This window comes from Thalassotalea montiporae (genome assembly GCF_053485855.1).
Map to the genome: position 1 here is coordinate 1 of NZ_JBQRUO010000005.1, position 57,671 is coordinate 57,671.

General features: G+C 42.8%; 53 protein-coding genes, 2 tRNA genes and 1 riboswitch (1 of these 56 running past the window's edge). Of the genes, 33 read left to right on the forward strand and 22 right to left on the reverse strand.

Annotation, left to right across the window (positions count from 1 at the left end):
* The first annotated feature begins 107 nt into the window (after positions 1–107).
* From ACSLUR_RS14225 to ACSLUR_RS14260, 8 genes are all read left to right on the forward strand, one after another.
* Positions 108–183, forward strand: a tRNA-Val gene (locus ACSLUR_RS14225).
* A gap of 47 nt (positions 184–230) precedes the next feature.
* Positions 231–306 (forward strand) — tRNA-Val (locus ACSLUR_RS14230).
* A gap of 583 nt (positions 307–889) precedes the next feature.
* Positions 890–1,312 (forward strand): hypothetical protein, encoded by a 423-nt coding sequence (locus tag ACSLUR_RS14235; RefSeq protein WP_448555610.1) that lies wholly within the window; start codon positions 890–892, stop codon positions 1,310–1,312.
* Positions 1,313–1,516: 204 nt separating this feature from the next.
* Positions 1,517–2,455, forward strand: coding sequence for a LysR family transcriptional regulator (locus tag ACSLUR_RS14240; RefSeq protein WP_448555612.1), 939 nt, complete (start codon positions 1,517–1,519; stop codon positions 2,453–2,455).
* A 211-nt stretch (positions 2,456–2,666) separates the two neighbouring features.
* Positions 2,667–2,978 (forward strand): ArsR/SmtB family transcription factor, encoded by a 312-nt coding sequence (locus tag ACSLUR_RS14245; protein WP_448555614.1) that lies wholly within the window; start codon positions 2,667–2,669, stop codon positions 2,976–2,978.
* 8 nt (positions 2,979–2,986) lie between these two features.
* A complete protein-coding gene (locus tag ACSLUR_RS14250) occupies positions 2,987–3,355 on the forward strand; it encodes a rhodanese-like domain-containing protein (protein WP_448555617.1) in 369 nt (122 codons plus the stop codon).
* Positions 3,331–3,768, forward strand: coding sequence for a YeeE/YedE family protein (locus ACSLUR_RS14255; protein WP_448555619.1), 438 nt, complete (start codon positions 3,331–3,333; stop codon positions 3,766–3,768). Before ACSLUR_RS14250 ends, ACSLUR_RS14255 begins: the two co-directional genes overlap by 25 nt.
* Before the next feature lie 55 nt (positions 3,769–3,823).
* Entirely contained in the window at positions 3,824–4,261 is a 438-nt protein-coding gene (locus tag ACSLUR_RS14260; RefSeq protein ID WP_448555621.1) for a DUF6691 family protein, read from the forward strand.
* 98 nt (positions 4,262–4,359) lie between these two features.
* Here ACSLUR_RS14260 and ACSLUR_RS14265 read toward each other — a convergent pair whose 3' ends face one another.
* Positions 4,360–4,707 (reverse strand): DUF3718 domain-containing protein, encoded by a 348-nt coding sequence (locus ACSLUR_RS14265; protein ID WP_116000491.1) that lies wholly within the window; start codon positions 4,705–4,707, stop codon positions 4,360–4,362.
* A 77-nt stretch (positions 4,708–4,784) separates the two neighbouring features.
* A riboswitch (cyclic di-GMP riboswitch) is annotated at positions 4,785–4,896 on the reverse strand.
* A gap of 150 nt (positions 4,897–5,046) precedes the next feature.
* On the opposite strand from ACSLUR_RS14265, the gene ACSLUR_RS14270 reads away from it, so the two are divergent.
* A complete protein-coding gene (locus tag ACSLUR_RS14270; RefSeq protein ID WP_448555623.1) occupies positions 5,047–5,610 on the forward strand; it encodes an RNA-binding S4 domain-containing protein in 564 nt (187 codons plus the stop codon).
* Between the two features lie 63 nt (positions 5,611–5,673).
* Here the strand turns inward: ACSLUR_RS14270 and ACSLUR_RS14275 are convergent, their stop codons facing one another.
* The 3 genes from ACSLUR_RS14275 to ACSLUR_RS14285 all read right to left on the reverse strand — a co-directional run bounded on the left by ACSLUR_RS14275 (position 5,674) and on the right by ACSLUR_RS14285 (position 8,370).
* Complete coding sequence (locus ACSLUR_RS14275) at positions 5,674–6,159, reverse strand: GNAT family N-acetyltransferase (protein WP_448555625.1); 486 nt, start codon at positions 6,157–6,159, stop codon at positions 5,674–5,676.
* Between the two features lie 100 nt (positions 6,160–6,259).
* Positions 6,260–7,096: an S-formylglutathione hydrolase gene (gene fghA, locus ACSLUR_RS14280; protein WP_448555627.1), complete on the reverse strand. Its 837-nt coding sequence runs from the start codon at positions 7,094–7,096 to the stop codon at positions 6,260–6,262.
* A 125-nt stretch (positions 7,097–7,221) separates the two neighbouring features.
* Positions 7,222–8,370 carry an S-(hydroxymethyl)glutathione dehydrogenase/class III alcohol dehydrogenase gene (locus ACSLUR_RS14285; RefSeq protein WP_448555629.1) on the reverse strand — a complete coding sequence of 383 codons (1,149 nt, stop codon included), beginning with the start codon at positions 8,368–8,370 and terminating at the stop codon, positions 7,222–7,224.
* 192 nt (positions 8,371–8,562) lie between these two features.
* On the opposite strand from ACSLUR_RS14285, the gene ACSLUR_RS14290 reads away from it, so the two are divergent.
* Positions 8,563–9,450 carry a LysR family transcriptional regulator gene (locus tag ACSLUR_RS14290; protein ID WP_448555631.1) on the forward strand — a complete coding sequence of 296 codons (888 nt, stop codon included), beginning with the start codon at positions 8,563–8,565 and terminating at the stop codon, positions 9,448–9,450.
* Between the two features lie 182 nt (positions 9,451–9,632).
* Here the strand turns inward: ACSLUR_RS14290 and ACSLUR_RS14295 are convergent, their stop codons facing one another.
* From ACSLUR_RS14295 to ACSLUR_RS14305, 3 genes are all read right to left on the reverse strand, one after another.
* A complete protein-coding gene (locus ACSLUR_RS14295) occupies positions 9,633–10,490 on the reverse strand; it encodes a PhzF family protein (protein ID WP_448555633.1) in 858 nt (285 codons plus the stop codon).
* Positions 10,491–10,505: 15 nt separating this feature from the next.
* Positions 10,506–10,931, reverse strand: a complete 426-nt coding sequence (locus ACSLUR_RS14300; protein WP_448555635.1) for an HIT family protein — start codon at positions 10,929–10,931, stop codon at positions 10,506–10,508.
* 131 nt (positions 10,932–11,062) lie between these two features.
* Entirely contained in the window at positions 11,063–11,545 is a 483-nt protein-coding gene (locus ACSLUR_RS14305; RefSeq protein ID WP_448555637.1) for a GFA family protein, read from the reverse strand.
* 316 nt (positions 11,546–11,861) lie between these two features.
* Between ACSLUR_RS14305 and ACSLUR_RS14310 the strand changes: the two genes are divergently transcribed.
* Positions 11,862–13,016, forward strand: coding sequence for a Kelch repeat-containing protein (locus ACSLUR_RS14310; protein WP_448555639.1), 1,155 nt, complete (start codon positions 11,862–11,864; stop codon positions 13,014–13,016).
* Between the two features lie 210 nt (positions 13,017–13,226).
* Positions 13,227–14,936: a proline--tRNA ligase gene (locus ACSLUR_RS14315; protein WP_448555642.1), complete on the forward strand. Its 1,710-nt coding sequence runs from the start codon at positions 13,227–13,229 to the stop codon at positions 14,934–14,936.
* Positions 14,937–15,144: 208 nt separating this feature from the next.
* Here ACSLUR_RS14315 and ACSLUR_RS14320 read toward each other — a convergent pair whose 3' ends face one another.
* Both ACSLUR_RS14320 and ACSLUR_RS14325 read right to left on the reverse strand, forming a co-directional pair.
* The gene (locus ACSLUR_RS14320; protein ID WP_448555644.1) at positions 15,145–16,467 is read right to left on the reverse strand and encodes a hypothetical protein; all 1,323 of its coding nucleotides are present in this window, start codon (positions 16,465–16,467) and stop codon (positions 15,145–15,147) included.
* A 156-nt stretch (positions 16,468–16,623) separates the two neighbouring features.
* The gene (locus ACSLUR_RS14325; protein ID WP_448555646.1) at positions 16,624–17,226 is read right to left on the reverse strand and encodes a hypothetical protein; all 603 of its coding nucleotides are present in this window, start codon (positions 17,224–17,226) and stop codon (positions 16,624–16,626) included.
* A 295-nt stretch (positions 17,227–17,521) separates the two neighbouring features.
* Between ACSLUR_RS14325 and ACSLUR_RS14330 the strand changes: the two genes are divergently transcribed.
* The 6 genes from ACSLUR_RS14330 (at position 17,522) to ACSLUR_RS14355 (ending at position 25,693) form a co-directional block, all read left to right on the forward strand.
* A complete protein-coding gene (locus ACSLUR_RS14330; protein WP_448555648.1) occupies positions 17,522–18,739 on the forward strand; it encodes a pyridoxal phosphate-dependent aminotransferase in 1,218 nt (405 codons plus the stop codon).
* A 35-nt stretch (positions 18,740–18,774) separates the two neighbouring features.
* Entirely contained in the window at positions 18,775–19,377 is a 603-nt protein-coding gene (gene yfbR, locus ACSLUR_RS14335; RefSeq protein WP_448555650.1) for a 5'-deoxynucleotidase, read from the forward strand.
* Positions 19,378–19,578: 201 nt separating this feature from the next.
* On the forward strand, positions 19,579–20,247 hold the full coding sequence (locus tag ACSLUR_RS14340) for a hypothetical protein (RefSeq protein ID WP_448555652.1): 669 nt from the start codon (positions 19,579–19,581) through the stop codon (positions 20,245–20,247).
* A gap of 444 nt (positions 20,248–20,691) precedes the next feature.
* Positions 20,692–21,417 carry a TetR/AcrR family transcriptional regulator gene (locus ACSLUR_RS14345; protein ID WP_448555654.1) on the forward strand — a complete coding sequence of 242 codons (726 nt, stop codon included), beginning with the start codon at positions 20,692–20,694 and terminating at the stop codon, positions 21,415–21,417.
* A 29-nt stretch (positions 21,418–21,446) separates the two neighbouring features.
* Positions 21,447–22,586, forward strand: a complete 1,140-nt coding sequence (locus ACSLUR_RS14350) for an efflux RND transporter periplasmic adaptor subunit (protein WP_448555656.1) — start codon at positions 21,447–21,449, stop codon at positions 22,584–22,586.
* Positions 22,586–25,693: an efflux RND transporter permease subunit gene (locus tag ACSLUR_RS14355; protein ID WP_448555658.1), complete on the forward strand. Its 3,108-nt coding sequence runs from the start codon at positions 22,586–22,588 to the stop codon at positions 25,691–25,693. The genes ACSLUR_RS14350 and ACSLUR_RS14355 overlap by 1 nt, the downstream gene beginning before the upstream one ends.
* A 408-nt stretch (positions 25,694–26,101) precedes the next feature.
* On the opposite strand, the gene ACSLUR_RS14360 is transcribed toward ACSLUR_RS14355, so the two are convergent.
* Complete coding sequence (locus ACSLUR_RS14360; RefSeq protein WP_448555660.1) at positions 26,102–27,655, reverse strand: HD domain-containing phosphohydrolase; 1,554 nt, start codon at positions 27,653–27,655, stop codon at positions 26,102–26,104.
* A 261-nt stretch (positions 27,656–27,916) separates the two neighbouring features.
* Positions 27,917–28,492 (reverse strand): DUF4136 domain-containing protein, encoded by a 576-nt coding sequence (locus ACSLUR_RS14365; protein ID WP_448555663.1) that lies wholly within the window; start codon positions 28,490–28,492, stop codon positions 27,917–27,919.
* A gap of 538 nt (positions 28,493–29,030) precedes the next feature.
* Here ACSLUR_RS14365 and ACSLUR_RS14370 point away from each other — a divergent pair.
* The 5 genes from ACSLUR_RS14370 (at position 29,031) to ACSLUR_RS14390 (ending at position 32,690) form a co-directional block, all read left to right on the forward strand.
* Positions 29,031–30,761: an acetolactate synthase 3 large subunit gene (locus tag ACSLUR_RS14370; RefSeq protein WP_448555665.1), complete on the forward strand. Its 1,731-nt coding sequence runs from the start codon at positions 29,031–29,033 to the stop codon at positions 30,759–30,761.
* Complete coding sequence (gene ilvN, locus ACSLUR_RS14375) at positions 30,761–31,258, forward strand: acetolactate synthase small subunit (RefSeq protein WP_116000510.1); 498 nt, start codon at positions 30,761–30,763, stop codon at positions 31,256–31,258. The genes ACSLUR_RS14370 and ilvN overlap by 1 nt, the downstream gene beginning before the upstream one ends.
* A 103-nt stretch (positions 31,259–31,361) precedes the next feature.
* A complete protein-coding gene (locus ACSLUR_RS14380; protein ID WP_116000511.1) occupies positions 31,362–31,856 on the forward strand; it encodes an SLATT domain-containing protein in 495 nt (164 codons plus the stop codon).
* Positions 31,857–32,162, forward strand: a complete 306-nt coding sequence (locus tag ACSLUR_RS14385; protein ID WP_448555668.1) for a putative signal transducing protein — start codon at positions 31,857–31,859, stop codon at positions 32,160–32,162.
* A gap of 30 nt (positions 32,163–32,192) precedes the next feature.
* Positions 32,193–32,690, forward strand: coding sequence for a GNAT family N-acetyltransferase (locus tag ACSLUR_RS14390; protein WP_448555670.1), 498 nt, complete (start codon positions 32,193–32,195; stop codon positions 32,688–32,690).
* Between the two features lie 63 nt (positions 32,691–32,753).
* Here ACSLUR_RS14390 and ACSLUR_RS14395 read toward each other — a convergent pair whose 3' ends face one another.
* The 3 genes from ACSLUR_RS14395 to ACSLUR_RS14405 form a co-directional block, all read right to left on the reverse strand.
* A complete protein-coding gene (locus ACSLUR_RS14395; protein WP_448555672.1) occupies positions 32,754–33,446 on the reverse strand; it encodes an SIR2 family NAD-dependent protein deacylase in 693 nt (230 codons plus the stop codon).
* A 143-nt stretch (positions 33,447–33,589) separates the two neighbouring features.
* On the reverse strand, positions 33,590–34,711 hold the full coding sequence (locus ACSLUR_RS14400; protein WP_448555674.1) for an efflux RND transporter periplasmic adaptor subunit: 1,122 nt from the start codon (positions 34,709–34,711) through the stop codon (positions 33,590–33,592).
* Between the two features lie 85 nt (positions 34,712–34,796).
* On the reverse strand, positions 34,797–37,931 hold the full coding sequence (locus tag ACSLUR_RS14405) for an efflux RND transporter permease subunit (RefSeq protein WP_448555676.1): 3,135 nt from the start codon (positions 37,929–37,931) through the stop codon (positions 34,797–34,799).
* Between the two features lie 189 nt (positions 37,932–38,120).
* On the opposite strand from ACSLUR_RS14405, the gene ACSLUR_RS14410 reads away from it, so the two are divergent.
* The gene (locus ACSLUR_RS14410; protein WP_448555678.1) at positions 38,121–38,243 is read left to right on the forward strand and encodes a hypothetical protein; all 123 of its coding nucleotides are present in this window, start codon (positions 38,121–38,123) and stop codon (positions 38,241–38,243) included.
* A gap of 193 nt (positions 38,244–38,436) precedes the next feature.
* Here the strand turns inward: ACSLUR_RS14410 and ACSLUR_RS14415 are convergent, their stop codons facing one another.
* The 3 genes from ACSLUR_RS14415 to ACSLUR_RS14425 form a co-directional block, all read right to left on the reverse strand.
* Positions 38,437–39,981 carry a methyl-accepting chemotaxis protein gene (locus ACSLUR_RS14415; RefSeq protein WP_448555680.1) on the reverse strand — a complete coding sequence of 515 codons (1,545 nt, stop codon included), beginning with the start codon at positions 39,979–39,981 and terminating at the stop codon, positions 38,437–38,439.
* Between the two features lie 541 nt (positions 39,982–40,522).
* Complete coding sequence (locus ACSLUR_RS14420; protein WP_448555682.1) at positions 40,523–41,137, reverse strand: hypothetical protein; 615 nt, start codon at positions 41,135–41,137, stop codon at positions 40,523–40,525.
* A gap of 128 nt (positions 41,138–41,265) precedes the next feature.
* Positions 41,266–44,397, reverse strand: a complete 3,132-nt coding sequence (locus ACSLUR_RS14425; protein ID WP_448555685.1) for an ExeM/NucH family extracellular endonuclease — start codon at positions 44,395–44,397, stop codon at positions 41,266–41,268.
* Between the two features lie 548 nt (positions 44,398–44,945).
* Between ACSLUR_RS14425 and ACSLUR_RS14430 the strand changes: the two genes are divergently transcribed.
* Positions 44,946–45,986 (forward strand): M14 family metallopeptidase, encoded by a 1,041-nt coding sequence (locus ACSLUR_RS14430; protein WP_448555687.1) that lies wholly within the window; start codon positions 44,946–44,948, stop codon positions 45,984–45,986.
* Positions 45,987–46,079: 93 nt separating this feature from the next.
* Here the strand turns inward: ACSLUR_RS14430 and ACSLUR_RS14435 are convergent, their stop codons facing one another.
* Positions 46,080–47,720, reverse strand: a complete 1,641-nt coding sequence (locus tag ACSLUR_RS14435; protein WP_448555689.1) for a response regulator — start codon at positions 47,718–47,720, stop codon at positions 46,080–46,082.
* 256 nt (positions 47,721–47,976) lie between these two features.
* On the opposite strand from ACSLUR_RS14435, the gene ACSLUR_RS14440 reads away from it, so the two are divergent.
* Positions 47,977–49,440 carry a methyl-accepting chemotaxis protein gene (locus ACSLUR_RS14440; protein WP_448555691.1) on the forward strand — a complete coding sequence of 488 codons (1,464 nt, stop codon included), beginning with the start codon at positions 47,977–47,979 and terminating at the stop codon, positions 49,438–49,440.
* A 69-nt stretch (positions 49,441–49,509) separates the two neighbouring features.
* On the forward strand, positions 49,510–50,019 hold the full coding sequence (locus ACSLUR_RS14445; protein WP_448555693.1) for a DUF6436 domain-containing protein: 510 nt from the start codon (positions 49,510–49,512) through the stop codon (positions 50,017–50,019).
* A 35-nt stretch (positions 50,020–50,054) separates the two neighbouring features.
* Here ACSLUR_RS14445 and ACSLUR_RS14450 read toward each other — a convergent pair whose 3' ends face one another.
* Both ACSLUR_RS14450 and ACSLUR_RS14455 read right to left on the reverse strand, forming a co-directional pair.
* Positions 50,055–50,405, reverse strand: a complete 351-nt coding sequence (locus ACSLUR_RS14450) for a DUF6176 family protein (protein WP_448555695.1) — start codon at positions 50,403–50,405, stop codon at positions 50,055–50,057.
* Positions 50,395–50,667 (reverse strand): hypothetical protein, encoded by a 273-nt coding sequence (locus ACSLUR_RS14455; RefSeq protein WP_448555697.1) that lies wholly within the window; start codon positions 50,665–50,667, stop codon positions 50,395–50,397. The genes ACSLUR_RS14450 and ACSLUR_RS14455 overlap by 11 nt, the downstream gene beginning before the upstream one ends.
* 158 nt (positions 50,668–50,825) lie before the next feature.
* On the opposite strand from ACSLUR_RS14455, the gene ACSLUR_RS14460 reads away from it, so the two are divergent.
* The gene (locus ACSLUR_RS14460) at positions 50,826–51,062 is read left to right on the forward strand and encodes a hypothetical protein (protein ID WP_448555699.1); all 237 of its coding nucleotides are present in this window, start codon (positions 50,826–50,828) and stop codon (positions 51,060–51,062) included.
* 19 nt (positions 51,063–51,081) lie between these two features.
* Here ACSLUR_RS14460 and ACSLUR_RS14465 read toward each other — a convergent pair whose 3' ends face one another.
* Positions 51,082–52,257 (reverse strand): alkane 1-monooxygenase, encoded by a 1,176-nt coding sequence (locus ACSLUR_RS14465; RefSeq protein WP_448555701.1) that lies wholly within the window; start codon positions 52,255–52,257, stop codon positions 51,082–51,084.
* Positions 52,258–52,431: 174 nt separating this feature from the next.
* Here ACSLUR_RS14465 and ACSLUR_RS14470 point away from each other — a divergent pair, with 174 nt between their 5' ends.
* The gene (locus tag ACSLUR_RS14470; protein WP_448555703.1) at positions 52,432–53,481 is read left to right on the forward strand and encodes an AraC family transcriptional regulator; all 1,050 of its coding nucleotides are present in this window, start codon (positions 52,432–52,434) and stop codon (positions 53,479–53,481) included.
* Between the two features lie 13 nt (positions 53,482–53,494).
* Here the strand turns inward: ACSLUR_RS14470 and ACSLUR_RS14475 are convergent, their stop codons facing one another.
* Positions 53,495–53,710, reverse strand: coding sequence for a hypothetical protein (locus ACSLUR_RS14475; RefSeq protein WP_448555705.1), 216 nt, complete (start codon positions 53,708–53,710; stop codon positions 53,495–53,497).
* Between the two features lie 229 nt (positions 53,711–53,939).
* Between ACSLUR_RS14475 and ACSLUR_RS14480 the strand changes: the two genes are divergently transcribed.
* From ACSLUR_RS14480 to maiA, 4 genes are all read left to right on the forward strand, one after another.
* A complete protein-coding gene (locus ACSLUR_RS14480; protein ID WP_448555707.1) occupies positions 53,940–54,407 on the forward strand; it encodes a MarR family winged helix-turn-helix transcriptional regulator in 468 nt (155 codons plus the stop codon).
* Positions 54,408–54,533: 126 nt separating this feature from the next.
* Positions 54,534–55,850: a homogentisate 1,2-dioxygenase gene (hmgA, locus tag ACSLUR_RS14485; protein ID WP_448555709.1), complete on the forward strand. Its 1,317-nt coding sequence runs from the start codon at positions 54,534–54,536 to the stop codon at positions 55,848–55,850.
* A 75-nt stretch (positions 55,851–55,925) separates the two neighbouring features.
* On the forward strand, positions 55,926–57,242 hold the full coding sequence (fahA, locus tag ACSLUR_RS14490) for a fumarylacetoacetase (RefSeq protein ID WP_448555711.1): 1,317 nt from the start codon (positions 55,926–55,928) through the stop codon (positions 57,240–57,242).
* A 33-nt stretch (positions 57,243–57,275) separates the two neighbouring features.
* Positions 57,276–57,671, forward strand: partial view of a maleylacetoacetate isomerase gene (gene maiA / locus ACSLUR_RS14495; RefSeq protein WP_448555713.1) — the 5' portion only. The gene runs 246 nt beyond the window's last position; 396 of the gene's 642 nt are visible here — the first part of the coding sequence; its start codon is at positions 57,276–57,278; its stop codon lies off the right edge, out of view.

Genomic DNA, 57,671 nt, shown 5'->3' on the forward strand with positions numbered 1-57,671 from the left:
TGGGAGAGCACCGCCCTTACAAGGCGGGGGTCACTGGTTCAAGCCCAGTACCGTCCACCACTTCTTTTGAGAAACAAGTGGCTAAATAAAGATAACTCAGACGACCCGGACGGTTAGCTCAGTTGGGAGAGCACCGCCCTTACAAGGCGGGGGTCACTGGTTCAAGCCCAGTACCGTCCACCACTTCTTTTGAGAAACGAGTGGCTAAATAAAGATAACTCAAACGACCCGGACGGTTAGCTCAGTTGGGAGAGCACCGCCCTTACAAGGCGGGGGTCACTGGTTCAAGCCCAGTACCGTCCACCACTTCTTAAAGTTATATCCTCTTAATTTATCCATTTATTCGTTTATCCCTTAATCTAGTCCTGTAAGTTTTATTCCTTTAAATACTGGTAAGCAAAGAGAATTCTTTACTCTTTAAAACCTATACCAATGCATTAGTTCAAGCCCTGCACTTTCAGCTACGTTTAATTTTCTTCTTAATACTCTATTTAGTTCTAAAAATTAAGAACACTTTGTACGGTTTGTAAACACCACAGAGCTATTACTTCACCAGCACTATTTACTAACACTGTTTGCCAACACTAGTTGCTCCCTAGCCAAAGGCTTTGAAGTAAAGAAACCATTCTAATTTTGTCCGCTATTGACAAAAATAAATGAGTTGTCACGCGCTCTTATTCCACAATAAATTCTGTTTTCAAAACTTTATCTATTACGACTCATAATGACTTCTGTCTATTCATCAAAGCTCGCTTCAAATTACTTGCCCAAATATGTGCTATCGTTATTTTTTAATGACTTTATTTTGACTAAATAAAATGTGTGGTTGGGTAGACTTCCCACCTCTACCTAGTAGTTGTAAGGGACACTTACGTATAGGAAATATCCAATGGCTACAATCACATTAACCGAAGAACAGCGTAAAGCGATAAAGCAGGATTTTGAAAACCAAGTAGAAATGCTGAGTGACGAAGAAGTTGAGGTACTCGCAAGTAAGATCAATGACAAGGTCAATATTCCTTTCGTCAGAGAGAAAAAGGAGCAAATGATCTTAGTCAAAACGGTGAAAAAGTTTGATCGCCTGCTCTATAAAAACTTACCAAATGAGTTGTACGGTTTAGTTAAAGACTCACAAGACGGCATCTCTGATGACGAAGCCAAAGAGCTTGAAGCTACCTTAACCGAAAGACTTAACAAAAAGTTTGATATTCCCTACATCCCAGAAATCATCGAAGCTAAAATTTTTAAGTTATTAGTTGGCTTTATTGTAAGTGCGATGAGAAAAAACTTCAGCATTCTTCACCAAGCTTGATCACTATCGGTACTATGGAAGGTTAACAACTATAGCCTTGCTACTAAAAAGCCTTCCATAGCGTAAAGTTCGCCCTCACTTTTAGGGTACTCCTTTATTTGCTCCCCAATGCTGAGTAAACACCATATCTCACTTAGTAAATAACTAGTTTAAGTCTATAATCCCAGATAATTATTCAAAGATTATCAAATAGTATTAAACAATATGCTAGTAGACGATTTACAAGTTGTACTAAAAGTTGCTGAATTTCAAAGTATTAAACAAGCCGCCGACAGTTTAGATATCCGCGTAGCCACTGCGAGTACAGCAGTTAAGCGAGTAGAAAAGCATTACGGCATTGAACTGTTCGTGCGCTCGACAAGACAATTGCGTTTATCTTCCGCCGGTGAGAAATATATTCCACGTATCGAACAAGCAGTATTAACCCTAAATCAAATAGGTCAAAGCGCTCAGGATGAACTTAATCTTGTTGATGGCGAATTACGCCTTGCAGTGCCTTCAGATTTGGGTCGTAATATCTTACTGCCGTGGTTAGATGAGTTTATTGAAGAACACCCAAAACTCAGCATTAAACTAAATATCGGGGATCGAAACACAGACTTTTATCGCGATCCAGTAGACGTTGCCCTACGTTACGGCGTGCCAAAAGATTCAAACATGTTTGGTTTTAAAATATGTGACGTGCCACGAATATTATGTGCAGCCCCGTCATATCTCAATAAAGTTACACCACCTAAGCACCCTAACGATCTAACGAAACTAAATGGTTTGTGCTACCAAATTCGAGATTTAGTTAACAATACATGGGAGTTTTCTAAAGGTGAGGAGACCTTTAAAGTTAAAGTCCCTAGTAACCGTGTTGTCAATGACGCCGAAATAGTTAGACGCTGGTGTGTAGCAGGTTATGGCGTTGCGACGAAATCGGTGTTAGATATGTCGACCGATTTACTTACTGGTCGAGTAGTCAATTTAATGCCTGATTATTCCCCAAGCCCTAAAGAGCTTTGGCTGATCTGCCCTTCTCGCCAATTAATGACACCTGCAGTGCGTTTGCTTCGTGACCACATTACCCAGCGATGCCAGCAATTACTCGACGAATTGCGCAGTTCTGGTCACCTCGATAACCAACTATCGCCAACTTAGCTAGGTTTAAAATATTTAAAAATAATTTTCAACCACTTGCACAATAGTGCCAATTTAAATCAAGGTTACATTGGCACTAACCAATTTAATACATTAATATATTAGCAATATCTAATTTAGATTTTTCTAATTTATGACTTTCTAATTTATATTTTCCTAACATAGTTATATCTAACAATAGAAACCACTAATATGAAACTTTGGTATGAAGATGAACCCTGAACAATTGCACCAACAAGTTACTCTTGCAAGTAGCTATTTAAAACGTTTAAGTCATCCCGTCAGGTTGCTGGTGCTGTGTACGCTCGTCAAAGGTGAACGTTCAGTTAGCGAGCTCAGTGAGTTAAGTGAACTTACCAATGTCAGCCAATCCGCTCTTTCACAGCACCTCGCGGTATTGCGCAAACATGGTTTAGTCAGTACGCGACGTGAATCTCAAACTATTTTTTATTCCCTAGCAGATGAACACTGCATCAAAATAATTGATGTGCTCCACGAAATTTTTTGTCCTACAAGCGAATGAGTAACTTTATGAAAATGACACCAGCAGGCCTTGTCGACCAAGCTCGCCAAGCAATCAATGAAATTAGTATTGAGCAATGGCAACAAAATGCAGAAAACTTTCTAGTCATCGATGTTAGAGATGTAAACGAGCTAGACAAAGGACAACTACCAGGCGCCAACCATATTTCTAGAGGTCTATTGGAATTTCAAATCTTGAATCACCCAAAACTTATTAAGTTAAACGATATAGAAAAAGCAGCAGCAAATATTTTACTTTATTGCCAGTCAGGTGGGCGCTCAGCGCTTGCTGCTCAATCACTTATGAATATGGGCTTTAACAATGTAAGTTCGCTTGCGGGAGGCTATAACGAATGGTTGAAGTTAACAGCCAAGTAATCGTCAGCGCTCTTTCTGGTGGTGCACTCATTGGTTTAAGCGCCGTTTTAATGATGCTGCTATTTGGAAAAATAGCTGGAATTAGCGGTGCATTTGGTCAGCTGATAACGATTAGCAAAGGCTCATTGAAAACGGCCGCATCAAGCTGGCAGTTCTACTTTCTTATTGGTTTGGCACTTGGTGGCTGGCTGTATAGTAAAGCTTTCGGTATTAACTTCGACATGCGAGAAAATTTCTCCCCTAGCTTGCTTATTCTTTCAGGGATATTGGTCGGTTTTGGTACACAACTTGGCAACGGTTGTACCAGCGGTCACGGCGTTTGTGGCATCGCACGATTATCGATACGTTCTATCCTAGCCACTTGTCTGTTTATGGGAAGCGCAATAGTTACCGTGTATTTAGTTAAGCTCTAAATGGACACTTAACTAGAAAAATACTACTAAAAATATTTGATTTGGAAGCAGCAGAATGAAATCGATCATTGCGCTAAGTATTGGCGTCTTATTTGGCTTTGGTTTAACCCTGGCACAAATGACCAACCCGCTAGCCGTTATTGGCTTTTTAGATATCACAGGAAAATGGGATATTCGACTTGCCTTTGTTATGTGTGCGGCACTACTTGTTACGTTAGTTGGCTATCGTATTTTATTCAGTAAACTCAATAAGCCTTTGCTATCGCTTAAATTTCGTTTACCCAATAAAAGTAACATCGACAGTCAACTTATCATAGGTTCAATAATGTTCGGCGTGGGTTGGGGGTTAAGTGGTTACTGTCCAGGGCCAGCGATAGCAGGAATCACAATTAACCCAAGAGAAAGCCTCATTTTTATGCTGGCCATGTTCGTCGGCGTTAAAGCTCATCACCTCAGCGTTGAAACTCAGCGTAAAGTTAAAATAGCCCAGTAGTCATATAGCTAAATTCCCAATTGCGTATTCGCAGAAGAACTCTAGGCATAAAAAAAGCGAGCTCTGAGCTCGCTTTTTATTGAATCTTTTATTTGATATTAGCCATTTACGCGCTTGTTAGCAGCTTCAATCAAAGTAGCGTCAGTAATTGATGCCATTGCATCTTTTACTTTTGATTTTGGTAACTTGCTGATCATTAATGAACCAGTTTTTACTGCGCTTTTCTCTGATGCGAATGCTAATAAGTTTTGACCGTTACACTGAACACCGTCAAATACTGAACGAATTTTAAGGTTATTACTTTTTAGGAAAGAACGTAAACGCTTTTTGTTATCTGCTGACACATACTCACATAAGCTTTGAGCAACGTCTGAAGCGTTTGCTGCTGGAGTAACAGATACAGAAGAGATTAACGCGATTGCAGGAACTAGCAATAATTTTTTCATGGATTAAAAACCTTTACACAACAAGTCAAAAATATAAGTAAGTAAGTACTTGAAACGCACAAAAGGTCCCTGCTGCATTAGGTAGTACCGCTGTCGTAGCCATTTATTGAACAGAAAAGCCTGTTAAATAAAAACCTTAGACCGATAACTTTGCGTAGCACCCTTTCAGATACCTTGCCGTTTCTTGCGGCGCGAATTATACGCAAGGTAGTTTATTTAGCAAGCAGTTTTTTACATCTTTTTACTGTTTTATCTCAATGTTTTACCAAAAAACTTGTCTATTTTTCATTCAACCCCATGAGTTTATTAGCAATGCAGCATTTTTAGCGCTGTGATAAAATGCGAAAAATTTTTTATATCGCTGATAAAAATATGGCAAACGTCTACTTAGTTGAAATTGATCAACAACCTATCGAACTCTATAAACTGCTAAAAATTGCCGATTTAGTGTCTGGTGGTGGTGAAGCAAAAGTATTGATCGCAGAAGGTTACGTATTGCTAAATAATGAAGTGGAATTTCAAAAACGTAAAAAAGTTTACGATGGTGATTATATCCAACTGGGCGATAACATCATTGAAGTGCAATATGTGGCGCCTGAGTATGAGCCACAGTTAGTTGAATCTGCTTTGCAAGAAAATGAGCTGGTAGAAAGCGGACAAGAAAACAGCGCCAAAGATGAACCATTTACCCATCAATATACCGAGCCTAAGCCACGCCAAGCAGTAACTAAACAGCAAGCATCTAGCAATAAAAAAGGCGGCGACAAATCAAAAGCACCTAAATCAAAAGCGACTAAACCAAAAAGTTCAGCTAACAATAAAGGGAATAAGAAAAAAGCAGCGAAAGAGCCAGGCCAAAAAACGGATAAAAACTCAGGGAAAAGGCGCGCTATTTCGTTTTAACACGCCAGCTATTTAAAGCCCAAATGGCTTAAGTGAATTCAGAGGTTTAAATAGCAAAATTGGCTATTTAAGCTTTTTCTCCCAAAATTCGGCTTTACCCATGGCAGGATCTAACTCGTAACCTGTAAAGCCAAATTTTTCATAAGCGCTCATCGCCACTTTATTGCCTGTTAGTACTTCGAGTGTCACCTTGCTACAGCCTTTTTCTCTGGCAAGTGTTTCAACCGCAGCCAATAATTTTTGACTTAAACCTAAACCGCGAAATTCACTATTTACCGCCATATCGTGAATATTAAGGATAGGCTTACAAGCGAAGGTAGAGAAGCTTTCAATACAGTTAGCTAAGCCAGCTGGCTGGTCATCCACATAGGCGATCAAACTGGTTATAAAGTTGCGCTGTTGCAATGCTGTCGCCAAATTTTGCTTAGTGTCCGGTGATAACGCTTCACCACCGCCCATGGGATCTTGAGCATATTGATCTAGTAATGTGATCAGCTCAGCCATTTGCTGCGTGTTGTGATAATCGACCTTACGTATTTCGACTGCCATATATTTCTCTTTAAAAACAGTAATATTATCGCCAACAAGCTACCTGCTGAGGATAAATTGTCAACCCTTCACTAGGCCAAATCAGCGACTAAACCAACCGCTAACTATGTAAATGCTTAGCATGAAATGCTAAATGCTCATCAATAAAGCTAGCGATAAAGTAATAGCTGTGATCGTAGCCCGGCTGCATACGCAAGGTTAACTCAGAGCCATGTTGCTCAGCCGCAGCAGTTAGTGCCTCTGGCATTAGCTGTTCAGTTAAAAACTGATCGGCCTCACCTTGATCTACTAACATAGGCAATTCAGCTTTACCTTGGGCGAGCAAATAGCTGGCATCATAGTTTTGCCAACTTGATTTATCACTGCCTAAGTATGCACTAAACGCTTTTTGGCCCCAAGGGCAGCGCATTGGGTTAGCAATTGGGCTAAAGGCCGATATTGAGCGATAGATCGATTGATTTTTCAGCCCTATGGTGAGCGCGCCATGACCCCCCATACTATGCCCAGAGATTGATTTTACTGAAGTAACTGGAAAATTCGCTTCAATTAATGCTGGCAACTCTTGGGTGATGTAATCATACATTTGGTAGTGTGCAGACCAAGGCGCTTGTGTGGCATTAAGATAAAAACCTGCGCCCTGCCCTAAATCATAGCCGTCATCATTTGCCACGTTTTCACCGCGCGGGCTAGTATCAGGGGCAACAATGGCAATGCCCAACTCTGCAGCTTTGCGAAACGCTCCGGCTTTGTGCATAAAGTTTTCATCGGTGCAAGTTAGGCCCGATAGCCAATAAAGCACAGGAACAGGGCTGTTTGCGCTCGCCTGTGGCGGCAAATAAATAGCAAAACGCATAGCGCAATTAAGGCTTTTTGAATCGTGCGTATATTGTTTTTGCCAACCGTTAAATACTTTGTTTTGACTGATATTTTCAATCATTGCTTGATGTCCTTAGATGGAATTCTTGTAATAAAAAACTCAGAGGCTAATCGCTAACATCTGAGTTTTTAATAAATCTAAATCATATTAACCATCGATTTATATGGCTCGATTGTCCATTCATCTTATTTATTCATATGAACAACCGAACGAATACTTTTTCCTTCGTGCATTAAATCAAAGGCGTGATTGACTTCATCTAAGCCCATGGTATGCGTAATAAACTCTTGCAAACCAAATTCGCCAGCCATGTAACGCTCAACGATTTCTGGCAGCTCAGTACGCCCTTTCACGCCGCCGAATGCCGTGCCACGCCATACGCGGCCAGTGACTAACTGGAACGGGCGAGTAGAGATTTCTTGACCAGCACCAGCCACACCAATAATAACTGACTCACCCCAACCTTTGTGACAACACTCTAACGCTTGGCGCATAACGTTAACGTTACCAATACATTCAAATGAATAATCAACACCGCCGTCAGTCATTTCAATAATCACTTCTTGAATTGGCTTATCAAATTCTTGCGGATTAATAACATCAGTGGCACCCAATTGTTTTGCCAACTCAAATTTACTGTCGTTAATATCGACGCCAATAATGCGGCTTGCGCCCGCCATACGTGCACCAATAATTGCTGATAAACCAATGCCACCTAAACCAAATATGGCCACCGTATCGCCTTGTTCCACTTTAGCGGTGTTAAGTACGGCACCCATACCAGTGGTCACACCGCAGCCAAGTAAACACACTTCTTCCAGTGGCGCGTCTTTATTCACTTTTGCCAATGAAATCTCAGGTAGCACTGTATATTCAGAGAAGGTTGAACACCCCATGTAGTGATAAATTGGTTCACCATCTTTGTAAAAACGTGTGGTGCCATCTGGCATTAAGCCTTTACCTTGAGTTTCTCGCACTGCCTGACACAAGTTAGTTTTACCTGATTTACAGAACTTACACTCACCACATTCTGCGGTATAAAGTGGAATAACATGATCGCCAACAGCAACGCTAGTGACACCTTCACCGACCATTTCAACAATACCACCACCTTCATGACCTAAAATTGACGGAAAAATGCCTTCTGGGTCTTCACCTGATAACGTAAAGGCATCGGTGTGGCAAACGCCAGTGGCGACAATGCGCACTAACACTTCACCCGCTTTGGGCAACTGCACATCCACCTCTTCCATTTTCAGTGGTTCGCCTGCCGCCCAAGCGACAGCAGCTTTAGATTTAATAAATTCTTGTCCAGGTTTGATATCAAGTGCCATAGGGGTTTCCTTTTAATATTCTGCTTACGCTATGTGCGAGCTAATGTGCTTTACCAACTCAAGCTCAGTTAATGGTATACAGTATAGCTATTTCTTATTTATTGATAATCAACCTATTTGACAAATTATTTTTACGTATTTGTAATAATCAATTAAGCTCTTGCTAAATACACACTGAATGAAATCATTGATATGGCAAATTGGGAGGGAGTAAGTGAGTTTGTTGCAGTGGCAGAAACAGCTAGCTTTACCTTGGCAGCTAGTAAGCTATCAACCTCAGTCGCACAAGTGAGTCGACGAGTATCTGCTTTAGAAGAGCGATTAGCGGTAAAATTGCTACACAGAACCACGCGAAAAGTCACATTAAGTGAAGCTGGGCAAGTTTATTTTCAGCAATGTAAACACTTAGTGGAAGGGCTAGAAGTAGCAGAGCTGGCCGTCACGCAAATGCAAACCACGCCCAAGGGCTTAGTTAAAGTGACCGCTCCTGTCACCTATGGTGAGCAACATTTAGCACCATTGCTTAACCAGTTTTTAGCCCGTTACCCACAAGTCAATATTGATCTTAACTTAACCAATCAACGATTAGATTTACTCGAAGCGGGGATAGATTTAGCAGTGCGTTTGGGCCGGCTAACTGATTCCACCATGATTGCCAAACGCCTAGCCTCTCGCCAGCTTTATGTTTGTGCCAGTAAAAAATACCTTGAGCGCCATGGTGAACCCCATAGTTTATCCGAACTGGCACATCACCAGTGTTTGGTTGGCTCAGTTGAGCATTGGCGTTTTCAAGAAAACGGCAGGGAAAAATCGATTCGCGTTGCGGGCCGACTAAAATGTAACAGTGGCAATGCACTGCTTGATGCGGCTAAGCAAGGACTTGGGTTAGTACAACTGCCAGATTACTACATAAAAGACGCATTGCAATCTGGTGAATTAGTTGAAGTGCTACATCAGTATCGTGACGATAAAGAAGGCATCTGGGCACTGTATCCCAAAAACCGAAACTTATCGCCTAAAGTCAGGTTGCTAATTGACTTTCTTGCCGAGCACATAGGCAAACCGGTAGCCCCAAAGTAGGATACTACTCCTAAGCTTGAGGCGGTTTATAATACCAATTTCAATAAATACTTGGTCATTCTGGCTGGTTAAAATGCTCATTAACTGCGTTGTTATTTTTGAAATTAGAACAACTAGTTAACAAGAAATAACGCCTTGTTTATGAACCTTTTTCCTACGCCATAATTGTTCAACTAATTAATTCAATTGGTATAAACAGTAATTATCCCCTCTAGATAAGGCACGGCTTTACCTGAGATAATCACTCGCTCACCTGTTAGTTTATTCGTTGCTAACTGGCATTTTAATATACCGCCCCGTTTCGATGCTTGATAAGCAATAAGCTCGGTTTTACCTAACTGCTCGGCCCAAAACGGTGCCAATGCCGTATGAATTGAGCCCGTGACAGGATCTTCGTCACCGCCATTGGCTGGCCAAAAATATCGTGAGACAAAATCGTAGTCAGCTAGGTTATCGTCAATTAGGTTATTGGCACTGGGCGCTGTTACTACCACATCATAAGGCGCGAGTTGTTTAATCAACTGGCTGTCTTGGCTAACCGCTTTAACCTCTGCTTCCGTCTTATAAACTGCGATATAAGCTTGCTGATTCTTTAATACTTTCTCAGGCGCGAGCGATAGGCCATTAAGCAATGCATCTGGTATTTCACTAACGGGCGTTGGTATGCGATTTGGAAAGTCCATATCAATATAACCGTCTGTGTTTTGCCTAATCACCATAGCACCAACGGCAGGCGCAGAAATTGAACATTCGGTAAATTCTGGGTTTTTGGAGAAGATCACCCAAGCAGATGCTAAGGTTGCATGTCCGCAAAAATCGATTTCCATCAGTGGTGAAAACCAACGAATGACGTAATGATTGTGCTTACCCGAGTTTTCGCCGTCAGGCACTAAAAAAGCAGTTTCTGAGAGATTATTTTCCGCGGCAATCGACTGCATTAGCTCGTCTGACAACCAGCTATCAGTAATGATCACTGCCGCTGAATTACCACCAAACTGTTGCTCTGCGAAGGCATCAACAATGTTGATCTTCAATTTCATCTTGTAGTGGCCAAATTAACCTAAGAACCCTTTAATCTTTTCCGCAAGGTTTGTCAGCTCTTTAGGATCTCCCATCTCTACCGCATGTCCTTTAATGCCTGTCGCATTTAAAATTGAGCCCGGTAAAATATGAAAGTGGAAATGTGGCACCGTTTGCCCTACTTCTGCGCCGTTTAATTGGAACAAGGTAAAGCCAGTTACGCCCATTGCTTGCTCTACTGCCTTACCCACTTTTTGCACTGTTTTCATGCAGGCTAGTGATGCTTCATCCGATAATTCATGCACTGTCATTGCCGCTTCTTTGGGAATGACCAAGGTATGGCCTGGCATTTGCGGCATAATATCCATAAATGCCAGTGTTTTATCGTCTTCATACACCTTGATGCACGGCACTTCATCACGAAGAATTTTGGCGAAAATATTGTTGTTGTCGTAGCTCATTGAAAATATCTCTACTTATTTGAATAAATGAGGTTAAATTTTATCGCTTAAATTTGGCTTATGAGGATTCGCCCGTTAGCATAGGCTCTTATTTCGCTCTAATCTGTGCCGCCTTATCTCGGCCGCTATTGTCAGCGCCAGAGTGCGGGAATCAGATGTTTTGCAAACGCTAGCTGACTAGCCAGATATCCTTGGTATTTAGGTAGTGCGTCATCAATATCCGCGACGCGTTTATCGTAAAAAATATGCAAAGATGGCTCAGGCACTATGCTTTGATCAGCAATACGCCTCGTTGGCACAAAAATCGTTTTAGGAATGGGAAAAAGCTGCAAGTACTCAATCGATAACTGCTGACAAGCACGACAGTATCCACGCTGCAAAACGGGAGGGAATTTCACTGATCGGTAATCCACGGTCCCTTCTGCTGGTTGCGTCACATCATGCACGCGAAAAAGCACAATATCGGAATAAGCCGCTTTATTTGCTGCTTGGCAAATAGTGCAATGGCAAATTGCCCGCAGCAAAGGCTTACCAGTTACCTGATAGCTAACCTCACCACATTGGCACCCGCATTGGCATCCGTATTGATAGCCTATTTGATTTTCAGTTTGCATATGACACTTCCATGATGCATCGATCTACTTAACCTATACTTGTTCCCCTATTTTGGGGACTTACCGAGATGATTATCACTTTTGCTAATAGTTTGAGTACGTTAGCAATATTAAAAGTGGCTGACAATAGATCTAATGCAATGACTAGTTTCTGAAAACAACTCATACATATTGTCAAAATAAGCATTTCCAAGGGAAAAATGGTAAGGTGCAGATAATTATTAATGTAGCGTCAAACGCTAGCCGATTTAAGTCAGTTTAACTTTCACTTAAACTTCACTTAAATTACGGAAAAGAATAAAGATACAACAATACCGTGATTAAACAAAACTCAGCTACTCGAATCTCAACTACTCAAAACGGCTCACCGATTTCTACTTCATTAACTTTTCGCACAAATTACAGTGCAGTTATTTTTTCTGCCTTAGCGCTGACTTTAGGGAGTCTATCTTTTAGTGCTAGTGCTGCAAATTTACCCAACCTACCAGAGCCTATCGCCAATAATGCCGTAACTAAAATAACCGCTAAGGGCCATGACTATTTCGTCTCGTTTAATGGGCTAACCTCTGGTAAAGGCTATCAAGCGGTCACCAATAAAGCCTTTATGCTTAAAGTTGGCGATAACAACTGGCAAACCATTAAGCCTGTGCCAATTGAAACGCCGGTGAATGGCTTAGTTGGCCGGTTAGCATCGGTCGCGACCAGTATTAACGGTAAAGCTTATGTGTTTGGTGGTTATACGGTGGCAAAAGATCACAGTGAAGTGTCGGTACCCGATGTTTATGCATTCAATCCGTTAAGTAAATCCTATCGTCAATTAGCTCCCATGCCAGTACCCGTTGACGATAGCGTTGCACTGCCCTATCAAGATCGTTACATCTATCTAGTCAGTGGTTGGCATAACGACGGTAACGTTAATTTGGTGCAAGTTTATGATGTTAAAAACGACACATGGCAACAAGCGAGCCCGTATCCTGGCCGTCCGGTATTTGGTCAAGCAGGTGCAATTGCCAATGATCAGATGATTGTTTGTGATGGCGTGCGAGTTGATGTCCACCTCGACAAACGCCGCTCATACGCTGCCGAGCCAGCGTGTTATCTAGGCAAGATTAGTGACAAATCCCCTTATAAAATTGACTGGCGTAAAGTTGAGCACCCAACAGGAACTGCCCGCTATCGTATGGCAGCCATTGGTGACGATGCTACTAACTCGGCATATTTTGTCGGCGGCAGTGACAATCCGTACAATTATTCAGGTATCGGCTATAACGGCGTACCAAGTGAGCCAGATGGCAAAGTTTGGCAGTTTAAGTTTAGCGATAAACAATGGCAGCTTAGCAATGCGAAAACCGCGACCATGGACCATCGCATGCTAATCAAACATCAAGGTCAATTACTAACGGTTGGCGGTATGCTTAAAGGCCAAGAAGTTACCGATAAGGTGATTGTGCAAGCTGACTTAAGCAAATAATGTTTAACTGAGTATTAGAAAAGTGAAACAACAACGGCTTAAACATCACAGGTTAAACAATAGCCACAACAATCACTTGCCCAAGCTCTAGCCTGCGCAAACATAAATCACAGAAATGCCGATAAATCTGATTATCGGCATTTTTTTTCCTTGTTTGCCCTGCTAGAATAACGCCACTTTTTTTACCCTCGCTTTTCGGAAAAATTTTCAATGCGTACCAGTCAATATTTAGTTTCTACACTAAAAGAAACCCCAGCCAGCGCTGAGGTGGTCAGTCATCAATTAATGTTACGAGCGGGTTTAGTCAGAAACGTTGCTTCTGGCTTATACACTTGGCTGCCGACAGGTTTAAAGGTATTGCGCAAAGTCGAAAATATCGTCCGTGAAGAAATGGAACGTGCTGGCGCAATTGAAACCTTAATGCCGATGGTACAGCCAGCAGATCTATGGGAAGAATCTGGCCGTTGGGACGACTATGGTCCAGAGCTACTGCGTTTGAACGACCGTCATCAACGCCCATTCGTATTAGGCCCAACGCACGAAGAGGTGATCACTAAACTTATCAGCAACGAGATTGCCTCTTACAAGCAATTACCACTGAACTTGTTCCAAATTCAAACTAAGTTCCGTGATGAAATTCGCCCTCGTTTCGGTGTTATGCGTGGCCGTGAATTCTTAATGAAAGACGCTTACTCATTCCACACCACAGACGAATGTTTAAAAGCAACCTACCAAGTGATGTTTGACGCATACTGCCGTATTTTCGAGCGCTTAGGCTTAGAATTCCGCCCAGTAATTGCTGATAACGGTTCAATTGGTGGTGAAGGTTCACACGAGTTCCACGTACTTGCCGATAGCGGTGAAGACGATATCGCCTTCAGTGATGCTAGTGATTTTGCGGCCAATATTGAAAAAGCAGAAGCATTAGCGCCTGCGGGCGAGCGCCCAGCAGCAAACGCTGAATTAGCGAAAGTTGAAACACCTGATGCAAAAACTATTGCAGCAGTAGCAGAATTCTTAAAGGTTCCTGCAACATCAACGGTAAAAACCTTATTGGTACTTGGTGCGGCAGAAGATGGCGAACAAGCACCTGTTATCGCATTAGTGTTACGTGGTGATCACGAGCTTAACGAAGTTAAAGCAGAAAACTTACCGCAAATTGCTGCGCCATTAACGTTTGCCTCAGACGAGCAAATTTTAGCAGCCGCAGGTTGCAATGCTGGCTCAATTGGCCCTGTTAACCTTGATATTCCAGTGATAGTCGATCGCAGCGCCGCTCACTTAGCTGACTTTGTTTGTGGTGCTAATGAAGATGGTTACCACTTCACCGGTGCTAACTGGGATCGCGACGCTACCAACTACACAGTTGAAGATATTCGCAACGTGGTTGAAGGCGACCCTAGCCCTTGTGGCCAAGGTAACATAGTGATCAAACGCGGTATTGAAGTCGGTCATATCTTCCAGCTTGGTAAGAAGTATGCTGATGCCATGAACTGTGGCGTACTAACCGAAAATGGCAAGCACGAAACATTAACCATGGGTTGTTACGGTATTGGTGTTTCTCGTATTGTTGCGGCTGCTATTGAGCAAAACCACGACAAATACGGTATTAAATGGCCTGCAGCGATTGCGCCTTTCCAAGCGGCAATCGTTCCGATGAATATGCACAAATCAGCACGCGTGCAAGAAACTGCTGAGCAGCTTTACAGCCAATTGCAACAAGCGGGTATCGAAGTACTATTTGATGACCGTAAAGAGCGCCCAGGCGTTATGTTTGCTGATCATGAGCTGATGGGAACACCATTATTACTCGTTATTGGTGAGCGCAACTTAGACAATCAAGAAATCGAAGTTAAGAACCGTATTACCGGTGAAAAAACGATGGTTGCGATTGCAGATGTGATGTCCTTATTTGCTTAGTTAGTTTGCATAGCTAGTTTGCTATGTGAGTATTTCTGATTAATACAAACTAGCAAAGCAAACACACTAGGCAAAAAAGCAAAACAAAGCCAGCATAAGCCCTACTTTTTTATAAGGCGCAGTGCTGGCTTTTTAATGCGTTCAATTTCTTCCTTAATACCGCCCTAATCCCTTGCTAATAATCTAATACCAGTTATATAAACAACCTTTAACGCCAGTGATGCTGGTATAGGCTTAAGGTTTTTAGTCGGCTATCTATATGTATCAACATTTGCTGATAGTTACTAGAGCTTACTCCTTGGTATTCTTTGCTAAAACCTTGTTCGTCCAGCCCTTCAGCTAAGCCTTGAATGGTTGGTAACAGCTCTTGATCGCCCACCTTAGCCAAAACCGTCTGTAACTGCTGAGCTTGTGCCTCTGAATAAGTGGCCATCATTGCTAAGCGTGTACCTGCTCGGTCAGCCATTAAATCGGCAAAACTAAAACCACTGCCGCCTTGATTAGTATCCAAAAACTCTTTGAACTCACCTAGTGCATCACTTGCTTGATCGTTGCTTAATAATTGCAGTGCTATCGAATAAATAAAGTGCTGCTGTAAATCGCCCCGACCCGCTAAGGTAATCACTCGGCGATGGCGCGCCTGCCTAACGCGTTGTCGCCAATCAAGCTGAGCAATATCACCTACTAGCAAGGCCATTCGGTCATCACCGAAATACAGCACCAATGCCACTAACAGCGCTTTGTTTTGCTCAATATATGATGCCGGCAACGCTAGTTGATTTTGCACGTTGGCGTAGTTAAAAATATGATTGATATATTGATGAACTTTGCCATTAATGGATTGATGATTGGCAAATTTCAGTAGCTCTTGATAGTACATGGTGATCATTTCTTTATCGCCAAATAACGCTAACTCATCACGCACCTTGGCAAGTAAAGATGCATCTTGACGCAGCGCAAGCACTTCTTTATCAACATTTAAACCAACCACCAACTGATTGGGTGATATGGCAACTTGTGTAACGGTATTTAGGAGCTTATCTGTAGCCCCTTTGCCAACGTAATAATCAACTAGCCAGCGCGTTAAGCGAATGGTGTTAGTGCCACTTAGCGACAACCCACCAACCTGAACACCTGCTAGCTCAAGCCCTGTTTCCGATGGCAATAATGTAGCGCTAACATTAACAAACTGTTGATTTAGCGGCTTAGGTAAACCGACGGAACCAAGCAAGACAGCACCGTGTTCAGACAATGTAATATTAAGCGCTGAATTTGGCACAGCACGGTGAAAAAGCGCTGTTAGGCCATTGATTTCGGCTTGCGTTAATACCAGCTTGGTTTGTTGCTCGCCATTCCGCCAGGTATCAGCTATGCGCTTAGCAAGGCGCTTACTGTTATCAGCATGGCTAGCAGAAATTTGGTGTTGCTGGTAAATCAAAGGTTCGCTATCAACTAACAGCAGCGCCATGGAAAATAGGCCGACTAGCAATAGTAAAGGTAGCAAGAGAATAAATTTTACGAGTTGCTTCAAGAAAGGAATAACCGATTTACAAAATTTTTTTAATGCTAAGGTTATAGCGGTTGTTGGGCTTGGAGTACAGAGGTATCAGTGTAATTCGTTACGAAAAATCATTGGTGTTAGTTAAAAAAGCAGTTGGTAAGACTTAGCACTTGGCCAAGCTGTTTATCAAAGCAAGCATAAATCCCAATACACTTGCTTATTGTGCTGCTTAGCGAGCCGCTTGTTGAGTTCTCTAAACGTGGTTAGTGGCTCACTATTAGGCTCAATACACTGCCAAATAAACTGGTGGCAGTTGTTTTCGATTAAATGATAGTCGCGGTATTGGTAAATCTGTTCAATTGCTCGCTGCGCCGCAAGCTCGCTAACGAGTGGCGTTGCAGTAGAGTCGCACGCAATAAAAATTCGTTTACCAGAGCGCTCCTGCGTAAACCGCGCAGGTGAGACAGGTTTAATTAAACCATTGCCGCCCAGCTCAACAATGGTATCGTCGCCAACCCAAATCCCGGTATGGTCTAACACCCCGCCTATGCCGCAACACACTATTGCGCCAATCGCAGGCTTAGCAACTTGGTCAGTATTAAATAGCTCAGATGGGTAGATTGCAACTGCAGAAGACTTTTCGCCACGTTCGTTGTATTCATCAAGTCGTTTAGCACTAGGAGACTGCCTGCGCTTTAGCTGCTGCTTTTTCCTATCGTCGCTCACTAGCTCTTTTACCGCTAGAGCGGACACCGCCGCCGCACCTAACCAGAAAAAAGGAATTGGCATAACACCTCCACTGATACCACTAACAAAAATAAGTAAAAACAGTATCACCCGTTATTGTCTAAACTTGTTCTCGTTAAAAACTAATTCGTTAAATTAATCACTGACCTTTGGCTTGAGTATAGCCAAGCACACACCTGATTTATCAAGTCGTTGAACGCTTATACACAATGTGATTGAAACCCTGTTAAAAAGCGATAAAAAAGTTGCAAGTAACTGTTTCAAAAACCACAAATACTGTTACATTAACTGCCTTACCCATTTTTCTATCAACATTAATTATTCGGTGGCAGTAATCATGAAAACAGTGACTAAATCCTCAAAGCTCAACAATGTCAGTTATGAGATCAGAGGACAAATCGCCGCCGAAGCCAAGCGTTTAGAAGATGAAGGTTATAAAATTCTCAAACTCAACATTGGTAACCCTGCCCCGTTTGGCTTTGAGGCGCCTGATGATATTTTAAAAGATGTGATCCACAACCTTCCAACCGCACAAGGGTACAGTGACTCAAAAGGTATTTATTCTGCGCGCGTTGCCGTAATGCAGTACTTCCAGCAACAAGGTATTTTAGGCGTTAACGTAGACGATATATTTATCGGCAATGGCGTTAGCGAACTTATTGTGATGGCAATGCAAGCATTGTTAGAAGATGGCGATCAAGTATTGATCCCAGCACCTGACTACCCGCTTTGGACAGCGGCGGTATCGCTATCTGGCGGTAAAGCCGTGCATTACAAATGTGATGAAGAGAACCATTGGTTTCCCAATCTTGAAGATATGGAAAGCAAAATCACCAAAAAAACGCGTGCCATTGTCTTAATCAACCCGAATAATCCAACGGGTGCAGTGTATTCAGAAGAAGTCTTGCAAGGCATTTTAGCGCTAGCGCGCAAACATGGCCTGATTGTTTTTAGCGACGAGATTTACGATAAAATTCTATATGATGGTGCCGTTCACACACCGACTGCTCGTTTAGCGGAAGATGTGCTGATTATGACTATGGGCGGCCTTTCAAAAAATTATCGCATTGCCGGATTTCGCGCTGGTTGGATGGTGATTTCAGGCCCTAAGCTGCTCGCAGAAGATTACATTGAAGGCTTGAATATGCTGTCTAGTATGCGTTTGTGTGCAAACGTGCCTTGTCAGCATGCGATTCAAACCGCATTAGGTGGTTATCAAAGTATTAACGAGCTAATTAATGGTGATGGTCGCTTACTTAAACAGCGCAATACCGCCTACGAGATGATCAATGCCATTGACGGATTGTCTTGCCAACCAGCGATGGGGGCTCTGTATCTTTTTGTGAAAGTAGATATGGAAAAGTTTAATATCAAAGACGATGAAAAAATGGTGCTAGATTTACTCAAGCAAGAGAAAATTTTGCTCGTGCATGGTCGTGCATTCAATATTGAAGAAAGCAATTATTTCCGCTTAGTGTTTTTGCCACATGTTGACGAACTCGTGCCAGCAATTGAGCGCATGGGACATTTTTTCAATACTTATCGCCAGGATTAGTAATATAAGTTTCAATTCCGGAGAAAAGAGAACTGATGATAAAAAGTACTTTTTTAGCTTGGATTTTACGTATGCCGCTGATAAAGCGATGGGCATTAATGCATTCAGTGAAGAAAGAAAATATCGCTGAACATTCTCATCAAGTGGCGGTTATTGCCCATTTACTAGCGGTGATCCGCAATCAATACTTCAACGGTACGCTCAGCCCAGAGCGTGCCGCCACAATTGCGCTCTACCACGAAGTTTCAGAAACAAAATTGCAAGACATTAATCATGTCACGAAATACCATAACCCAGCACTAACTAAAGAATTCAAAAAGCTAGAAGAGTTGGCAGAGTTTGAGTGTTTACATAGCTTGCCTGAGCCACTGCGCGAAACCTTCAAGCCATTGCTGGTGCAATCGCAAGTAGACAGCGACTATAAAAAGTTAGTGAAAGCTTCTGATTTGATCTCCGCATATCTTAAAGCCAATGATGAAATTTCTTATGGCAACAAAGAGTTTAGTCATGTTAAAACGCGGTTGCTGGGCATGCTCGAGCAATACAAGCAAGAATTGCCAGAAGTTGCGTTTTTCTTAGATACCTTTGAAGAGCACTGCTTTGTGAGTGTTGATAAGTTAGCACAAGACGATCACTAGCCCTCCGTTCCGTAATTATTTTTAACGCTAACGGCAACATTTTTTATTAACACCTTCATTAAACTCATATTTTCCTCACATTCTGACGCTACCCTAGTGTTATCAATTTTATCTGAGCTATTGCTGGGGCTTGTGCTACTTCAGCTAAAGATTCCGTGGCTCAGATAACTGTATTTAAAGATTTCGTAAATAGAGGGACTTATGTTGTCGATGTTTAACTGTTTAATGCCAAGTAAAGTGTTATTTGCTTCTTTGCTTATCTTGGCATTTGTCTCTACCCTTTTTTCTTTAAGCGCTAATGCCGGCTTAATCATTTATTCCGACCAAGAGGTGTTTGAGTCGGCAGTGAGTTCACCACTTGCCTTTGAGGGCTTTAACGATAATGCCTCAGAGCTTGTTGACGTGGAATCAGGCTATATTCGTTATAGAACAAACAGCAGTTTAGTCTCTGAAGGTGACCGCGCCCTAACACTGAGAGAAAGAAACTCGGTGACGTTTCATTTCAATCACGAAGTTTTTGCTTTTGGGTTATTTGTTAACGAGCTCAATTCAACCAACCTAAACTATGGCGACAGCCTGGGTAATGAGTTAACTGACGCCTTAAAAGTTACCGATATTTGGAATGCCAGTACTTTCTTTGGCGTCACGAGTGACGTTGCTTTAACTTCATTTACCTTAACCGGCTTTACCACCTCATCAAATGCAAATGCCGTATTTGGCATTGATGCCTTGCAATTTACGGCACCATCAAACGATATCCCTGAGCCCAAAACTGCTTTGATTTTCCTATTGGCACTACTTGCCCTACTAACGAAAACCTATAAAAGCCAATTGAATTCCAAAACCAGTAAAAACACCAATTACCAATAAAATATCCCGCTACCCTACCCAACAAGCCTACCGAACAAGCTCAGCGATAATTGTCTCCCCAAAGCTGAGCTTTTGCCTTCGTTAATGCCTTTGCAGCTTAAGCTAAAGCATTTTCTTTACTGTCAGTGGCAGCCACTCTTGCTATTAATTGTCGATAGACTTTTTCCAACTAATAGCTAATTAGTTAACTCATTAAAATAGTTGAATTTTTATTTATTCTCTTGTGATTGGTGAGCGCTTAAAAGCAATTCTTCCAATTGACAAATCACCAACAGCAACTAAAATAACCACATTCGAATGCCATTCGAACACTAATCAAAAATAGTTTGGTTAAGGTTCAACTTGGTGTTCTCGTTTAATTTGAGCAGTTAAAACTAAGCTCAACACATGATTAATTTCGACGGCAAAGCTAATTTGATAGCTTGCTAACATTTAAGGAATTTTATGGCGCCAGCACCTAAATATAGCCCGCAAGAGCAAGAAGAATTAATTCTCAATGCGGCGGCAAATTGTATTGCCGAAACGTCAGTTTTAGATTTTACCATGTCGGCAATTTCCAAAGCTGCCGGACTTTCAATGGGCTCCATCTACAAGCATGTACAATGCAAAGAAGACATTATCTTTGCCCTCGCTACTCGCGTATTTGAGCACTGGAGCAACCTGTTCGAACAGGTATTCGAACTGCCTTTAACAACACCTGAGAAGATTGTCGCGATTGGTTTATTCGACCCAGTCAAAGTGCAAGTTTACCCATTTGATACTGACCTTGATGGTTTTGCTGCAAATGAAGTCGTTATTAGCCGCGCTTCCCCGTTATGGACTGAGCGCATGCTACGTAAGCACGAGCGATGTGAAGCTATTTTTAATAAATGTATGCACAAAGCAGCATTTAGTGGCGAGCTAAAGCTTAATGGCAATACAGAGCAAATGATTGAAGAAATCAATTTAAGCTGTTGGGCGCTAATGGAAGGCCACAAATATGTGCAACGTGTTACACAAACTCGCCTGATTTCGGAAGGTACCGACACTTTGCGCGAACCCACCCCAACCGACTCACTTATTGTTAAAAGTGTTGCTCGTTTACTGAATAGCTATGAATGGCAAACCCCGCTGACGCCTGAAGGCATTGAGAAAGCCAGTGCCTTATTAGTCGAACTTGGTTTGAGATAGTAAATACAAAGTTTTTAGGAAGAGACAAAATGCATATTAAATCATGGCTAACTGCCCTGCTGATTATCGTTACTACCATAGGCGGGCTTGGCTTTTTCAAGTTCCAACAAATTCAAGCGGCAATGGCGATGGCTGAAGCATTCCCAGAGCCATCTGCGGCAGTAAAAACCCATATCACCCAATCGCGCGAGTATGTGCCAAGCTATCAAGTTAATGGTCAAATCGTTGCTAAGCAGATCGTGCAATTGCAAAACGAATTACCGGGTATTATTTACCAAGTGAACTTTGCTGGCGGCGACAAAGTAAATCAAGGCGACTTGTTGCTGTCACTGAATACCAGTGAAGAGCAAGCACAACTTGCTTCTGCTAAAGCAACGTTAAAACTGCGTAAAAGTAATTTTGCTCGTATGGCCACCTTAGTGAAACAAAATAAGGTGAGCCAGCAAGAGTTCGACTTAGCCGAAGCCGAAATGGATATCGCCAAATCCAACATAGAAAACTTGCAAAGTATTATCGCGAAAAAGCAAATTGTTGCACCGTTTACCGGTGTGGTTGGTCTAGACACCTATCAAGTCGGCCAATTTTTACCGAGCAATTCAACCATTACCACGATCGTCGGTGACGATGCTAATATTTGGGTAGATTTTCAGGTACCACAAACCAAACGCCGCTTAAATTTAAATGAAACCGTCGTGGTCACCGCCATTGGCCAAAACGGCGAAGCACAGCGTTTTGCAGCCAAAATCGTTGGCCAAAATGCCCAAATGCAAGCGAGTTCGCGTCATATGATTTACCGAGCAGAGATCAACGATGGTGCTACCCATTTTCGCCACAATGAGCTAGTGAAAATCACGATTAATGCAAAGGCTCAGCAACTCGTCGTTGTGCCAAATTCCGCCGTTGTTCGCAATCAACTAGAGTCGTTTGTCTATCAATTAGTACAAGATGATAACAAGGCATATCGTGCACAAAAATTAGTGGTTAGCTTAGGCGAGCGATTGGGTGATGAACAAGTAATTCTCGCTGGGTTGGAAGTTGGCACCTTAATCGCCACCGAAGGCTCGTTTAAGCTGCGCCCAGGTTTATTAGTATATCCAGAAATGACTGATGACAACTCGCTCAGTGCTGCCCTCATAAAAATGCCAAGAAACAAAGTGGAGCTAAACTAATGAGCGCTCTGCATGAAAACAAACCATCGCTAATGGATATTTTCGTTAGCCGCCCAGCGCTCGCAATTGTGCTATCGCTGCTGATTGTTTTGGCTGGCCTTAATTCCGCATATAAAATCTCAGTGCAGCAATTTCCGCGCATTGAAAGCGCTTCGTTGGAAATTAATACCACCTACACGGGCGCTTCTGCCGAAGTAGTTAAAGGCTATGTCACCGAACCGATTGAGCGTGTTGCTTCCACTGTACCTGGTGTAGATTATGTTGACTCGCAAACCTTAGCTGGTAGTAGTAAAGTGACTGCGTGGTTACAACTCAATCACGATACCACAGATGCCCTTGCTGAACTGACCACCCGACTTGGCCAAATCAGCTTTGAATTACCTGCTGGTGCTGAAGATCCTGCCGTTTCCGTGCGCCGTGCTGATAGCCCTTACGCAATTTTCTACCTTAATGTGCATGCTGAAGGTAAAGCCCGCAGCCAAGTCACTGACTATTTAAGCCGTAATATCACCCCAGTATTAAGCGATATACCCGGCGTGCAAAAAGTCACTCTTGAAGGTGGCAGGAACCCAGCCATGCGCGTTTGGTTAGATGCCGACAAGCTTGCGGTTTTTAACCTTAACGCTAACGACGTGCAGCGCGCACTACAAGGTAACAATACCATTGCCACTTTAGGTTACAGTGAAAATAGTCGCCAACGTATTGATTTACTGGCCAACACTACCTTACAAACGGTTGAAGATTTCGAGCAATTAGTGATCAAAGAAATGGATGGTGCCACCATTCGCCTACGCGATATCGCCGATGTTCAATTAGGCGAAGAAGAAGGCTTTGTTACTGCGCGTTTAGATCACCAAAATACGATTTTCTTGGCGGTTTGGCCACTTCCGGGTGCCAATGAAATTTCTATTGGCGATGCCCTTTATCAAAAGCTAGAGCGCGTAAATGCCACTTTACCTGATGGCATGAGCATTGATATTGGCTACGACGGTACGCTGTATATGCGTGATGCCATTAAAGAAATTTTCACGACATTAATTGAAACCGTATTACTGGTCGGTATTGTTGTCATCGCCATGATGGGTTCATTTAGAACTGCGTTGGTACCACTGATCACTATTCCTATTTCAATTCTAGGTGCGATTGCAGTTATGTCATTGATGGGCTTTTCCCTCAACCTACTGACCATACTAGCAATTGTGCTTTCTGTCGGGTTAGTGGTTGATGACGCTATTGTCGTGGTAGAAAATGTCGCTCGCCATATGCGGGAAGGTAAATCACGATTTAATGCTGCATTAATTAGCTCGCGCCAGTTACTAGTGCCAGTGATTGCCATGACTCTCACACTCGCAGCCGTTTACGCACCAATTGGTTTCCTATCTGGTTTGACTGGCTATCTGTTTCGCGAATTTGCCTTTACCCTAGCGGTTGCCGTGTTAATTTCTGGCCTAGTGGCAATTACCCTGTCACCTGTGATGAGTGCCTATGTATCGCCAGAAGGCGGTAAAGAAGGACGTTTAACGAAGAAAGTTAATGGTGGTTTTGAACGCTTACAAGCCAAGTACCTAAAACTACTGGATAGCATTTTCGCGTTCAAAGCGCCGATCATTTTTGTCGCCATTGTTTTTAGTTTATTAGTGGTGCCGTTTTACCTATTTTCGCAAAAAGAACTGGCACCAGTGGAAGATCAAAACAGCATTAACGTAGTGGTGGAAGCGCCACCAGAAGCATCAATGAGCTACACCACTAACAATATGAACCAAGTGGTTGATACCTTAAAAGCGACCGACGGTGGTAAGTTCGTTTGGCAAATCCTTACTAAAAATGCCGGTTTTGGTGGTATTGAGCTAGCAAGCTTTGAGCAACGAGAGCAAAGCGTACATGAAAGTTTGCCAGCACTGTATGGCCAGCTCGGTCAAATTTCAGAGTTAAATTTATTGCCAGTATTACCAGCGGCGTTGCCTACGGCTGGCCAGTTTGATGTGGAAGTGGTAATCCGCACTAACGATGATTACGGCACGATGCGTAACTACGCCGAGCAAATTATTGGTCAAGCCTATCAATCCGGTAACTTTATGTTTGTTGATACCGATTTAAAAATCGATTTGCCACAATCTGAGTTAGTTATTGATAAAACCTTAGTGGCAGATCTCGGTTTAAACCTCTCGGATGTAAACGATCAGCTTAGCGTGTTAATGAGCAACAACTATGTTAATCGTTTTAACAACGAAGGTAAGGCGTATCGCGTTATCCCAGTAGTTGGCAATCAGCAGAAATTTAATCCAGAAGATGTGTTAGATATGCAGATCGCGACTGCCGATGGCACGCTTGTCCCCGTGGCGAGCTTCGCCAGCATTCGCGCTATCACTGCGCCGCGTGTATTAGGTTCTTTCAACCAACAGAAATCATTCCGTATTTTTGCTGGTATTTTGCCGCATGTAACCAAAGAGCAAGGACTCGCGAGCATTGAACAAATTGCTGCTGATATTGTTCCCAATAATTACTCGGTAGATTATGCGGGCGAGTCTCGTCAACTGCGCAAAGAAGGCAATACTATGGTTGGTGTACTGCTAATTTCCATGGTGGTAGTGTATTTTGTCTTAACGATTCAGTTTAATAGCTTTAGAGACCCATTAGTGGTGTTGCTTGGTTGTGCCCCGCTAGCGCTTTCAGGTGCGTTAATGTTGGCCTTTGTCGGCTTAACTTCAGTGAATATCTACTCGCAAATTGGCCTAATCACCTTAATTGGTCTGATCGCCAAAAACGGCATATTAATTGTTGAGTTTGCCAACCATATGCAGTTGCAAGGAGCCAATAAGCTTAACGCAGTAAAATCAGCCGCCAGCACCCGCTTACGCCCTATCTTAATGACGACAGCGGCAACGGTACTTGGTCATTTCCCACTAGTGTTAGTAACTGGCGCAGGTGCAGAAGCGCGTAATAGCATCGGAATTATTCTGGTAGCAGGTATGCTGATTGGTACTTTCTTTACCTTGATTGTGCTGCCCATTTTATATCATTGGTTGGCCAAAGATCATCGCGGTGAAACTGAAATTGATGAAATGACTGAAGCGCCTATGCAATTAAAAGTGGTGAATGCAGATTAATCCCTGTTGCTTTAATACCAATTGAAATAAGTACTTAATCATTCAGCGAGAATTAAAAGGCTCAGAGGCAAGGCATTGATTGCAGAGAATGGTCGCTCCCTTGTCAAAATCAATAACGCCGCATATGAGCCTTTTAAACTCGCCCTTTGGGAGCGTGTCAGCGTCGCGATAACTGCACCAAATTGATGAGATGTAGAATAACTATATCAACAAAAATTTGGTTTGTTCTCCCACCGCTGACAGCGCTCTGAATTGATCAATTAATTAATTCAATTGGTATAACTCATTACAATAAAAAGGCACATGCAAAAAAGGCAATATGAGCTATTCATATTGCCTTTTCTTTTAGCTCAGCTTTGAGCGTATCTACGCTATGGCTTTATCGACTATTAGTAACATACCTTTGGCTTACTCTGTTTCTGGAAATTGCTGACGAATCGCAGCGAATTCACCAAAATTAGCAAATAGAATATCCACTAACCTAGGCTCAAATTGAAGGCCACGCTGGGCTGCAATGTGATCTTTAATTTCGTCCATTTGCCACTTTTTACTATAACAACGATCATTGCCTAAGGTATCAAAGACGTTAGCTATTGCGGCAATACGTGCCTCTACTGGAATTTCTTCCCCTTGCAAGCCTTCAGGGTAGCCAGAGCCGTCCCAGTTTTCGTGCTGATAGTGCGCAATACGAGCGCCAAGCTGGGAAATACTTGCTTTCGAACGGGCCAATATTTCACTGCCTAACGTGGCATGCGTTTTCATTACCCGCCACTCTTCCTCAGTCAGCTTATCAGGCTTGTTTAAGATATGATCGGGAATGGCGACCTTACCAATATCATGTAGTGGTGCAGCAATTTTAATAGCGCTCACAAAGCGCTCGGATAAGCCAAGCTTCTGTGCAAACAAAGCACTCAGCAAGCTAACCCGTTGGGCATGGCTACCAATATGGTGGTTGCGGGTTTCAATTGCTTCACCAACCAAATACAACATTTCAGTTTGAGTTCGTTCTATTTCGTGACGCTGCGTTAAACCTTCGAGAATCAGGGCCACATTTGTAACGTAGAGCTCAGCAAGATTGGTTTTAAAATGTTCGGCATCTTGTTCAAACTCGATGTAAAGCACACTGGCGGCACTGTTGCCCGACTCGCCTGTTTCGTAATAGCCAATAAAACACTGATCATCGCTGTAATGCGATTTCCTTGCGAAGGTCTCACTAATTAAGGCTTTAATAGGCTCATCAATTGCCGAACTTTCCAAACTGTCAGACTCGCTAATGTACTTACCCGTACACGCGATAATCATGTTGGATGCCGATTGATCAAAGTCGATATGATTTCGGGCAATATAAAGTGCTGAACTTTCAACATTCATAAGCGATAGCAAATGTTGCAAGGCAGCGGAGCCAAATGAGCGAATTTGGTTAATTTTGAGTAAGTCGTGAGTGGCAGTAATCAATTGTTTAAAACCATCCAAACTGCGTTGAATGGTCATAATGTCGCGGTAGGCGCGAATACCAGCATAAACGCTAGTGATCATTTTACCTGAGGTAAAGTCGGTTTTTTCTTTGTAATCGTTAATATCAAAGTCTTTAATAACTTTGGCTTCTGGTGCACTACCCGCTTGGCCAGTACGCAAAATAAGGCGTATCGCCTGATTTTTCAGTTCGTCGCGAATCCATTCCACCAATTCAAGCCCAGCATGGTCTGTTTCCATTACAACATCAACAAAGGCTAAGGCAAAACTATCATCGTCTTTGAGCAGTTTTCGAGCTTGTTCACTGGAATAAGCGGAAACGAGCTGTAACTTACGCCCTTCAATTTCTGCATCTGCAAGGACCAGATTAGTGACCTGATGCACCGACTCATCGTCATCAACAATAAGGATGCGCCAATATTTATCGGTCTTTGCCGTTGTTAATCCCTTATTTTCTTCCGGTTCATCCTTAAATATAAACTTATCCATAACTTGAATTTGGTACTTCTATTTATCGTTCTTATGTTCTATACACTGGCATATTTTTGCCAAAAACTTAAGGAAAATTCGCCCTCTTATTTATGTTTTCGACACTTTTATTGCGCTTTTCTCAACAACATTAGCTTTTTCATCAATTATTCTAGTGGCATAAAAAAAGCGCCTTAGTTGGCGCTTTTGTACCTTAGTTGTCGCTTTTGTATAGTACTAGGCTTAAACATATCAAGCCTGCGTAATTGCTAACAACGTTCGTTAATTGAAGTTGGCGACGACTTCGTCTACAACCGTTTTGATTGTTGCCATTGAATCGTCATTGTCAGCGCGCGTCATACGTTTTACTGCCCAGCCATGCCAAGTAGGCTGCTTCGTTTTGACGTCAAATACATCAATCGCTAATTTACCTTCAGTGTAGTTTCGAACATGCGTGTCTGTACCAACCACAACACCGCCATGGTAACCACCATAGTAGCCGCGCCCCCAGCCCCATCCAGCTCGATAAGCAGTTGGGAAGCTATCAACACGTACTTTGTCTCGACTGCCAACAGTATAAGAAACAGTGAAGTCAGCATTTTGAGCTGATTCAACCATAGTGTAACCTTTCGCAATAAATGCTCGTTCAATAGCTTCATCAACGCGCACTTTCATTACTGGGTTGATATCGGCCGGTGCAGCTAAAATTTTCGACTCTTTCAGCCATGCGAAAGTTTTATAGTCTGCCGTGCTCACTTGTTCATTTTTGTCAAAATTGACCTTTGCTTTGTATGTACTGGCGCAGCCCGCTAAACCTGCTACTAGTGCGACTAACATCACTTGTTTAACTATTTTCATAACTTGCATCCTATTTACGACAAGAACCCACATTAAACTAGACCTTAGACAACCAATAGTGCTTTCTAGTTTCGTGTGTCTATATTATCTTTGGCTCATCCACTCACTGGTATGAAGCTAATTTACCACTAAAAATCATTACCTTAAACTGACCGATTAAAATTAACTAGAACGTTAATTGGTGAGGCTCATATCACCAAGAGTTTAATCACTATCATTTATAGTGGTTATTACGCAGAAAACCCTTGTCAAGAGCTCAACAATGAGCAGTTTTTATTAATTCGAGATTATTGTAATTAATGGTTGACAAAGGACCGTGAACCCCTTAAAAATGGTGGCAACTTAATCAGCTATGCAACTTTTTGTTAACGTGAAATCAGCATTTATCCTCATCGTACGTCTCGTGGTCGTCGTGGTTGTCAAGCCACAGCGGGGCTGGTGCTATTCGTAGGAAAGACATAGTTTAAACACCAAAAAACCCCCGCTCTGCACAGACCGGGGGTTTTTTATTAATTCAGAACATATTAAGGGCGAGACAATGACGAAGGAGCTATATACCGGCGCTGAAATGGTGGTCAAGGCACTATCAGCACTTAAGGTCAAATACATTTTTGGCTATCCGGGTGGTTCAGTACTTGATATTTATGACGCAATTTTCAATCAGGATGATGTTGAGCATATTCTGGTACGACACGAACAAGCCGCCACTCACATGGCAGACGGCTATACCCGAGCCACTGGTGAAGTTGGTGTGGTTTTAGCCACTTCAGGCCCTGGCGCAACAAACTGTGTGACAGGTATCGCAACAGCCTACATGGATTCAATTCCAATGGTGGTATTAGCTGGTCAAGTAGCCACCAGCCTAATTGGTGATGATGCCTTCCAAGAAACCGATATTGTTGGTTGTTCCCGCCCAATTGTGAAACACAGCTTTAACTGCCGTAAATTAGAAGATATTCCAAACATCATTGCCAAGGCTTTTTATATTGCCAACTCAGGTCGCCCGGGCCCAGTTGTGGTTGAGCTACCAAAAGATATGCTGATCCCGCAAAACAAGGGCGAATTCCATATCGATACCGATGTAAAGTTGCGCTCTTACAGCCCAACCGTAAAAGGCCACCCTAAGCAAATTAAGAAAGCAGTGAAAACCATTGCTAATGCAGAGCGCTTAGTGGTTTACACAGGTGGTGGTATTGTTTTAGCCGATGCTTCTGAGCAATTAACAACCTTGGTTGAGCGATTAAATGCCCCGATCACCAATACCTTAATGGGACTTGGCGGTATTTCCGGTATTCACCCTAACTTTCTAGGTATGCTTGGCATGCACGGTAGTTTGGAAGCCAACAAAGCAATGGCAAACGCTGATGTTATTTTAGCGCTTGGTGCCCGCTTTGATGATCGCGTGACAAATAACGTACAAAAGTTCTGCCCTAACGCAACAATTATCCATGTTGATGTTGATCCAACGTCAATCTCAAAAACCATCAATGCCCATATCCCAGTGGTTGGCTTAGTTGACAATGTAATGACTCAACTGATGGAAGAAATGGATGCCATAGGTTATGAGCGCAATGAAGCGGCATTAGCAAGCTGGTGGAAGCAAATCGAAGAATGGCGCAGTGTTAATAGCTTTAGTTACCAAGCTCCTGTTGATGGCGACAAAATTAAACCACAACAAGTGGTTGAAGCCATGTACGAGATTACCAAAGGCGAAGCTTACGTTTGTTCTGATGTTGGTCAGCACCAAATGTTTGCCGCGCAATACTACCCATTTGCCAAACCCAGACAATGGATTAATTCTGGCGGCCTAGGTACTATGGGCTTTGGTTTGCCTGCAGCAATGGGCGCAAAATTGGCCTTCCCAGACAGCCATGTAATCTGTATTACTGGTGATGGCTCTGTCCAAATGAACATTCAAGAATTATCGACTTGTTTACAGTACAACTTACCTGTGGTGATTGTGTCATTAAATAACCGTTCACTGGGTATGGTGCGACAGTGGCAAGATATGATTTACGGTGGTCGCCATTCGTCTTCATACATGGAGTCGCTACCTGATTTTGTGAAATTAGCAGAATCTTATGGTCATGTTGGTATTCAAATTAACCACTTAAGCGAATTAAACGAAAAATTAACAGAAGCGTTTGAAACTCGTAATCGCCTAGTGTTCGTTGATGTACTTGTTGACGAAAAAGAACATGTTTATCCAATGCAGGTGCGTCACGGCGCAGTTGATGAGATGTGGATCAAAAAAGGAGAGAAAGCATAATGCGTCGTATTTTAGCCATTTTACTTGAGAACGAACCTGGCAGCTTGTCGCGCATTGTTGGCCTTTTCTCACAACGTGCATTTAACATTGAAAGCTTAACTGTAGCACCAACAGAAGACGAAAGTTTATCGCGCATTACCATTGCCACTTCTGGCGATGATCGTGTTTTAGAGCAAATCGTGAAGCAGGTAAACAAGCTCATCGACGTGATCAAGATTACTGACTTAACAGAGCGCAGCCATGTTGAGCGTGAATTACTACTTATTAAGCTATTAGCAATGAACGACAAAACACGCACTGAAATCAAACGTATTGCGGATATTTTCCGTGGCAATATCGTTGATATCGGCAAGCAAGTATACACAGTGCAAGTCACTGGTGATGCTGAAAAGCTTGATGCCTTTATTAGTGCGGTGTCGAATGAAACCGAAGTCATCGAATCAGTTCGCTCAGGTTGCGTTGGCATTGGCCGCGGTGAGAAAGCATTGCGCGTATAAACCTACAGCAAATCAACTGATACCAAGGGCAGACGACTAAAGTCTGCCTTTTTTATATCTCCTGCCATAATTATTTGTACACGCCCTAGCTTGATACAAAATTATGGACATCAGCAGCGAAACACATCGAGTTATCGACGAATGGCACACTCGCGTAGTACGAGTGCAGAATGCACACTATGACTCTGGTAATCTTTATGAGAGGCGATTTTTACAGCTTGGTATTCCAGTTATTGTGCTCTCGGCCTTGATAGGTAGCGCTGAGGTAATCGTGCCTATTGAAGCAATATCTAAAGTGTTATCACAAGAAGTTGCCAAGAGTATCTCTGGAGTTTTAAGTTTATTGGTGGCTATATTGGCAGGGTTGCAAACCTTTCTTAAACTGAGCCAGCGAGCTGAGCGCCACCGTATGGCGGGTGCACGATATGGCGATGTCAGACGGTCTCTAGAAACCATCAACATAACATGTGAAGAATCTATGGCAGCGGCCAAAGAATCATTAAATAAAATTAAAGACAAAATGGACTCTCTCGCATTAGAATCACCCGAAATACCGCAAGCGGTACTGAATAAATATCGAGCCATTCAGGAGGATTAATTGCTGATCTACACCCATGAAAACCCAGTTGTCGTTGCTAATATTCAAAACTTGCTGGCTATGGCAGGCATCGAAGTTATCTTAAAGAATGAATTTGCCAGTGGCGGTGTTGGTGAATTAGCTGCTGTAGATGCGTGGCCAGAATTATGGCTGGTAAATGATAGCCAGCTCAGCAAAGCACAAACGTTGATTGCTGATGCTAAACGCCAAGGTCAACGAGAAGACTGGTTTTGTCCGAATTGCAAAGAGCAAAATGGCGCAGCGTTTGAAATATGCTGGCAATGTGAAACGCCATTTCCAGCCTAAACTCTTTGAACAGTCCACTAGCACCATAGAATGCAAGATAACCACATAAGCTTTAGCGCTGAAGCGAATAAAAAAGACATTAAACGCTTTTACCGCAACCAAAACTACAGCGCGAAATTTAAAGGTTACGACCAAGCATTTGTTGCCAGCGAAAACAGCTCTGCCGAATCACCTAATCACCTGCACCATAACCCGTCTAAAAATATTATTGGCAGCGTTATCATCAGCCAATTAAGGCAAGGCAACAAACAAGCATTGCTACATGGGCTCGTTGTAAGCCAAAGCTATCGCGGTATGGGGTTGGGTAAAAAGCTTACCAAGCATGCACTGAAACATTGCAGCCTAGAGGTTGATCATATTGTATGCTTTGCTGAGCCTCATTTAACGCAATTTTACGTCAGTTGCGGCTTTTCATTAGTTGACAAGAACTCAATAACAGCCAACTTATCGCCCGAGCTTGCTGCGCGATTTACAAGCTATCAAAAGTACCAAGCTAATTTGGCAGTCTTTATTTGCGAGCGGCGATAACTCATACCAAAAGTGTCCCTAAGCCATACCTGACAATAAGTTTGGCTAGCAAGATAAATGTATTTATATTTCCAGAAACTTCTCTTTGAGCGATGCTAAGCCTTGACTCGCTGTCTCAGAAATTACCACTAAATTAGTTAATTGCTGCACCGCCTCATTAATCGCGGGTTTAGGATCGATGTAATAAATGGGCGTATCAACGGGCGCGAAGTTTGCTAGACTTGCTGCGGGGTATACCTGCATTGACGTTCCAATAATCACCAATATATCAGCCTGAGCAACAAGTTTGGCTGCGAGTTCAAGCATAGGCACCATTTCACCGAACCAGACAATATTAGGTCTTAACTGGCTGCCACGCTCACAGGTTTGCCCAAGTTCGATATCTTGGTGACATGGATAGATAAGGTCATCATCAATGCAGCTCTTTGACTCTAATAATTGCCCATGTAGGTGAATGACATTTTGGCTACCTGCCCTTTCGTGCAAATCATCAACGTTTTGGGTAATAATTGAAACATCAAAATGCTGCTCTAAATCAGCTAATAATTGATGTCCAATATTGGGTTGCGCAGTAAGTAATTGGCGACGGCGTTGATTGTAAAAATCCAATACTAATGCAGGATTTTGCTGCCAGCCTTCAATACTTGCCACTTCCATCACATCGTGACCTTCCCACAAGCCATCAGCATCGCGGAAGGTTTTTAAACCACTTTCTGCGCTCATCCCAGCGCCAGACAATACCACCAACTTCTTCATAACACTTTCCGCTTACTCGTTTAACTGTTGCATAAGGTATGGCGTTTATGCCTTTATCTCCAGAGAGGTAAACAGTAAATCACGCGAACTTGTCAGTGTATAGCGGTTTTAGCTTAAGGTTTGTCGGTTTAACGCGATTAACCCTATTGGTTAACTGCAGCCACTTGCGTTAATGCCTCATCACGACGTACTTTTTGCCCTGCTTGCAAACGCTCGCCACCGCGAATAATAACTTCGTCACCAGCCTTTACATTACCGGTTACAGAAATCCATTGACCAATTCCTTGGCCAACTAATACGCTGATTTTTTGTGCTGTGTCTTGACCGTCAATTTTCATAATAAAGGTTTCTTGCTCACGTAAAACCAAAGCATCACGAGGTACAAGCGTTGCCTGCTTGCTTGCCGCTTTAGGCAGAGAGACGGTTACCGCACTGCCTGCCATCATCTCACTACCGTCTGCTTGCAAGCGCACATCGAATGTTCGAGAAGCTTGATCTCCCGCTAAGCTCCACGTTCTGACCGGTAGTTCTAGCAGTTCATCTTGCCATTTAACCAAGACCTTATCGTTTGCCTTAATGTGTGGTGCGATGGTGATAGGCGCAGCAATTTTTACATCAAGGTGATGAGTGTCAACAAGTTGCAATACAGGGCTACCACTCATCACTAACACCCCTTCATCAACAAAGCGCTGGCTGATACTGCCACTAAACGGTGCTTTAATTTCTGATTTTTCAATCGCCAGCTTCGTTTGTTCCATTGCCAGTTTTGTCGCGTCAACCTCGTTAATTGCCACCGCTAAGTCTTTAACTGTACGTTCTAATTCACTTAGTGCGGTATGGTTAGTTTGGTTTAGCGTAGATAACCGCTGTTGCTGTTTTTTTAAATACACAACATCCGCTTGATACTGTTTAAGTTCCGCTTGTTGCTGTGCCAAACGCAGTGTTAAATGGCGGTTGTCTTGACGCGCTATCACTTGCCCTGCACTTACTTGAGTGCCAACTTCTTCAATCCATAGCAGCTGCCCAGTTTGCTCAGCCGACAATGGCGAGTTACGTCGACTGATAACATTAGCTGGTAGCCACATGGTCGGGTTGACTTGCTCAGTTTTTGCAAAATCGATACTCACTAGCGCCGCTTTTTCCGCTTCCGCTGCCAAACTCGTTGTTGATACCAACGACAGGCTGGCAAAGCCCACGATGATAGCCGCGGTCGACATTGGCTTAGAGAATGTTTTAGTGATAACCGCTAACAGTGACTTTTTCATGATCCTTTCCTGTACGTATATTTTAGTATTCTGTTTTATTCGTTGTGTAACCCAATGGCGCATTACTTACTGCTGAGCGCTGCAACTATGTTTGAGAGTCAGGCTTTACGACAACTAAATGGGTTTGTTCTGGTTTTCCAATAACTTTATTAGTGCCCAAGAAAGCCGCGTTAATAGCAATATCTCGGCCAGTGATACGCAATAAACAAGGCAATAAAATAATGGTAAAAATGGTGCTTACCGCTAAGCCACCAACAATCACCGAGGCCAAGCCGCGATAAATTACACTGCCCGTACCCGGCATAAGCAGTAATGGCAACATGCCGAAAAAGCTGGTCGCTGTACTCATAAAAATTGGACGCAAGCGCAGCATTAGCGCTTGTTCAACTGCGTCATCACGCGACATACCAACTAGCTCGGCTTGGCGAGTTTGATGCACTAATAAAATGGCATTATTAACCACTAAGCCTAGCAATATGACAAAGCCAATCATGGTCAGTAAATCTAATGGCTGGAATACCACAAGGTTGAGTGTTTGCAGCGCTAAAATACCGCCGACAGTGGCTAGCGGAATGGTGATAATAACCAGCATACTGTCTTTAACCGAGCGGAATAAGGCAGCCATCAGTAGAAATAGAATCACCAATGCGAATGCAAAGTTTTCACTCATCACACCGATGGCTTTTTCCAATTGGTCGGCGCTTCCGCCATAATGGATGCTGCCATCTTCCGGCATCACTTGTGCAAGTTTCGACTCTACTTGGCTTTTTAGCGCATCGATGGTCTCTTCTAACGACCAACCCTGAGGCGGATTTATATTTAACGTAATGGTTCGCTTGCCATCAACGCGGGTTAGCCTTGTCGGCCCAACGGTACGGTCGATGCTAACGAGTTCAGACAATTGGGTAATGTTACCGTTGCCAGTTACCACAGGTACATCGCCTAAATTGTCAGGGTTTTCCCAACCATCGGCGCGTAAAATCATGTTGATACGTTTAGTACCATTGAAGTACTCGCCGACATATAAACCGTCACCTAATGTTCTAACGACACTGCCCAGTGCACGGCGGTCCCAGCCTTGCTCTAAAATAGCGCGATCGTTAGGTGTGAGTCTCAGCTCTGGTTCAGCCATCTCAACGCCTGGTCTTGCTTGAACACTCACTTCCGGAATGGCCTGTTTAACAAATTCTAAACCTTGCTTAGCCGCTTCTTGCAGTGCGCGATTATCTTTTGATTGCAAGCGCATTTGTACTTGTCTGCCACCACCGAAGCCGCCGAACAGATTGCCTTGAAAGGCGAAAGCATTGGTGTCTGGTAAATCAACTAGAACTTCATTGCGCACGATATCTAACAGCTCATCAACACGCGATTGGTCTTTAACACGTACGCCAACATTACCGCCGAATGGCCCAGTGAAAAGGTAGTAATTTTTTAGCGCAGGTTCTTTTTCGCCGTCCATATAAGGCTGTAAACGCTCCACGATTTTCGCCACCACTTCACGCTCTAGCGTGTCAACATTAGAGCCCGGTGGAAATTGTAAGCGTGCATCGACCGCATCACGCTTAACTGGTGGTAAATAGTCTAGTTTGGGCATCGCAATGTAAGTGACCGCAATTGGCAGTGCTAACATGACAAAGGCAATGGTCAAGCGGCGGCGCTTAGTATTCGTTGCCTGCATCACTTTGTTGGTAATGGATTGCCAAACTCGTTGATTTGGATCGACCACTTGCTGTTGGCGAAGAAAATACTTGGCTAACACAGGCAGCAGCACAGTTGCCACCAGCAAAGATACCGATACTGCGATAGCGATGGTTAGCGCTAAATCGCCAAAAAGTTGCCCCTCTATATCCTTAAGGAAAAACACCGGTAGAAAAATAGCAACAGTCGTTGCGGTTGATGCCAGTAACGCGCCCCACACTTGTTTTGCGCCAAGCTCTGACGCTTCATGCTGATCTTTACCTTGATCGCGCAAGCGCAGAATGTTTTCTAACACCACTATCGCTGCATCTAACACCATCCCCACCGCAAAGGCCAAACCTGCCAGTGAAATCACGTTTAGACTACGACCAGTAATATGCAGCACAATAAAGGTGGTGAATAAACTGATCGGAATAGCCGTTGCGATGATCAAGGTGGCACGCATGCGGCGGACAAACAGCCAAAGTACGGATAGTGACAGTACCACACCGGCAAATAAGTTGTTACGCACTAAGTTGATAGCGCGGTAAATAAATACTGAGGCATCAAATGATTGCACCATCACCAACTGCTTCGGCGCCAGCAACTCTTCATTGATTAAGGTGATTTCGTTTTTAACACGGTTTAATGTTTCTAATACATTGGCACCATTGGCGCGATCAATTCGCATGGAAAACGCAGGGTTGCCGTTTTGGATGGCGGTTTCCGACTTGTCAGGTCGACGCACTTCTACTGTTGCAATATCGCCAAGGCGAATATTGCGACCATTACGCGACTCCAGTATTAGGTTTGCTAGGTCTGAAGCATCGTATTTGCCGCTAAATCGCAATGTGTACTGCCGACGACCGACATCAACAAAGCCACCAGTCACATCATTCGTGGCAGTGACTAGTGAAACTAATTGAGGGATTTGAATGCCATATTCCGCCACTTTGATTGGATCAAAGCGAATTTGTAGCTCTTCCCGATTGCGATCAGCAAATAATTGCACACCCGCAACCCCTTGCACTGCCTCAATTCGTGGTTTTACCACTTCGCTGGCGTAATCAATGTAATTATCAATGGGCTCTGGATTACCGGGCAAGGCTTGCAAGAAAAAGAAGGTCAATGCAGGCGTACCACCACCAAAGCCACCGAGCATAACCCTTGGCGGGCGCGCATCTCGTGGTTGGTTTTGAACACGCGTCATGCGGCTGATTACCTCAATAAGCGTTTGATCCATGTCGGTTTCGACGCCAAACTCCAAATTAATAAAAGCATTGCCGCGATTGGCAAATGCATTCATGGAGTGCAAGCCCGGAATACCTCTTAGTACGCGCTCTTGCGGCTCTATAATTTCTGACTCAATTTCTTGCGGCGAAGCGGCACGCCAAAATGTTTGAATAGCGATACGAGGTCGTTCAATGTCTGGAAACAATTGGATTGGCAGTTTAACTAGGCTAAGTAAACCAACAAGTAAGATAAACGCAACAGCTACTGATACAGCAGCCGGACTTTTCAGCGCGGTGGAGGTAAGTTTCATTTCAGTACTATTCCCTTTGATCCCTTTGACTCCCCGCATCTACAGCCTCGCCGTGCTGTTTTGCACTGCCTTAATTATTGATTATCAATTGGCAGTTGCATCAAGCCGTTGCTGTAAAAGGATAAGTCAATATCAATAAATCATGACTAAAAGCTAACAACTCAATTGTTTATCGCTAGTAAGGATAGGATGAAATTCAACTTTAATACGATAAATGACGTACGAGAAACGCTTGGTAATCACTCGACATACTTAGACATATTTGCCGACATATTTAGCAACATTGCCAAAGTAGGCAGCGACACCACTTAATATTAAATAAGTATTTGATAGTTAGGAGAGTTGTTTAAAGTAGAAGTCTGTAACGGCAATGGTTGAGGTTGAGGTGGATATGAGATTACCGTTAATAAACAAATTACCTTTAATAAACAAGAGGACAACTTATAAGCTAACTAACACGCTTATAACGAGTAATAAGCGTGTTAGTTAGAATAAAGTTTATTGGCTAGCCGTTAAACTGAGCAACTAAACTCTTTTGATCGTTTAATCTGTCAAGCAGGATTTCACTTAAACTCACGGCTTCCCTACCGTGTTGTTCACTTTCGCTCGACATTTGCGAGATAGTGGACACGTTTTGGTTAATTTGCTCAGCAACTACAGATTGCTCTTCAACAGCCGTTGCTATTTGCGCGCTGATATTGGCCAATTCAGTAACTTCGGAATTAAGCTGAGCTAGCGCAGTGCCAGTGTCATTGGCAAGGTCGACACAGTTTGCTGACAAGTCATTGCCTTTCACCATAGCATTGGTCGCAGCATCTGATTCTTCCCTAAGCTGTGCCAACAACTTAGCAATCTCGTCAGTAGACTGCTGCGAACGCATTGCCAATGCGCGAACTTCTTCAGCAACTACCGCAAAACCTCGACCTTGTTCACCGGCGCGAGCAGCTTCGATAGCAGCGTTTAATGCCAATAAATTCGTTTGATCAGCAATACTACTGATCTCGCTTAACACGGTTTCAATCGTTCGACTGCCAGTGATTAAACGGCTAATGGCGCTGTCAACATTACCTAGCTGCGCAGATAGCTCACTAATTGCTGCCACCATATTAGTGACAACTTGTTGACCTTGATCGTTGATGACTAAGCCTTGTTGAGCAACATTGGCACCGTTGGCAACGACCTCTGCAATTTCTTGCACGGTACACGACATTTGGTGAATAGCCGTGGCTACTTGTTCTGTCTCTGATTTTTGACTCGACAGTATTTGCGCGATACCACTGCCTCGTTCAGCAGATTCAACTGCGCTTTCTGCTATTTTTCCAGAGTCATCCGCAACTCGGCCAACAACCGCCCTTAATTCAGCTTTCTGCATTCTCAATGCTAAATCAACACAGCTTAAGTCGCTGTTAATACCAGAATAAACGAGGTTCATTAACGGGTTATCAAACGTTTGCTTCGCGCGATTAACCACAGTTTTATAGCGCTTTCGCCACAAACCAAATAAAAAGCAGCCAGACGTTGCCAAAATACTCATGATCCACGCAAGTACGCTAGTAGGTTCCAACACTAATGACGTGATGGACAACACACTCATTAATGCTGCGATGATTTGAAAAACAAGTGTCGCATCAAGCTGTGCTGTTAACTGAACTGGTGATTTACCCTCGTTAAGTTGCTGGTAAAGCTTTTCAGCACGGGCAACAGCATCACGATCGGGTGCGGTACGCACTGACTGGTACTCGTAGACTTCACCTTTTTCGTTTTTAATTGGCGTAACATAGGCGTTAACCCAATAATAATCGCCATTTTTACAGCGATTCTTAACAAGCCCCATCCAAGGTTTGCCATCTTTAATATATGACCACAAATTCTTAAATGCAGCTTTTGGCATATCAGGGTGACGCACCATATTGTGCGGCTGACCGATCATTTCATCTAATTCATAGCCCGCAATGTTACAAAAACTATCATTAGCATACTTGATATGACTGTTTAGGTCGGTGGTTGAAAGCAAGATATCTTGCTCAGAAAAACGTTGTTCTTTACTCATTACTCATTCACACCTCTTGATTGAATGAAAAACTGAATGAAATACAAAACTGGCCTGCTCGGCCAAAATTCTTAACTTATGCTGCTAGTGATTGTTATTTATAGACTTTTATTGGTTTGCGCTAGCATTATAAAACGGCTTATTAAAGCCTATTTTTTTTTCAAAAAATACGCGCAAATTGTATTAATTCAGTGAACTTTGATCTGGATTAACTAAACTTGGCTTTGGTTTATTCACATACAAAATGTAAGACATTGGCCATATCAATTGTAAGCTTATAAACAGTTGCAATGTAAGACCCAGTAGAACTGTTAAATATTGCAATAAAATTTATTTGTGCTGTTTACATCATTTTGAGAAAACTGCTGACTGCGCGGGTATTGGGGAAGCGATACTTTATTAATGAAGAAAAAGGTCTAAAGTCACTAACATAAGCTAGCTATTGATAATGAATAAGTTGGGTATAAAAAAGCCCCAAAATGCAGGGGCTAAACCATAACGGTTTGAAGTGTGAGTCTTACTTACGCATATGCAATAACAACTAGCTATCGCGCTTTCTCACAAGAAACAGTAACGGCAATAACATTAATGCCGCGCTTGCTGGTAAAGGTACTTGAGCGCTACTGACAGCGAAGCTTGCACCGCGCAAATCAAGTGATGCAGGGGCAAAAACGCCCGATGTGCCAAAGCCGTCAGTTAAGCTTACATTGGCCAGCGAAAAGTCCACATTACCTGTGCTGGTTAACTCGAATTGAACAGACGCTAATACAAACGAAGACACTAGGTTTTGCTCAAAAAACAAATCAAAAGGACTTTCAAGCGATACTTCGTCAATGGTTAATGAATCTCCATTATTAACATCTGACTGACTAGAACCAATAACGCCAAGATCGAGTAAATTACCAAATGTCACTTGAGCATTTGTAACCTCATTGCTGTCAAACAAAAAGTCTAAACTAAAAGAGGCAACTTCCACTGGGCTACCAGCCAATTGTTCAATATCTGAAATCACAATGTCAGCCGTAACCAAGTCGCCCACTTGATATGCTTGGTCAGCAACTTCAACAGTTAGTATGGTCGCCAAACTCGCATGCGACGTAATCGCTAACGCAGCAGTTAGCAAGGTTTTCGAGATAACCTTTGTAAAATTTTTCATGATTTTTCCTTATTTTTCTTACTTCTTATAATTTGCTTTGTGCTAATTCACTTTTCTTATTCGTTTTATCCGCGCGGCGCTTTTTTGAGATTAAATAAGGGCCGCGCGTAAACATAAGTTTTACTGACTTATTCCGCTCGGCAACGAGCACGTGTACATAACCCGTACATGGCGCGTACATCAGTAAAGTTAACAACACCATCTTGGTTAATGTCTTGCGTTGCTAAATCAATATTATTAGCGCGAATGGCAGCCAATAGTGCACGAATATCATTGATGTCAACGTCATTGTCGCCATCAAAATCGCCTAACACACCATCTACTTGCGTACCCAAGCGCACGGTAACAATCACAGGATCGTGATCTGAAGCGCGAAATGCCGTAGGTGCATAGAAAGCGGTTTGCTGTTCTGCCGATTTAAACTCTTCGTTGTAATCAAACGCTCTTGGCTCATCTGCATTGATGTGCCACGCTTGCACTTGCTGCACTTGTGGGGTTAATGAAGCTGATGCTAAGGCATGATCGAGATAGCCAATTTCACCGCCAAAGCTATAGGTGTAGGCACTTGGACCAACCTTGGTTGACAATAAGTTGCTGTAGCCTGCATTGGTTATTGCCGTGATTGGGTCTTCTTTACCGTAAGAGTTTAAATCACCAACAATCAACACGTCTTCGTCGGCAACACCTGTTGGATTAGTCGCTAACCAAGCAAGTAAGCCATTGGCAGCTTGGGTGCGGAGCAAATTCCAACAACCTTGACCATCATTTTGATCTTGGTTAGCACCCGATGCACTGCCACAGCCACCTTTAGATTTAAAGTGATTAACAACGAAAGTGAAACGCTCCTGTGCATCACCATTGACATTGGATGCAAATGTTTGCGCAAGCGGTTGACGGTTACCAAAATCAAATGGTGTGGTGGTAATAGTGGCTGCATTGCCAACAGGTGTCACTGCACTCGGCTTGTAAATAATACCTACAGCGATTGCATCAGAGCCAATACCGTCGCCGTCTAGAGCAACATAGTCATAAGTACTCGCGCCAACTTGGTTGTTAAGTTCTCGAACCAATTGTGCGATTGCTGAATTATCGCCAAAGCCATCATTTTCAATTTCCATTAGGCCAAATACGTCAGCGTCAATTTGCGCAAGCGCTGCCACTATTTTGGTTTGCTGGCGTTCAAATTCTTCGGCACTATCAGCCCCACGAGGGGTTGGGAAGCCTGTGCCGTCACCTTTACCATTGAAGTAGTTAAGCACGTTAAAGCTGGCGATTTTAAGCTCATCTGACGCACTAGCAATAACCTCATTACTTCGCGCATTGGCTGGTGAGAATACCGGTGCAGCAGTCGGTTGTATTTGGTAGTTACCGAAGCTAAAGTCTAATGTGCCTTGCAAGCCAGATACTTTGTCACCCAAGCGAACAGGCGTGTTGTAACTTAACGAAGGGCTCGGATAAGGCACAACAGCAGGGTTTTGCTGAGAGTTTTTATCGTCAACCAACAGTTTGTTGCGACGATTTCTGTCTGCTAATGCTTGTGCTTCTGGGCTACCCGGCGCATAAACATTAGTCGGAATAAACAAACGTCCATTTGATACGGCAAATTGGCCAAATCGCGTCAGATTAAAGGTATCAGTAACCGATAATGACTGCGGCAAACTAACTAGCATATTTTCTAGCGCTTCAAACGCTGCGTTATCTGCTACAGGTAGGGTAATTGCTTGCGGCTCAATAGTTTCACCTTGACCACAATCTAAGTGTTCTTCTGTCAGTGATAATTGTGTGCGATTGAAAAACTCGCTGACATTACCCTGAACGCGAACTTTATTGCCTAAGGTTGGCAAGTTCGAGCGGCCATTTAAGAAGACAAATAGTGCTTCAGAGCTGGTTTCGTCACTATCGTTATCAGCTTGCTCTTCTTGTACGATAAAACCTTGTAAATTGGGTAATACATTCGTAACCACGGCTTCAACAATATGGGTTTGGTTAACCAATGTTGATGCATCGCCGCTACCTTGTATTGCACTAATCAAAGTTGTCTGGTCGCCACATTGGCCAAAATCAACCGGTGCAGGTGGCTCTGAACCGCCACCGTCACCGCCGCTGCCGTCGTCATCACTGTTATGACTACCTAAGAAGGTAAACGTGTCGCTATCATATGCTAGCCATTGCTGATCTGGGTCAAATGCATCATCAACAATGTTATCACCCTGCACCACCTCAGGTTTACGTACGAGCGTTTTATTCGCACCCCATGATTCACGCACGCCACGTTGACCAAAAGAATCAATCACCTGATCTTGTTTAACCAACTCAAAGTAGTCATCACCGTTGAAATTAACCGCACTTTCTTGCGTGTCAACATAACCAAGTAATTCACTATCATCGCGAATTTGCGAACTACCTATAACAAGCACGTCACCTGGCAGTATTTCGCCACTTAGGTTAGCGACGGAAGTTGGCTGCGCACTACCATTTGAATACAGCTTGAATTGATAATCGGCTAGCGAAACAGTCGCATCGGTTGGGTTGTAAATTTCAACAGCTTTATTAAAGCTGCTGCCTTCTACGTACTCAGAAAAGAATAAATCTTGGCTAACCGGTGTTGGCGCAGGATCTGGCTCTTCGCCACCTCCACTTTGCTCACCAGCAACAACACGCACATCGTCAAGGCGGGTGTACTCTGAGCCAGAGCTGTTGGCCATAACAACTTTGAGCTGTAACGAGTTAGCATTCGGTAAAGCAACTGAGACGGTAACCGAACCAAAGTCGTCAATTAGCGTATGACTGGCATTGCCCTGCTCTTGCCAGTTTTCTACACGAACAAAATCACCACCATCAAGCGCATAGAAAATATCGACAAAATCAGATGTTTCATGGGTGCCCGATTCACTTACTAACATTGAAAACGACACATCGGTCATACCTGCAATGGCAATAACTTCTGACATCCAAGCGGCATCACCACCTATGTCTCGACCTTCAAATTGTTGATTGGTCACTTTGAACCAATCAAATTCATTTTCTAATCCGGCATTTCCAACATCAATTGACCACTTGGTTACATTATCCATGTCAATGGTGTTAAAAATCGCACCTTTATTATCAATTGCTGCATCATTAAAATCTTCTAACCAAATTTCTTGCTGTTCGGCTATCGAACTAGCAGCAACGGTGAGAGGAAATACAGCGAGTAAAACCTTTTTAAGCGGACTATATTTGGCACGCTTGGAGAACTTCTTATCATTATTATGTTTCATAATTTTCTCAGATTTTTTTGGGACGTTAACTACTTGTCTAATTAAATTTACTTATTTTACTAAAGCTAATGACGGTCAAATTCTGACCTTTAAATGTTAAATTATTGTTACAAACAAATGAAATGAAAAATATTTAACCATATGGTTATATTTTAGAATAGCTAAAAGTGAGTGTTTTTTGAGCTTCTCATTCAGCTGCTTTTTTTATCCTTATGTTTTTAAACAAATAAATTTTGTTTATCTCTAAGTAGTAGAAAGTCCATCAGATTTAATTATTGGAAGTATTGCCAGTCACTGCATCCAACATAAGTTAGAAAAACTTATCCGTATAGAATTTAGGGTTTAATTGACCTTGCTCAAAAATCGCCTTCACGAAAAATGTCAAAGTAGCTGAAGCGTGGTTGCACATAGTAATTAGCTGCAGTGTACCGCCACGCGATTTAATTTGAACCAGAGATAAGGTTCATAGAATTTTGGCGGGTAGAACGACGACCTCTTGTAATTCGCCAACAATAAAAAGTTAAACCTGATATTTATTGAGGCGAAACATGACAATAGACTTTAGCAAAATAGCTTACTTTCAAAATTTAACGGCGGAAGATATTCCAGAAACGCCTTTGGCTTGGCTACAGTCTTTAGAATCACCCAGCATTATTGATTTCGTTAATAATGAAAGCCATCCATGGCGAGTCATTACCACACTTTTGCAAGGCAACTCGCCATCAGGCTTTTATGCCGTGCATCAATTAGTTAAAGCAGGTGCGTTTAAAAAATTAAAAATAAATGTTCGTGTTATTGTTGCCTCTGTTGAAGCTGCTTGCCATGAACCAGCGTTTACTCATGTTGCATTGCCTGAAGGTAAAAACCTTGACCGTTGTTTTGGTTCAACAAGTCTTAGCCAATATTTTTTGCGTGCCCAAATGCTTGCGGCAAGCATTCGCCAAGTAAAACCTATTGCAGTGCTCGATCTTCAAAATAGTCAGGGATCTAGCCCAGCTTATGCGATGAGTTTAAGGCAGAGCCATGATCACTTAGCACTGGCTTCGTTACTTTGTAAGACACTCGTGGTGTCAGATTTAAGGCTTGGTGCTATATTCGAGCAGAATTTTGATTGTCCGATAGTAAGTATTCAATGTGGCAATCCGGAACTTGTTGAAAATAATCATCTCACAGAAACTGCGCTAATCGACTTTATCGAACAAAAAGATTTGAGTCTAAGAGAGTTACCTAGTGATCTCGCCGTAATTCACGACGCAAAACTGATCAAGCTAAGTGCCAATAAAAGCGTTGCCTATGGGACTGAACCAAGTGACGCGGATATCACCCTCAAAGACATACTAAAACAATGCAACTTCACTAAACTTGATGGGAAAACTCATATCGGCTGGACAACTAAACCTGCATCCGAGTTGCTTGAAAGCGAATCGCGAAATGAACAAGCGTTAGAAGAATTTCTGGCAATTGAAGACGGCCATATATACTGCCAACCAGGAACGTTTTTATTTTCCATCAATCCACTGTTGCCTGAGCATGCCAACGATAAGCTCTTTTTTGTAGCTAAAGAAGAACTAAAACTTAATAAAAAATAATCGATAACTTAGGGCGTGCAAAAGGTTAAAGCTACACAGCTAGAAAATACTCGATGAGGTGTAGCTTTAACACTTTCAGGGAATTAACAGAAGTTAGTTTAACGTTGCTTGCCACTGGCTTTTTAGTTTATTGACCGCTTCAAGATAAGGCCCTGTAAAGTGGTGCTCGTTTAAAATATTAAAGCCTTGTTCAGCAAGCGCTTGATGTTCATCTTGAAACAAATGATCACGCTTCATTGCCAGTAGCACTTTGAGCATGCTAATGGCTATTTTACTATTTTGCGGCGAGAGTTCTAACGCTTGCATAAGCGATGTTAGGGCTGGTTCTAAACGTTTCTTTTGGTAATGTTCAACCGCCATTTCGTGCAGCTGGCGTGCAGTAAAAAATATCTCCTGCCGCTCTTTCATTTCCTGTTCAACGTATTTGCTAACCACTTGGCTGGTTAAGTTCTCGCCCGCAATTTGATTGCTAATCGCCTGCAAAATGGTGATAGCTTCTTCACGCATACCTAGCTCGTGAAATACTTTAACTTTATCTAGGTTGTCTTCAATATCCGTGCTGGTGCGCAACGATAAATGAGTTTCTACTAAGCGCTCTGCCAGCTCATTCTGCTTACGGACATTAAGAATACGAGCTTGTGCAACCAAAAGCTGTTCTTTAAATTCACCGAACTCTTGGTGTTCCTGCAAGCGTTTAATATAACGCTCTGACTCTTGTAGCACTTTCTCGCTGCTGCTATCAGCTAAGGTACAGGCTAAATCAATGCCGGCACGAATCACATTCAGCAACAGTCGCGGAGAGTCATGCACTGAATTTTTAGCATAAGTTGCTATCGATTTTGTCGCTTGGTATTGACCTAAGTGATCATGATTTAAACGGGCAAGATCCCAATATTTTTTGTTGCGCTCAATATTGCGCGGTGCAAGTTCACGCGCCAGTTTTATTTCGTCATATGCCTGCGCGTAATTTTCTTGCTCAATGTAATACTGTGCAAGCATATCATGGGTAGCAAAACGGGTATCAAGCTTGCCAGTTAGCTCAGCCAACAACTGTTGAATCTCATCAATTCGCCCTTGTTTTAGCAGTGCCTTAACATAGCCCAAGTACACCCACGAATATTGGTAGGTATTCAAAAGATCCTTAAAAAAGCGTTCTGCTTCTGAAAATTCTCGAAGCTGTAAGAAAGAGTCGCCTTTCATTCGTAAAATACTAGGGAAATACTTTTCTAAACTAGCATCGAGTAAATAACGGTCAGCGTAATAAATAGCCTTTGAGCTGTTTTTATTATCAACGGCTTGATAGATATTAAATAGCTTGCGCTTAATTTGCAGTGCGTAAGTCAAACGTTTCTTAACGTTGCTAGCCGACAAGGGTTTCACCCAGAAATCATCTGGTTGTAACTCAACTATGGAATTAACAAGGGTTTCGCTGGTTTCAGCGCTCAGGAATATTAATACCGTGCTTTTCTTTACAAAACCGCGAAACTTTAATTCTTCTAATAGATGAAAACCGTCTTTATCGCTTTGTACATTGAATGAACAAATCACAATATGAAAATGCATTTCTTCACACAAACGCAAGCCATAATAGGCGTTTTGCGCGCAGCGAATTTCTTTTATACCTAGCTCGTACAAAGCGTCGGTTAGTAAGCCATGAACCAGTGTATTATCTTCTATGATAAGTACATTAAGCTGGTCAAAGTGCTCCAATGCGTTTTTTAATTCTTTATCCAAAATTACGGCTCGTTTGAATGACTATTTTGTTCAGGAGAAATTTTTATAGCGACACTATAGTAACAAACTCGCTAACTACTTGCTGATTAACATCAAATTTATATTGCATTTAACACTTAACCTACATAGAATTCACGCCCTTTTTACAATTGTCTATTATTTAAGCTAACAACAACGTTGAGTTCGGTTAGTGGCAGTGATTGCCCAGTGAAGGGCTTATTACAAATACAGGAATCACTCTAAACGTGGGGATTCTATGAATAATATAAATAAACTATTTAGCTACCTCGTTGTAGCGTTATTTATCGAAAGCATTGTATTGGGTTTTGTATACCAGTCATTTCTTTCTGCCTTTTTAATTGGCTTACCAGCGATGTTAGTACCACTGTACTTTTTAAACAGCGCGCCTAATTCAGCATTAACAAGACATGTGTGTGCCATGGCAGTTATGATTTTTGCCGCGCTACACATCCACCAAACTTATGGCTTGATTGAAGTTCATTTTGAAATCTTTATTTTGATGGCCTTCCTGATCGCTTTCCAAGACTGGCGAATTTTTATTACGGCGATTAGTTGCGTAGCTATTCATCATTTCGCATTTTACTTTATGCAATCAAGCAATACTGGCGTGTATATTTTTGACGAAGACAGACTTGCCTTTACAACCGTCTTGATTCATGCGGTTTATGCCATAACCGAAGCTTTCATTGCAGGTTATATGGCAAAATCAATGGCCAAAGAAAGTGCTACAGGCCATGAACTTTGCGACGTAACGGAAAAGCTGACTGCTGATGAACAAGCGATTGATTTATCAATGCACACCAGTGGCAATAACAAAACACTGGCAAGCTTTAATGGTTTATTAAAGGTGATATCTCAGCTTATCAGCCACGCACAAATGCAAGTGATGGAGCTAACTCAGAATGCCAGCAATTTAGTGAATGCGAAAAGAGAATTAGAACAATCGTCACGCCAACGCCAGCAAGAAACTGAAATGATCGCCACTGCTGCAGAAGAAATGGCTGTTACCGTGCAATCAATTGCTCAAGAAAGCAACCAGCTGAGCGATCAAATGCAGTCGGCTAACGCCAGTACGCAATCCACTAACGACGATATTTCTGGTATCAATCAGCAAACTGAAGCATTAACCACTGCTCTGCAACAAACCAATGATCACGTTGTTGAACTGGCAAACTCAACAGAAGCGATTGCAACGGTGTTGTCAGAAATCACGGGGATTGCAGATCAAACCAACCTGCTAGCACTTAACGCAGCGATTGAAGCGGCACGTGCAGGTGAACAAGGTCGTGGCTTCGCCGTAGTTGCTGACGAGGTGCGCGCCTTAGCCAATCGCACCAAAGAAAGTACTGACAAAATCAGTGAAACACTAAATTTGCTTAAAGGCTATTCACAGTCAACCACTGACGCGATGGCTTCAAGTATAGATATCGTCCAATCAGTCATTGATAAAACTCATACTGCGCGCGACCAAATCGCGGAAGTTGCCAACATGGTTGAGCAAGCCAGCGCGATATCAATGAGTGTTGCTGCTGCCGTGGAAGAACAATCATCAACAACTGATGGTATTGCGCAAAGTGCTGAAACTCTGCGTGCAACTGCACAACAAGATCAGGAGAAAATTCTGCTACTAGCGAACGAAGCGCTATCTGTTGACCATGTGGCTAAGTCACTGGCTGACTGCATCACGCGCTTTAAGTAAACGCTGGTGTTAACAAGGGCTCAGTGCAGGTCAAGTGATTAGGTTTACAAACTAGGCTATTAGCAAAAAGTGACCATTAAAAAACGTCAAATAATCATAGTGATAAGCTGGGTGCTTATCACTATCTTCAGCTTCGCCTATCTGATCAACCAGCGAGTGGTGGAGTTTGACCCAAATCGCTCCTTAATTGCCCTATCCCATCAAGAAGTGTTAGCTAACTGGCAGAAAGCGCCTGAGTTTAATGCAAGTGAACGTGCCATCGTTCACTTTAAGCAAGAGGGCTGCCACTGCAATACAGTCAGTGAACGACACATTAATGCCATTAACAAACAAGCTCTAAGTGACAACTTTGCCATTGAGCAGCTAACACTCAAAGGGCAGCTTCAAGCCCTTGTACCATCGACACCCGCAGTAGCAATTATTGATAAAGGACAATTGGTGTACTTTGGGCCTTATGGCGAAGGTATCGCATGTTCGCAAACCAATGGTTTTGCCCAAACGGTGTTGAGCAATCTACAAAAAGGCTATGCCGCGAATCTAGTTGTGAGTGATGCTAAAGGCTGTTATTGCCAAACCTAAACGCAAGCTCGGCATCATAGCTAAAGCATTGGCTTTTAATCTTTTGAGAATTGCATCGCTGAATTAAAGCAAAATATTGGCTCCAAATCTTCATAAGGCTCAGGCAGCCAGCACTTTGTTTTAAATTCGTCATATACTTGGCGAAATGGTGTTAGCGATAGCTCGCTTTCATCGACCATAATTTTCGAAAAGTCTTCTGATTTAATCACAATATAGAGCAGATCTACCTTGTCACTTTGCTCAACAAAAACAGAGTCCCAAAAGTAGCCTTTTTGTGACATTTCATCACGAGGGTGCTCAATATTTTCTCGCATATAAGCCACTAAGCTATCTAAATCTGCTTTTGACCCCGCTTTCAGCTTTATTTTTAATAGCTTAGATTCCACTGCCCTTCCTTAATATTTTGCGAACCAGCTTAGACACATAAAACGCAACCGTAACACCGATAAAGAAATACAAGGCAACGAGGTAGGTGTGATAACTTGCCACATAAATCTCTTGATTGGCTAATAGACACTTCCCTGTTTCATAACTAAAGGCACCACCTTTATCCAAACAGTCATCTACGATTGTAAAATTAACAAGAAGTGCGATCACAACAACGCTGGCGATCACACCAATAAAATGAGGAATGGTATTTTTATTCATAAAACCTAGAAATGATTTGTATGTTTAAGTGAATGTATTTAAATAAACCTGCTTAGATGAATACACTTAAATGCTTTCGTTAATCCAATAGCTGTCTTTATTCAATGGGAAAGGCTCTATCGTCAATTGCTCGGCTTTTTAGCACAAGAAAATAGAAAATGAAATATCCTAACCAAGAAGCGACAAACGCGGATAAAAACCAAAGTAACTTTTCTGTACCTCCCGTTCTTTTTGATATTAATGTCAGCACCCAAGGGGCGACAGTTAACAAGAGCAACAGAACAAAAATAATAATTGGCGAAATGATTAATTCACCCAAAATAAATTCCTTTTTACTTAATTTTTTAATTCATTTTATATTTCACCCAATAGCTGCAATGCACACAGATGAATAGTGTCTCAGCATATCGTCCACTAACTTGACTGTAAACTGTATTTGCGCACCAAGGTTTCCTGTTTACTTGGCAGAATATTAATCTCGTCTAATTTTTGCCCTGTGATGGCAACCAAACGTTTATCCATCACCTCAAACCACAACCACGGAATAAAAGCGACAATATACATACCAAAATAACCGTTGGGCAGTGAGGGTAAATCATCAAAATGTCTTAGTGACTGGTAGCTGCGCGCGGCATTGGCATGATGGTCTGAATGCCTTTGTAAATGAAACAGCGCCCAGTTTGAAAAAATATGATTACTGTTCCAACTGTGTTTCGGTTGCGGCTTTTCATAACGACCCGAAGCCAATTTTTTGCGTTTCAGACCATAGTGTTCAATATAGTTGGCCGTTGTTAATTGCCACATTGACCAAAACGCAGCGATTAACAAATAAGGGATGACTGAAACACCGAGCCAAACGGCCATCGCCAAATAACAGCTGATGGTCATCAGCATGGTTTGAATAAACTCGTTTTTCAGCGTCCAAGGTGATTGCCCTTTTTTAATCAACCGCTCATGCTCAATACGATAAGCACGCAAAAAGCCACCTGGTAACTCACGTAGCGCAAACAGATAAATACTCTCCCCCATTTTTGCCGAAGCTGGATCTTCTGGCGTTGCTACGTGTTTGTGGTGGCCGCGATTATGCTCAATAAAAAAATGGCCATAGGCCGCTGGTGCCAGCACAATTTTGGACATCCACCGATCAAACTTGTAACGCTTGTGTCCTAATTCATGACCTATGTTTAGGCCATGACCGCCAATATAGCCAGAGAGCAAAGCCGCTGCTAAATAGCCGGAGGGTGACAGCTCATGATGCGCAACAAACCAACCTAAAAAAATAAAGGTGGCGATAACTAGTGGCACGTGCAGTAAGGTGATTATGCGATAATAACTATCAGCTTCAAGCTTTGGTATTACTGACTCTGGTGGATTATTAGTATCTTCTCCCATGAGAAAATCCATTAATGGAAAAGCAAGATACCAAATGGGCAAGAAAATCCATAAATACCACTCACTTTCATAGCGCATAAATAGCAAAGGACCAACCACTGCAATAAGTGGCGTTAGCAAGGAGAGTAACCACATATAGCGCTTTTTATCGATATAGATTTCGCCGTTATCAGCAACAAAAGTGTGTCCAAAATTCATACCCTGCTCTCTTATCGAGTTCTTTTTATCATTGCACTATCAAACACCATTACTGCTCACAAAATAACCGTTGAAATTCACACGTAATCGTCATATTTTGTCAATTTGATGGCAAATAATAAGAAGTTTTCAAAGCACTCATGCTGTCGAAAAAGCAAATAAGGAGCTTGGGTAATGACAAGCGATATCAACAAGCCAGGCGGTGAAAATTGGTGGCTACAGCCATCAATACACCCAAGTTATGCCAGAATTTTATGCGCCTACATTAAAAATAGTGGCTTTGCTATCGATCGCTTGTTTCTCGGCAGTACTCTCAACTGGCAGACCTTGCTAGAACAGCAACGCTTTATCAGTTTTGAGCAGTTTAGGCGTATTGTGTTAAATGCGCTGACCATCATGAAAAAGCCTTGGCTTGGCCTTGAGGTGGCACGTTTGCTGCCAGTTTCAGTGCATGGTTCATTAGGTTATGGTGCAGTCACCGCGCCAACAGTAAAAAGTGCCTTTAAACTCATTGAACAAGCAATGGCAACACGTATTACTTTGTATAATTTTGAGTATCAGCACACAGATTTTGGTGCGCGATTCACCATACGTGAATCGTCACCACTGCAAGAACTTACGCAAGTGATGTATCCCATGTTACTCGGCTCATTCTGCGACATAGTTGAAAAAACGACAGGTAAAAAAGCAGTAAATATTCCGGTTTCCTTGCCTTACGCAGAACCTGAGTGGGCAGCGAAATATTATGAGCTCTTTCCCGAATTTAATTACACATTTAGCAGCAAGCATTTTTTTGTCGAAATACCCCAGCAATTGCTAAATACCCATTCACTTACCGCAGATGACTACGCCTATCGCAACGCACTGCGTGAATGCCATCAATTAATTGCAGTACGAGAGCAAGGGGGTGACTTTTCTGAGCGCATTAAAACCCATTTATTTAGCGTTAGCCCGCTTTACAGCTCACAAGCACAAGCAGCTAAAGAGATGGGCGTATCAGTGAGCACCTTGATCAGAAAACTAAAAAGTGAACATACCAGCTTTCAAGCGCTGCTCAACGAAGTAAGAGCCGAGCTAGCTTGCTGGCAATTGCAAAATAGTGCGACGTCAATTGAATCCATCGCCGAAGCCGTTGGCTTTATCGATACTTCCAACTTTGCGCGAGTATTTAAAGGCTGGATGGGTTGTACGCCATCACAATTTCGGCGACAGCATGTCAACTAGTGTATTGCAGGTATTAAGCTGCGCCAGCCATTTTATAGAGAAAGAAGAAAAAGCCACCAAAGAACACAATCGCCAATATCACTATAATCGTTAATGTTTTTGACTGTGCCATAGATTCAAACAAACCAACCTCTGTCTGCATTCTTATCAAGTCCATTGGATCGTTAGACTCTTTCAACTTTGGTTTATTCTCAGTTTTGTGATCTGTTTTATTCGATTGATTGCTCACTTTACTCTCCATTTCGACCGCCACTGCGCAATCAATTTTAATAGCTTAAGTTTATTTAAAAGACTAATAAGACTAGAAAGTAGAAGTATTGCTTGAATAACTCGGGACTTTACAAACGCTGTAAAAGCTAATTTACAGATGAAAATGCAGGCTAAACCTCACCTGCTTCCACTTAGTAACAATTGTTACTAGTATCAAAGCACAACTTTATTTTGCGTTATTCTCGTCAATGCAAACGCTAGATTTAACTGACTTCTTTCCTTATCAATTATCAATTTTACAAAGCCACGTCAGTGATCACGTCGGCGCTTACTATCGAAAAGCATTTGGCATGAGTCGCAACGAATGGCGAATACTGGCGGTATTGGCAATGCACAGTAGCGAAGATAACAAGTCAAAAGTTTCGGCAAAAGACATTTGTGCCTTTACCCAATTAGCAAAAATGCCTGTCAGCCGTGCGCTAAAACAATTAGAAGCAGCCAAGCTTGTTACACGTCAACAAAGTACCAGCGATATGCGTTTTACCCACTTTACCCTGACAGGTATAGGCCTTGAACGTTATCAAGCTATCGTGCCTGAGGTTCGTGATGCTCAGCAGCAAATTCTACAACTGCTTACTGAACAAGAGCAAAAACAGTTAACAACGCTCACTAAAAAGCTATTGGCAAAAATGCAAACAGAGCTAACCGCTCTATAGCGACAAAAACAAAACCACAAACAAAATCGAAAACAAAAACAACAAATCGCTGATTCATCAAAAAAGTAATAAATAAGCTAGCAGTTAAACAGACGACTAGCTGTGGGGAACTAGATGGAAACAACAATGAACAAGTCAAAACAGGAGCATAAAGAGCTGACTTATCTATGCGGCTTTGGCAACGAACATGAAACCGAGGCTTTGCCCAGTGCATTGCCCAAAGGACAATTTAGCCCGCAAAAGGTCAAATACGGTTTGTATGCGGAGCAATTTAACAGCACGGCGTTTACTGCGCCGCGCGATAAAAACCGACGCACATGGACCTATCGCATTCGCCCTTCTATCGCCATGGGCGATTTTACCCCAATCGACAACGGCTTGATTCGCACCGCGCCAATCACTGAAGTGGCAGCCCCACCCAATGTGATGCGCTGGGATGCGCTACCAATGCCAAGTGAACCAACCGATTTTATTGATGGCTTAACCACAGTTGCCGCTAATGGTGATGCCAATACGCAGGTGGGCATTGGAATTCATGTTTACTGCGTGAATACCGATATGGATAAGCGATTTTTCTATAACGCTGATGGTGAGCTTCTTATTGTTCCCCAGCAAGGGCAATTGCTGGCTTATACCGAGCTAGGAAAATTGCTAGTCAAACCCGGTGAAATCCTCGTTATTCCGCGTGGTATTAAATTTAAAATCACACTGCCAGAGGGTAATGCCCGTGGCTATATTTGTGAAAATTACGGTGCGCCGCTTGAGCTCCCTGAGCGCGGTCCTGTGGGGGCTAACGGTTACGCCAACGAGCGAGACTTTCAGTACCCCGTCGCTTGGTTTGAAGATATTGACGATAACTTTGAGTTAGTGGCGAAATTTGCCGGTAACTTATTTAGCGCCAAGCTTAACCATTCACCACTAGACGTTGTTGCTTGGGTGGGTAATTCAGCTCCCTACAAATATGACTTAGCCAAGTTTAATACCATCAATACCGTTAGTTATGATCATCCCGATCCGTCGATATTTACGGTATTAACTTCACCTTCTGGCACAGCCGGCACTGCTAATGTCGATTTTGTGATCTTCCCGCCACGCTGGATGGTAGCCGAAGATACCTTTCGCCCGCCCTACTATCACCGCAATATTATGAGTGAGTTTATGGGGCTTATTGAAGGGGTTTACGACGCGAAAGAAAAAGGTTTTGAACCGGGCGGTATGAGTTTACACAACTGCATGACACCCCACGGCCCAGAGGCAGATGTTTTCGAGGCTGCATCTAACGCCAAACTTGAACCCAAGCGTTATGAAAACACCCTGGCCTTTATGTTTGAGTCGCGCTACGTCATCGCACCGACTAAATTTGCGTTGGAAACACCAGCCAAACAAAACGATTACTTAGACTGCTGGCAAGGGCTAAAAAAATTTTATACAGGCCAAGCTTAATCTAGATAGCAATAGTTCTAGATAAACAAATACAAATTAATCATCAGAGCACACTGAGAACAAACAGAGCAGAAAATGAACCAATTAAACGAAACACATGATATTGCGTTAACTAGTTGGGTTGAAGCCGCGAATAGCGACAGTACCGACTTTCCAATTCAAAACTTACCATTTGCCAGTTTTAGAACATCAGGTACAGACCAAGCCTATCGCGGAGGCGTTGCCATTGGTGATCAGATTGTTGACCTTGCGGCGTTAGCAGAGCTGGATATCTTCTCTAGGCCTGCTCAGCAAGCACTAGTTGCTGCGGCAAACCCGCAACTTAACGAGTTTATGGCGATGGGCAGAACTGCTTGGCGCGCCTTGCGTTTAGCACTATCAAAAGCCCTGCGCTCAGGTGCCAGCGAGCAAAGCCAAGTGGAAGCGTGCTTAATCGCTCAGCAAGAGGCGGAGTATCAGTTGCCTTGTCATATTCACGACTACACCGATTTCTACTCGTCTATTCACCACGCAACCGCTGTCGGCTCGTTATTTCGACCAGACAACCCATTGCTGCCAAACTACAAATGGGTGCCTATTGGTTATCACGGCCGTGCATCAAGCATTGATGTTAGTGGGCAAGCCTTCCCTCGCCCGTGCGGACAAACCAAAGCACCTGATGCCACAGAGCCGAGCTTCGGCCCTTGTAAGCGCCTAGATTACGAAGTAGAAATGGGGATTTTTATCGGCCAAGGTAATCAGCTTGGCGAGCGCATAAGCATCGACAACGCCGAAGATCATGTATTTGGCCTTTGTTTGTTTAACGATTGGTCAGCACGCGATATTCAAGCATGGGAATACCAGCCACTAGGGCCATTTTTAGCGAAAAGTTTTGCCTCTACTATTTCGCCTTGGATTGTGACCACTGAAGCATTAGCACCGTTTCGTGAAGCATTCACTAGAAGTGAATCTGATCCGCAGCCAATGGAGTATTTAACCTCTGCACAAAACTCAGCAGCAGGCCAATTTAATGTCACACTAGATTGTCTATTAAAAACCTCAGATTCAGCCGAGGAAAATCATGTGTCGACGTCTAATTTTAAACATTCTTATTGGACAGTAGCGCAGATGGTAGCGCACCACAGCGTCAACGGTTGTAACCTGCAAGCCGGCGACTTGTTAGGTACTGGTACTCAATCAGGCCCTGAAAAGGCAGAAGCTGGCTCATTACTGGAATTAACTCATGGTGGTAAACAACCAATCACCTTAGCCAGTGGCGAGTCGCGCACTTTCTTGGAAGATGGCGATACCGTGATTATGCGTGGTTACTGTGAAAAAGCTGGCGCAAAGCGCATCGGTTTTGGTGAAGTAAGTAGTACGATACTTCCTGCAAAAGCACCAGCAAAGCTTTAATTTTTTGTCAGCACAAAGCGAAAGGATGTTCCCATGGAGCTTTATTCTTATTTTCGTTCATCGGCAGCGTATCGACTGCGTATTGCGCTCAATGTTAAGGGCATTAGCTATCAGCAAGTGCCCGTTAACTTGCTAAAAGGCGAGCATAAATCAACGGATTACTTGGCACTGAATCCGCAAGGACTAGTGCCTAGCCTAAAAGCCGATAATGACGAGGTGCTCAGCCAATCGCCAGCAATTTTGGAGTGGCTAGAGGAAAGCTTTCCTGACATGCCACTATTGCCCAGCAGTTCACTGGAGCGTGCAACTGTGCGAAGTTGGTGTAACCAAATCGCTTGTGATATTCACCCAATTTGCAACTTGCGTGTACTTAACTATGTTGCCGACGAGCTTGGTGGTGGCAGCGAAGGAAAATTGGCTTGGCTGCAT

Coding starts and splice junctions, on each gene's coding strand:
- ACSLUR_RS14235 (WP_448555610.1), top strand. CDS start 890: ATGGCTACAATCACATTAACCGAAGAACAGCGTAAAGCGATAAAGCAG.
- ACSLUR_RS14240 (WP_448555612.1), top strand. CDS start 1,517: ATGCTAGTAGACGATTTACAAGTTGTACTAAAAGTTGCTGAATTTCAA.
- ACSLUR_RS14245 (WP_448555614.1), top strand. CDS start 2,667: ATGAACCCTGAACAATTGCACCAACAAGTTACTCTTGCAAGTAGCTAT.
- ACSLUR_RS14250 (WP_448555617.1), top strand. CDS start 2,987: ATGAAAATGACACCAGCAGGCCTTGTCGACCAAGCTCGCCAAGCAATC.
- ACSLUR_RS14255 (WP_448555619.1), top strand. CDS start 3,331: ATGGTTGAAGTTAACAGCCAAGTAATCGTCAGCGCTCTTTCTGGTGGT.
- ACSLUR_RS14260 (WP_448555621.1), top strand. CDS start 3,824: ATGAAATCGATCATTGCGCTAAGTATTGGCGTCTTATTTGGCTTTGGT.
- ACSLUR_RS14265 (WP_116000491.1), bottom strand. CDS start 4,707: ATGAAAAAATTATTGCTAGTTCCTGCAATCGCGTTAATCTCTTCTGTA.
- ACSLUR_RS14270 (WP_448555623.1), top strand. CDS start 5,047: ATGCGAAAAATTTTTTATATCGCTGATAAAAATATGGCAAACGTCTAC.
- ACSLUR_RS14275 (WP_448555625.1), bottom strand. CDS start 6,159: ATGGCAGTCGAAATACGTAAGGTCGATTATCACAACACGCAGCAAATG.
- fghA (WP_448555627.1), bottom strand. CDS start 7,096: ATGATTGAAAATATCAGTCAAAACAAAGTATTTAACGGTTGGCAAAAA.
- ACSLUR_RS14285 (WP_448555629.1), bottom strand. CDS start 8,370: ATGGCACTTGATATCAAACCTGGACAAGAATTTATTAAATCTAAAGCT.
- ACSLUR_RS14290 (WP_448555631.1), top strand. CDS start 8,563: ATGGCAAATTGGGAGGGAGTAAGTGAGTTTGTTGCAGTGGCAGAAACA.
- ACSLUR_RS14295 (WP_448555633.1), bottom strand. CDS start 10,490: ATGAAATTGAAGATCAACATTGTTGATGCCTTCGCAGAGCAACAGTTT.
- ACSLUR_RS14300 (WP_448555635.1), bottom strand. CDS start 10,931: ATGAGCTACGACAACAACAATATTTTCGCCAAAATTCTTCGTGATGAA.
- ACSLUR_RS14305 (WP_448555637.1), bottom strand. CDS start 11,545: ATGCAAACTGAAAATCAAATAGGCTATCAATACGGATGCCAATGCGGG.
- ACSLUR_RS14315 (WP_448555642.1), top strand. CDS start 13,227: ATGCGTACCAGTCAATATTTAGTTTCTACACTAAAAGAAACCCCAGCC.
- ACSLUR_RS14325 (WP_448555646.1), bottom strand. CDS start 17,226: ATGCCAATTCCTTTTTTCTGGTTAGGTGCGGCGGCGGTGTCCGCTCTA.
- ACSLUR_RS14330 (WP_448555648.1), top strand. CDS start 17,522: ATGAAAACAGTGACTAAATCCTCAAAGCTCAACAATGTCAGTTATGAG.
- yfbR (WP_448555650.1), top strand. CDS start 18,775: ATGATAAAAAGTACTTTTTTAGCTTGGATTTTACGTATGCCGCTGATA.
- ACSLUR_RS14340 (WP_448555652.1), top strand. CDS start 19,579: ATGTTGTCGATGTTTAACTGTTTAATGCCAAGTAAAGTGTTATTTGCT.
- ACSLUR_RS14345 (WP_448555654.1), top strand. CDS start 20,692: ATGGCGCCAGCACCTAAATATAGCCCGCAAGAGCAAGAAGAATTAATT.
- ACSLUR_RS14350 (WP_448555656.1), top strand. CDS start 21,447: ATGCATATTAAATCATGGCTAACTGCCCTGCTGATTATCGTTACTACC.
- ACSLUR_RS14355 (WP_448555658.1), top strand. CDS start 22,586: ATGAGCGCTCTGCATGAAAACAAACCATCGCTAATGGATATTTTCGTT.
- ACSLUR_RS14360 (WP_448555660.1), bottom strand. CDS start 27,655: ATGGATAAGTTTATATTTAAGGATGAACCGGAAGAAAATAAGGGATTA.
- ACSLUR_RS14365 (WP_448555663.1), bottom strand. CDS start 28,492: ATGAAAATAGTTAAACAAGTGATGTTAGTCGCACTAGTAGCAGGTTTA.
- ACSLUR_RS14370 (WP_448555665.1), top strand. CDS start 29,031: ATGACGAAGGAGCTATATACCGGCGCTGAAATGGTGGTCAAGGCACTA.
- ilvN (WP_116000510.1), top strand. CDS start 30,761: ATGCGTCGTATTTTAGCCATTTTACTTGAGAACGAACCTGGCAGCTTG.
- ACSLUR_RS14380 (WP_116000511.1), top strand. CDS start 31,362: ATGGACATCAGCAGCGAAACACATCGAGTTATCGACGAATGGCACACT.
- ACSLUR_RS14390 (WP_448555670.1), top strand. CDS start 32,193: ATGCAAGATAACCACATAAGCTTTAGCGCTGAAGCGAATAAAAAAGAC.
- ACSLUR_RS14395 (WP_448555672.1), bottom strand. CDS start 33,446: ATGAAGAAGTTGGTGGTATTGTCTGGCGCTGGGATGAGCGCAGAAAGT.
- ACSLUR_RS14400 (WP_448555674.1), bottom strand. CDS start 34,711: ATGAAAAAGTCACTGTTAGCGGTTATCACTAAAACATTCTCTAAGCCA.
- ACSLUR_RS14405 (WP_448555676.1), bottom strand. CDS start 37,931: ATGAAACTTACCTCCACCGCGCTGAAAAGTCCGGCTGCTGTATCAGTA.
- ACSLUR_RS14410 (WP_448555678.1), top strand. CDS start 38,121: ATGAAATTCAACTTTAATACGATAAATGACGTACGAGAAACGCTTGGT.
- ACSLUR_RS14415 (WP_448555680.1), bottom strand. CDS start 39,981: ATGAGTAAAGAACAACGTTTTTCTGAGCAAGATATCTTGCTTTCAACC.
- ACSLUR_RS14420 (WP_448555682.1), bottom strand. CDS start 41,137: ATGAAAAATTTTACAAAGGTTATCTCGAAAACCTTGCTAACTGCTGCG.
- ACSLUR_RS14425 (WP_448555685.1), bottom strand. CDS start 44,397: ATGAAACATAATAATGATAAGAAGTTCTCCAAGCGTGCCAAATATAGT.
- ACSLUR_RS14430 (WP_448555687.1), top strand. CDS start 44,946: ATGACAATAGACTTTAGCAAAATAGCTTACTTTCAAAATTTAACGGCG.
- ACSLUR_RS14440 (WP_448555691.1), top strand. CDS start 47,977: ATGAATAATATAAATAAACTATTTAGCTACCTCGTTGTAGCGTTATTT.
- ACSLUR_RS14455 (WP_448555697.1), bottom strand. CDS start 50,667: ATGAATAAAAATACCATTCCTCATTTTATTGGTGTGATCGCCAGCGTT.
- ACSLUR_RS14460 (WP_448555699.1), top strand. CDS start 50,826: ATGAAATATCCTAACCAAGAAGCGACAAACGCGGATAAAAACCAAAGT.
- ACSLUR_RS14465 (WP_448555701.1), bottom strand. CDS start 52,257: ATGAATTTTGGACACACTTTTGTTGCTGATAACGGCGAAATCTATATC.
- ACSLUR_RS14470 (WP_448555703.1), top strand. CDS start 52,432: ATGACAAGCGATATCAACAAGCCAGGCGGTGAAAATTGGTGGCTACAG.
- ACSLUR_RS14480 (WP_448555707.1), top strand. CDS start 53,940: ATGCAAACGCTAGATTTAACTGACTTCTTTCCTTATCAATTATCAATT.
- hmgA (WP_448555709.1), top strand. CDS start 54,534: ATGAACAAGTCAAAACAGGAGCATAAAGAGCTGACTTATCTATGCGGC.
- fahA (WP_448555711.1), top strand. CDS start 55,926: ATGAACCAATTAAACGAAACACATGATATTGCGTTAACTAGTTGGGTT.